At 63.0% G+C, this 56,958-nt stretch carries 51 protein-coding genes, 1 tRNA gene and 1 pseudogene (2 of these 53 only partly in view); 17 read left to right on the top strand and 36 right to left on the bottom strand.

The genetic code is table 11. The annotated features are described in order from the left end of the window. Both NKJ75_RS01430 and NKJ75_RS01435 read left to right on the top strand, forming a co-directional pair. A protein-coding gene (locus NKJ75_RS01430) for an endonuclease/exonuclease/phosphatase family protein (protein WP_023833586.1) crosses the window boundary here: on the top strand, nt 1–873 show its 3' portion. Its footprint begins 36 nt before the window's first position; 873 of the gene's 909 nt are visible here — the last part of the coding sequence; its start codon lies beyond the left edge, outside the window; the stop codon is at nt 871–873. Between the two features lie 7 nt (nt 874–880). Next, nucleotides 881–1,726 (top strand): EamA family transporter, encoded by an 846-nt coding sequence (locus tag NKJ75_RS01435; protein ID WP_023833585.1) that lies wholly within the window; start codon nt 881–883, stop codon nt 1,724–1,726. Between the two features lie 119 nt (nt 1,727–1,845). Here NKJ75_RS01435 and NKJ75_RS01440 read toward each other — a convergent pair. From NKJ75_RS01440 to NKJ75_RS01505, 14 genes and pseudogenes are all read right to left on the bottom strand, one after another. Continuing rightward, nucleotides 1,846–2,109 (bottom strand): annotated as a pseudogene (locus tag NKJ75_RS01440) (MFS transporter); the annotation flags it as partial. A 115-nt stretch (nt 2,110–2,224) separates the two neighbouring features. Then, complete coding sequence (locus NKJ75_RS01445; RefSeq protein WP_023683219.1) at nt 2,225–2,542, bottom strand: Dabb family protein; 318 nt, start codon at nt 2,540–2,542, stop codon at nt 2,225–2,227. 20 nt (nt 2,543–2,562) lie between these two features. Then, a complete protein-coding gene (locus NKJ75_RS01450) occupies nt 2,563–4,191 on the bottom strand; it encodes a GMC family oxidoreductase (RefSeq protein ID WP_023833584.1) in 1,629 nt (542 codons plus the stop codon). A gap of 12 nt (nt 4,192–4,203) precedes the next feature. Beyond that, nucleotides 4,204–4,965: a 3-ketoacyl-ACP reductase gene (locus NKJ75_RS01455; protein ID WP_023825182.1), complete on the bottom strand. Its 762-nt coding sequence runs from the start codon at nt 4,963–4,965 to the stop codon at nt 4,204–4,206. Then, nucleotides 4,962–6,464 (bottom strand): GMC oxidoreductase, encoded by a 1,503-nt coding sequence (locus NKJ75_RS01460; protein WP_023833583.1) that lies wholly within the window; start codon nt 6,462–6,464, stop codon nt 4,962–4,964. Before NKJ75_RS01460 ends, NKJ75_RS01455 begins: the two co-directional genes overlap by 4 nt. 5 nt (nt 6,465–6,469) lie before the next feature. Next, complete coding sequence (locus NKJ75_RS01465; RefSeq protein WP_023671180.1) at nt 6,470–7,585, bottom strand: ABC transporter ATP-binding protein; 1,116 nt, start codon at nt 7,583–7,585, stop codon at nt 6,470–6,472. Between the two features lie 20 nt (nt 7,586–7,605). After that, a complete protein-coding gene (locus NKJ75_RS01470) occupies nt 7,606–8,565 on the bottom strand; it encodes a carbohydrate ABC transporter permease (RefSeq protein ID WP_023671181.1) in 960 nt (319 codons plus the stop codon). Further along, nucleotides 8,562–9,512, bottom strand: coding sequence for a carbohydrate ABC transporter permease (locus NKJ75_RS01475; RefSeq protein ID WP_023671182.1), 951 nt, complete (start codon nt 9,510–9,512; stop codon nt 8,562–8,564). The genes NKJ75_RS01470 and NKJ75_RS01475 overlap by 4 nt, the downstream gene beginning before the upstream one ends. A gap of 253 nt (nt 9,513–9,765) precedes the next feature. Then, the gene (locus NKJ75_RS01480; protein ID WP_032888198.1) at nt 9,766–11,019 is read right to left on the bottom strand and encodes an ABC transporter substrate-binding protein; all 1,254 of its coding nucleotides are present in this window, start codon (nt 11,017–11,019) and stop codon (nt 9,766–9,768) included. 58 nt (nt 11,020–11,077) lie between these two features. Further along, nucleotides 11,078–12,589: an aldehyde dehydrogenase family protein gene (locus tag NKJ75_RS01485; protein WP_023833582.1), complete on the bottom strand. Its 1,512-nt coding sequence runs from the start codon at nt 12,587–12,589 to the stop codon at nt 11,078–11,080. A gap of 10 nt (nt 12,590–12,599) precedes the next feature. Further along, nucleotides 12,600–13,376 carry an enoyl-CoA hydratase/isomerase family protein gene (locus NKJ75_RS01490; RefSeq protein ID WP_023744185.1) on the bottom strand — a complete coding sequence of 259 codons (777 nt, stop codon included), beginning with the start codon at nt 13,374–13,376 and terminating at the stop codon, nt 12,600–12,602. Then, nucleotides 13,369–14,970 (bottom strand): acyl CoA:acetate/3-ketoacid CoA transferase, encoded by a 1,602-nt coding sequence (locus tag NKJ75_RS01495; RefSeq protein ID WP_023833581.1) that lies wholly within the window; start codon nt 14,968–14,970, stop codon nt 13,369–13,371. Before NKJ75_RS01495 ends, NKJ75_RS01490 begins: the two co-directional genes overlap by 8 nt. Continuing rightward, nucleotides 14,967–15,977, bottom strand: coding sequence for a Gfo/Idh/MocA family protein (locus tag NKJ75_RS01500; RefSeq protein ID WP_023833580.1), 1,011 nt, complete (start codon nt 15,975–15,977; stop codon nt 14,967–14,969). Before NKJ75_RS01500 ends, NKJ75_RS01495 begins: the two co-directional genes overlap by 4 nt. Further along, a complete protein-coding gene (locus tag NKJ75_RS01505; protein ID WP_023744188.1) occupies nt 15,974–17,032 on the bottom strand; it encodes a LacI family DNA-binding transcriptional regulator in 1,059 nt (352 codons plus the stop codon). The genes NKJ75_RS01500 and NKJ75_RS01505 overlap by 4 nt, the downstream gene beginning before the upstream one ends. 229 nt (nt 17,033–17,261) lie before the next feature. Here NKJ75_RS01505 and NKJ75_RS01510 point away from each other — a divergent pair, with 229 nt between their 5' ends. From NKJ75_RS01510 to NKJ75_RS01540, 7 genes are all read left to right on the top strand, one after another. Then, entirely contained in the window at nt 17,262–18,416 is a 1,155-nt protein-coding gene (locus NKJ75_RS01510; RefSeq protein WP_023744189.1) for a dihydrodipicolinate synthase family protein, read from the top strand. 104 nt (nt 18,417–18,520) lie between these two features. Further along, the gene (gmd, locus tag NKJ75_RS01515; RefSeq protein ID WP_023686427.1) at nt 18,521–19,591 is read left to right on the top strand and encodes a GDP-mannose 4,6-dehydratase; all 1,071 of its coding nucleotides are present in this window, start codon (nt 18,521–18,523) and stop codon (nt 19,589–19,591) included. A gap of 9 nt (nt 19,592–19,600) precedes the next feature. Next, nucleotides 19,601–20,569 (top strand): GDP-L-fucose synthase, encoded by a 969-nt coding sequence (fcl, locus tag NKJ75_RS01520; RefSeq protein WP_352499065.1) that lies wholly within the window; start codon nt 19,601–19,603, stop codon nt 20,567–20,569. An 81-nt stretch (nt 20,570–20,650) separates the two neighbouring features. Next, on the top strand, nt 20,651–20,857 hold the full coding sequence (locus tag NKJ75_RS01525) for a hypothetical protein (protein WP_081732499.1): 207 nt from the start codon (nt 20,651–20,653) through the stop codon (nt 20,855–20,857). A 406-nt stretch (nt 20,858–21,263) separates the two neighbouring features. Then, entirely contained in the window at nt 21,264–21,728 is a 465-nt protein-coding gene (locus tag NKJ75_RS01530; RefSeq protein WP_023671192.1) for an Hsp20 family protein, read from the top strand. Nucleotides 21,729–21,909: 181 nt separating this feature from the next. After that, nucleotides 21,910–22,215 carry a DUF982 domain-containing protein gene (locus NKJ75_RS01535; protein WP_023701027.1) on the top strand — a complete coding sequence of 102 codons (306 nt, stop codon included), beginning with the start codon at nt 21,910–21,912 and terminating at the stop codon, nt 22,213–22,215. Nucleotides 22,216–22,330: 115 nt separating this feature from the next. Next, complete coding sequence (locus NKJ75_RS01540; protein WP_031197745.1) at nt 22,331–22,618, top strand: DUF982 domain-containing protein; 288 nt, start codon at nt 22,331–22,333, stop codon at nt 22,616–22,618. A 107-nt stretch (nt 22,619–22,725) separates the two neighbouring features. On the opposite strand, the gene NKJ75_RS01545 is transcribed toward NKJ75_RS01540, so the two are convergent. After that, nucleotides 22,726–22,800 (bottom strand) — tRNA-Val (locus NKJ75_RS01545). 115 nt (nt 22,801–22,915) lie between these two features. Further along, nucleotides 22,916–23,278, bottom strand: coding sequence for a cell cycle two-component system response regulator CpdR (gene cpdR / locus NKJ75_RS01550; RefSeq protein WP_023671195.1), 363 nt, complete (start codon nt 23,276–23,278; stop codon nt 22,916–22,918). Nucleotides 23,279–23,442: 164 nt separating this feature from the next. On the opposite strand from cpdR, the gene NKJ75_RS01555 reads away from it, so the two are divergent. Both NKJ75_RS01555 and hisN read left to right on the top strand, forming a co-directional pair. Further along, nucleotides 23,443–24,384 carry an N-formylglutamate amidohydrolase gene (locus NKJ75_RS01555; protein WP_023704024.1) on the top strand — a complete coding sequence of 314 codons (942 nt, stop codon included), beginning with the start codon at nt 23,443–23,445 and terminating at the stop codon, nt 24,382–24,384. A 337-nt stretch (nt 24,385–24,721) separates the two neighbouring features. After that, on the top strand, nt 24,722–25,495 hold the full coding sequence (hisN, locus tag NKJ75_RS01560) for a histidinol-phosphatase (protein WP_023671197.1): 774 nt from the start codon (nt 24,722–24,724) through the stop codon (nt 25,493–25,495). Nucleotides 25,496–25,507: 12 nt separating this feature from the next. Here hisN and NKJ75_RS01565 read toward each other — a convergent pair whose 3' ends face one another. The 4 genes from NKJ75_RS01565 to NKJ75_RS01580 all read right to left on the bottom strand — a co-directional run bounded on the left by NKJ75_RS01565 (nt 25,508) and on the right by NKJ75_RS01580 (nt 27,999). Further along, the gene (locus NKJ75_RS01565) at nt 25,508–26,338 is read right to left on the bottom strand and encodes a helix-turn-helix domain-containing protein (protein ID WP_023755027.1); all 831 of its coding nucleotides are present in this window, start codon (nt 26,336–26,338) and stop codon (nt 25,508–25,510) included. 126 nt (nt 26,339–26,464) lie between these two features. Then, the gene (locus tag NKJ75_RS01570; protein WP_023686421.1) at nt 26,465–26,704 is read right to left on the bottom strand and encodes a DUF1127 domain-containing protein; all 240 of its coding nucleotides are present in this window, start codon (nt 26,702–26,704) and stop codon (nt 26,465–26,467) included. Between the two features lie 3 nt (nt 26,705–26,707). Then, nucleotides 26,708–26,878 (bottom strand): hypothetical protein, encoded by a 171-nt coding sequence (locus NKJ75_RS01575; RefSeq protein WP_023683236.1) that lies wholly within the window; start codon nt 26,876–26,878, stop codon nt 26,708–26,710. Nucleotides 26,879–27,039: 161 nt separating this feature from the next. Continuing rightward, nucleotides 27,040–27,999, bottom strand: a complete 960-nt coding sequence (locus NKJ75_RS01580; protein ID WP_023686420.1) for an alpha/beta fold hydrolase — start codon at nt 27,997–27,999, stop codon at nt 27,040–27,042. Between the two features lie 458 nt (nt 28,000–28,457). Here NKJ75_RS01580 and NKJ75_RS01585 point away from each other — a divergent pair, with 458 nt between their 5' ends. Both NKJ75_RS01585 and NKJ75_RS01590 read left to right on the top strand, forming a co-directional pair. Beyond that, nucleotides 28,458–28,925 carry an Hsp20 family protein gene (locus tag NKJ75_RS01585; protein ID WP_023671202.1) on the top strand — a complete coding sequence of 156 codons (468 nt, stop codon included), beginning with the start codon at nt 28,458–28,460 and terminating at the stop codon, nt 28,923–28,925. A gap of 157 nt (nt 28,926–29,082) precedes the next feature. Beyond that, entirely contained in the window at nt 29,083–29,847 is a 765-nt protein-coding gene (locus NKJ75_RS01590) for a sulfite exporter TauE/SafE family protein (protein WP_352499066.1), read from the top strand. Here NKJ75_RS01590 and NKJ75_RS01595 read toward each other — a convergent pair. Next, nucleotides 29,844–30,740: an MBL fold metallo-hydrolase gene (locus NKJ75_RS01595; protein ID WP_352499067.1), complete on the bottom strand. Its 897-nt coding sequence runs from the start codon at nt 30,738–30,740 to the stop codon at nt 29,844–29,846. The two genes, NKJ75_RS01590 and NKJ75_RS01595, sit on opposite strands and share 4 nt — an antisense overlap. Nucleotides 30,741–30,758: 18 nt before the next feature. Beyond that, nucleotides 30,759–31,808 (bottom strand): threonine aldolase family protein, encoded by a 1,050-nt coding sequence (locus tag NKJ75_RS01600; RefSeq protein ID WP_352499068.1) that lies wholly within the window; start codon nt 31,806–31,808, stop codon nt 30,759–30,761. 509 nt (nt 31,809–32,317) lie between these two features. Between NKJ75_RS01600 and gltB the strand changes: the two genes are divergently transcribed. Both gltB and NKJ75_RS01610 read left to right on the top strand, forming a co-directional pair. Then, complete coding sequence (gene gltB, locus NKJ75_RS01605; protein WP_352499069.1) at nt 32,318–37,069, top strand: glutamate synthase large subunit; 4,752 nt, start codon at nt 32,318–32,320, stop codon at nt 37,067–37,069. A gap of 140 nt (nt 37,070–37,209) precedes the next feature. After that, nucleotides 37,210–38,664, top strand: a complete 1,455-nt coding sequence (locus tag NKJ75_RS01610) for a glutamate synthase subunit beta (protein ID WP_023686414.1) — start codon at nt 37,210–37,212, stop codon at nt 38,662–38,664. On the opposite strand, the gene NKJ75_RS01615 is transcribed toward NKJ75_RS01610, so the two are convergent. Next, nucleotides 38,661–39,866: an SGNH/GDSL hydrolase family protein gene (locus tag NKJ75_RS01615; protein ID WP_023744195.1), complete on the bottom strand. Its 1,206-nt coding sequence runs from the start codon at nt 39,864–39,866 to the stop codon at nt 38,661–38,663. The two genes, NKJ75_RS01610 and NKJ75_RS01615, sit on opposite strands and share 4 nt — an antisense overlap. A 103-nt stretch (nt 39,867–39,969) precedes the next feature. Further along, nucleotides 39,970–41,193, bottom strand: a complete 1,224-nt coding sequence (locus tag NKJ75_RS01620) for a lytic murein transglycosylase (RefSeq protein WP_023744196.1) — start codon at nt 41,191–41,193, stop codon at nt 39,970–39,972. A 206-nt stretch (nt 41,194–41,399) separates the two neighbouring features. Here NKJ75_RS01620 and galU point away from each other — a divergent pair, with 206 nt between their 5' ends. Next, complete coding sequence (gene galU, locus NKJ75_RS01625) at nt 41,400–42,305, top strand: UTP--glucose-1-phosphate uridylyltransferase GalU (protein ID WP_023671956.1); 906 nt, start codon at nt 41,400–41,402, stop codon at nt 42,303–42,305. On the opposite strand, the gene NKJ75_RS01630 is transcribed toward galU, so the two are convergent. Continuing rightward, nucleotides 42,306–44,090: an outer membrane beta-barrel protein gene (locus tag NKJ75_RS01630; RefSeq protein ID WP_352499070.1), complete on the bottom strand. Its 1,785-nt coding sequence runs from the start codon at nt 44,088–44,090 to the stop codon at nt 42,306–42,308. It abuts the gene before it with no gap. Between the two features lie 150 nt (nt 44,091–44,240). On the opposite strand from NKJ75_RS01630, the gene NKJ75_RS01635 reads away from it, so the two are divergent. After that, the gene (locus NKJ75_RS01635) at nt 44,241–45,236 is read left to right on the top strand and encodes a KpsF/GutQ family sugar-phosphate isomerase (protein WP_023671954.1); all 996 of its coding nucleotides are present in this window, start codon (nt 44,241–44,243) and stop codon (nt 45,234–45,236) included. Between the two features lie 87 nt (nt 45,237–45,323). Here the strand turns inward: NKJ75_RS01635 and NKJ75_RS01640 are convergent, their stop codons facing one another. The 11 genes from NKJ75_RS01640 to NKJ75_RS01690 all read right to left on the bottom strand — a co-directional run. Beyond that, the gene (locus NKJ75_RS01640; RefSeq protein ID WP_023701036.1) at nt 45,324–45,788 is read right to left on the bottom strand and encodes an NfeD family protein; all 465 of its coding nucleotides are present in this window, start codon (nt 45,786–45,788) and stop codon (nt 45,324–45,326) included. Between the two features lie 96 nt (nt 45,789–45,884). Then, nucleotides 45,885–46,835 carry an SPFH domain-containing protein gene (locus NKJ75_RS01645; RefSeq protein WP_023701037.1) on the bottom strand — a complete coding sequence of 317 codons (951 nt, stop codon included), beginning with the start codon at nt 46,833–46,835 and terminating at the stop codon, nt 45,885–45,887. A gap of 158 nt (nt 46,836–46,993) precedes the next feature. Continuing rightward, a complete protein-coding gene (gene hemH, locus NKJ75_RS01650) occupies nt 46,994–48,058 on the bottom strand; it encodes a ferrochelatase (RefSeq protein ID WP_023686407.1) in 1,065 nt (354 codons plus the stop codon). Between the two features lie 156 nt (nt 48,059–48,214). Then, nucleotides 48,215–50,242, bottom strand: coding sequence for a bifunctional metallophosphatase/5'-nucleotidase (locus NKJ75_RS01655; RefSeq protein WP_023701038.1), 2,028 nt, complete (start codon nt 50,240–50,242; stop codon nt 48,215–48,217). A gap of 197 nt (nt 50,243–50,439) precedes the next feature. After that, nucleotides 50,440–50,817 carry an Omp10 family outer membrane lipoprotein gene (locus NKJ75_RS01660; RefSeq protein WP_023671949.1) on the bottom strand — a complete coding sequence of 126 codons (378 nt, stop codon included), beginning with the start codon at nt 50,815–50,817 and terminating at the stop codon, nt 50,440–50,442. Nucleotides 50,818–51,003: 186 nt separating this feature from the next. Further along, nucleotides 51,004–52,449, bottom strand: coding sequence for a homospermidine synthase (locus NKJ75_RS01665; protein ID WP_023833567.1), 1,446 nt, complete (start codon nt 52,447–52,449; stop codon nt 51,004–51,006). 126 nt (nt 52,450–52,575) lie between these two features. Continuing rightward, nucleotides 52,576–53,814, bottom strand: a complete 1,239-nt coding sequence (locus tag NKJ75_RS01670; RefSeq protein WP_023833566.1) for a hypothetical protein — start codon at nt 53,812–53,814, stop codon at nt 52,576–52,578. A 2-nt stretch (nt 53,815–53,816) separates the two neighbouring features. Then, entirely contained in the window at nt 53,817–54,740 is a 924-nt protein-coding gene (locus tag NKJ75_RS01675; RefSeq protein WP_023704010.1) for a heme-dependent oxidative N-demethylase family protein, read from the bottom strand. 52 nt (nt 54,741–54,792) lie between these two features. Beyond that, a complete protein-coding gene (locus NKJ75_RS01680; protein ID WP_032888325.1) occupies nt 54,793–55,455 on the bottom strand; it encodes an aminotransferase class IV family protein in 663 nt (220 codons plus the stop codon). Beyond that, nucleotides 55,404–56,549, bottom strand: a complete 1,146-nt coding sequence (locus NKJ75_RS01685; RefSeq protein ID WP_352499071.1) for an aminodeoxychorismate synthase component I — start codon at nt 56,547–56,549, stop codon at nt 55,404–55,406. Before NKJ75_RS01685 ends, NKJ75_RS01680 begins: the two co-directional genes overlap by 52 nt. Before the next feature lie 163 nt (nt 56,550–56,712). After that, nucleotides 56,713–56,958 carry the final stretch of a helix-hairpin-helix domain-containing protein gene (locus NKJ75_RS01690; protein WP_023751323.1) on the bottom strand. It continues 471 nt past the right edge of the window, so only the last 246 of its 717 coding nucleotides appear in the window; its start codon lies off the right edge, out of view; it ends in the stop codon at nt 56,713–56,715.

Raw genomic sequence — 56,958 nt, forward strand, 5'->3', positions numbered from 1 at the left:
GGCGGCGATGGCCGTTACGATCTTTCGCGCGGCACCAAGCTGGTCGACGGCGCCGATATCATCGCGCTGCAGGAGGTCGAGCGGCATTGGCAGCGCACCAATGAGGACGACCAGCCGGAGGTCCTGTCCAAGCTGCTGCCTAGCTATTACTGGGTCTATGGCCCGGCCTTCGACATGGACGCCAGTGAGCAGCGCGACGGCCGGGTCGTCAACCGCCGCCGCCAGTTCGGCACCATGCTGCTGTCGAAGCTGCCGATCGCCTGGTCGCGGCTGCACGCGCTGCCCATGCGCCGCACGCTGCGGCCGCTCAACACGCGCAACGCCGCGCTCGAATGCATGATCCGCACGCCGGCCGGACCGGTAAGGGTCCTGTCGCTGCATCTCGCCCATATCGCGGCGGAGGAGCGTCTGGAGCAGATCGACTATCTCTTGGCCGAGCATCGCCGCGCGCCGTCCGAGGGCGGCCCGTGGAGCGGCGCGGACGATGAGCCTTCGCGCAACTGGACCAGCGGCGAGGCCGAGCCGGAGAACCCGACGGCGGCGATCTGGATGGGCGATTTCAACATGGAGCCTGGCAGCGCCGAATACAGCCGCATCGTCGGCAGCACGCCCTATCATCGCGGGGCGGCCTATCTCGACGGCTTTGTTGATGCCGCTGCCGTCGCTAGCGAGCCGGCTGCCGATTACCACACCCATGTGAAAACGATCGACAGGAAAGTGGCAAAACGCCGGCTCGACCATTGCTTCGTCGGCGGTATGTTCGCCGACCGTGTGCGCTCGGTCAGTGCCGATATAGGCGAGATCGCTTCAGACCATTTTCCGGTCCGGATCGATATCGATCTCGAAACGCCTTTGAGCTCGGGAGATCGGTGAGCCCTCGATGACGCTTTTCGTCTTCTTCGCGGTGCTTGCCGCCGCCGCCATGCACGCGATCTGGAACGCGCTGGTCAAGGTCCATCTCGATCGCTTCCTGTCGATCACGCTGATGACACTGGGCATGGGGTTTGCCGCGCTTTTCGTGCTGCCCTTCGTCGAGTTTCCGAAGGCCGAAGTGTGGCCTTTCATCATCGCCTCGGTGATTTTCCACATGGGCTACCGGACCTTCCTCATCGGCGCCTACAAGGCCGGCGATTTCGCCCAGACCTATCCGCTGGCGCGCGGCACGGCGCCGCTTTTGACCGCCCTCGGCGGCGTTGTCGTGGTGCAGGAGATGCCGGCGCCTTTCGCCATCCTCGGCATCCTGCTGCTGTCGGCCGGCACGTTGGTGATGTCGTTTCGCGGCGGCGCGCATCTGGAGCGGATCAATCTGCGGGCGGTCGGCTTTGCGCTCGGCACTTCGATCTTCATATCCAGCTACACGCTCTCCGACGGCAGCGGCGCGCGGCTGGCCGCAACGGCAACGAGCTATGCCGCATGGCTGTTCATCTGCGATGCCACGTGGGCGCTGGTGCTGTGCCTCATCTTTCGCGGGCCCAAGGCGCTGCCCGTGCTGGCGCGCGACTGGAAGGCAGGCCTGTTCACCGGCGTGCTTAGCGGCGCGGCCTACTGGATCGTCATGTGGGCGATGACCAAGGCGCCGATCGCCTCGGTGGCGTCGTTGCGCGAGACGTCGATCCTGTTTGCCATGATGATCTCGGTTTTCGCGCTCGGCGAGAAGATGACAGGCTGGCGCGGCGCCGCCGCGCTCAGCATCGTCGCCGGTGTCGTGGCCCTCAGACTGGGCTGAGAGCCTGATACTTCAGCAGAGCACCGTCATCACCTGTCCGCGCCGTTCCGGACTGAAGCGGATGACGACGATGATGCAGACGGCGACCACGCCGGCAAACAGCGCCAGCGCGTAGCCACGAGATTGGGCGAGAAGGCAGCCAGCGCGCCGATCACCGAATAGCTGACGATGTTGAGCATCAGAATGGGCTTGCGGCCATATTTGTCGGCCAGCCTGCCGAAGAAGAAGGCGCCGATGAAGCGTGTCGCCAGCGTCAGGAACAACGCTTTGGAGACTGCCGGGACGTCAGTGTTGAATTCGGTTGCGATATCGGTGAGCAGGAACGTCAGAAGGAAGAAATCAAAAGCGTCGAGCGTCCAGCCGAGGAAGGAGGCAAGGACGGTTTCTTCTGCTGCGCGGTGAGAGCCACGACGTTCCTCCTAAACGCCCCCGGGGAACGATATGTTCCTTGGGGCGCAAAAGAGAACAGGCGTCAGCCGGCTTTCGAAAGAAGCGCGGTCACTTTTTCGTAATGTCGAGATCGAACACCATCAGCCCGTCGGTGCCGCCTTCGAGCGCTGCGACCAATCGGGCGCCGGCGCGCTGATGCGCTTCATGCACGAGATAGGCGTCGCGGGCGGCGGCATCGCGGAAGTCGATGGTGAAGGCATGGCTGAAGCCGCGCGCGAACGGCTCCGGGCTGACATTGGTGCTGAAATGGACCGTGTCCATGCCGTCGACGACGGAGCGCAGTGCTTCGAGATCGGCGTGGATTGCCGTGCGCTCGGTGGCGGGCACATCGCTGCGGAAGCGTACGAAGACGCAGTGTCTGATCATTGGTTCGTTCTCCTAAGTGGCTATGCGGCCCGATTGCCGGAGAACACCGCCGGCGGAAGCGGCTCGCGGCCGAGGATGATGTCCGCGCCTTTTTCGCCGACCATGATGGTCGGCGCATTGGTGTTGGAGGAAGGCACGCGCGGCATCACCGAGGCATCGCAGACGCGCAGGCCCTCGATGCCGCGCAGGCGCAGGTCCGGTGTGACCACCGCCATATCGTCATGGCCCATGCGGCAGGTGCCCACGGGGTGATGGTCGGTCTTGGCGGTGCGGCAGGCATAGTCGATCAGCTCGTCATCGCTGGCGAGCGATCGTCCGGGCAGCACCTCGCGCAACACGTAAGGTGCAAGCGCCTTCTGCCGCATGATCTCGCGCGCAAGCCTGAGGCCCTTGATCGACATGGCGCGGTCATAAGGGTCCGACCAATAGTTGGGATCGATCAGCGGGTGGTCGGCCGGGTCGGCGCTGCTCAGCCGCACCGTGCCGCGCGAGCGCGGGCGCAGGAAGGCCGAGTTCAAGGTCACGCCGGGGTTCTTCAACCTCTCGACGCCGGCCTCGATGCCGGAGCCGAGTCCCAGATGGAACTGGATGTCGGGCGAGGCGGCGGTCGGATCGGCGTACCAGAAGCCGCCGGTCTCGAACAGGCTGGAGGCGACCGGCCCTTTCTTCAGCAGCAGATACTGCAAGCCGGCCCACGCGGTGCGGTGCAGCTTGGCGTAGTTGTCATAGGTGTGGTCGCCGGTGCATTCGGCGATGACGAACAAATCGAGATGGTCCTGCATGTTGGAGCCGACACCGGGCAGATCATGCACCGGCGTCACGCCGACCGATTTCAGGTGATCAGCCGGGCCGATGCCCGACTGCATCAACAGCTTCGGCGAACCGATGGCGCCGGACGAGACGATCACTTCGCGCTCGGCGCGCATGATGGTCTTCTCGCCGCCGGGTTTGTCAACGATCTCGACGCCGGTGGCGCGGCCTTTCTCGACGACGATGCGGGTGACCAGCACATCGGTTCGGACCGTCAGGTTCTTGCGGGCGCGGATGGGCTTCAAATAGGCGACCGAAGCGGATGAGCGCCGGGCGTCCTTCTGGGTCAGCTGGTAGTAGCCGACGCCTTCCTGGCTAGCGCCGTTGAAATCCGGGTTGAAGGGGATGCCCATCTCTTGGCCGGCGCGGAAATAGGCCTCGCAAATCGGCAGCGGCGAAATCGGGTTCGACACGCCGAGCGGCCCCTGGTCGCCGTGAAAATCGTTGGCGAAGCGCTGGTTGTTCTCGGCGCGCTTGAAATAGGGCAGCACGTCGCGATAGCCCCAGCCCGCGAGGCCCTCTTCCTTCTCCCATGCGTCGTAGTCGCGAGCGTTGCCGCGCGTGTATATCTGGGCATTGATGGACGAGCCGCCGCCGACCACCTTCGCCTGCGTATACCAGAAGACGCGGTCCTGCATGTGCCTCTGCGGCACAGTCGACCAGCCCCAGGAAGCGATGCCCTTGGTCATCTTGGCAAAGCCCGCCGGCATGTGGATGTAGGGGTGCCAGTCCTTGCCGCCGGCCTCGAGCAGCAGCACGGAATTCGCTGGATCCTCGCTCAGCCGGTTGGCCAGAACGCAGCCGGCCGGGCCGGCACCTACGATGATGTAGTCGGTCATAACTCTATCCACCTACAGTCGAGGCACGGAGAGCGCGCCGTCGACATTGATAATCGAGCCTGTGGAAAAGCCGAGCTTGCCGGCGGCAAGCGTCGCCACCACGGCGCCGATGTCCGATGCTTCGCCCCAGCGTTTTGCCGGCACCAGGCCGCTGTCGATAAGCGCGTCGTATTTGGCTGATACGCTCGCGGTCATGTCGGTGCGAATGATGCCGGGCCGCAGTTCGAACACGCCGATGTTTTCCGGCGCAAGCCGTAGCGCCAGGTTCTTCACCCACATCGAAAGGCCGGCTTTCGAGATGCAGTAGTCGGGGCGTTCCGGCGAGGCCATATCGGCGCTGACCGAGGTGATGGTGATGATCGAGCGCGGATGATTGCTGGGAGCCGCCAGCATCGCCTTGGCGACGGCCTGGCTAAGGAATACGGTGCCGCGCAGATTGATGCCGAGCGCACGGTCGAAGTTTTCGGGCGTCAGTTCCAGCAGGTCGCCGCGCACCACGGCGCCGACGCCGGCATTGTTGACGAGGCAGTCGATGCGGCTGAAGGCACGTATGGCGGCGTCGACGAGGGCCGTGTGATCCTCGAGGTTGGCGATATCACAACGGACATAGGCGAACTCCGCACCCCGTGCGGTGATGTTGGCGGCCAGTTCGTCCGGCGCTTGTTCGGCAAGGTCGGCGATCAAAATGTCGAAGCCGTCCCCGGCCAGCGCCTCGGCGCAGGCGAGCCCAATGCCGCGCGCACCGCCGGTGACGATTGCTGCGGGGCGGGTCATGCCGCGAGGTCCGTTCGGCGAATATGCTCGGCCACGCGCAGCGCCTGTGCCGCAATCGACAGCGCCGGATTCACGGCGGCCGAGTTCGGCAAAAAACTGGCGTCGACAACGAACAGGTTCGGGTGGTCGAAGGCGCGGCAGAAAGGGTCGAGCGGCGACGTCGCCGGATGGTCGCCCATTTTCACCGTGCCGCACTGGTGCGAGGGCGTGCGCTTGTCGAAGGGACGCGACAGCACGATGGGATAACCGCAGGCGCGGAAGTTCTCACGCATCACCCTGGTCAGCCCGTCCAGCGACTGCATGTTGGAGCGCCGCCATTGCATGACGATGTCCTTGCCGTCGACCATGATGCGGCTTTCCGGATCGGGTAGATCCTCGCACATCAGATACCAGTCGACAGCGTGACCGGCCATGTAATCGAGCGCGAATTTCGGCACGTGTTTGACGTTGGCCTTCAACATGTTGCCGTCGATCTTGCCGAGCAGCTGGACGTTGCCGAGCGGCTTGCCGCCTTTGCCGTCGGAGAGATAGTAGTCATTCAGCATCAGCGTCTTCTGGTAGACGCTGTCGTTCCTGCGGCGCGGATCGATCGCCAGCATGGCGCTCGAATTATGGTTCATGAAATTGCGGCCGACCTGGTCGGAGCGGTTGGCGAGGCCTTTGCCATCTGGTGAAGGCGAGCGCAGCAGGATGACGGCGGAATTGACCGCGCCGGCGGACAGGATGACCAGCTTCGGCGCGACTTTCTTCAGCTCGCCATTCTGACGGTAGTGAACGGCAGCGATGCTTTTGCCGTCGGACGACGCTTCGAGATATTCGACATGGCAGCCGGTTTCGAGCCGGATATTGCTGTCCTTGAGTGCAGCCGTCAGCGGTCCGGTCTGCGCATCAACCTTGCCCTGGGCGGTGTTGGGGAATGCGTCCCAGCCGGTCTTGCCCTCTTTCAGCCAGGTGTCGATGTCGACGCCGAGCGGCAGCGAGGCGGGGTGCAGGCCCAGTCCCTTCAGCTCGGCGCGGGCGCGCGCAATCGGCGCTTCGTCGGGCACCGGCTTGAAAGCATAGGGGATCGAGTGGAACGGTTCGGTCGGGTCCTCGCCGAGCGAGCCGCGGACGCGAAACAGCTGCTCGGCTTTCGAATACCAAGGCTCGAATTCATCGTAGGAAAACGGCCATGCCGGCGAGACGCCACCGAAGTGCTCCATGGCGGCGAAATCCTCTTTGCGGTAGCGGATCAGCACCGCGCCGTAGAATTTCGAATTGCCGCCGACATAGTAGTAATTGCCGGGGTTGAAGGCGCCGCCGCCGGGCTCGCGCCACATCTCCTTCGGACGGTAGTGGCCATCGACGAAGATCGAGCGCGTGTCGCGGGCATGCGGCGTTGCCGGCAAGGGCTCGCCGCGCTCCAGCATCAGGACCGAGGCGCCGCTGCCGGCCAGGCCGGAAGCGATCGTAGCGCCGCCGATGCCGGAGCCGATGATGACGATATCGGGGCTGACCATCTCGATCAGCGGATGCGGTGTTCGGTCGCCGGATCGAAGAACACGGCCTTGGTCAGGTTGAAGGCGAGCGGCGTGCTGGTGCCCGGCTGGATGTTGGCGTCGGCCCGCAACCGCGCCACCACGCCCTTGCCGCCGAGATTGGTCACCGCGAACGTGTCGGACCCTGCCGGCTCGACCACTTCGATGTGCAGGTCGGCAGTGGCAATGTTGGAGGCGTTGCGTTCCGCACCTTCCGGATCGGTCAGCGCTTCCGGGCGCACGCCGAAGATGATCGGCTTGCCCTGGAATGCCGAAAGACCCGCCGGCGCGTTGGCCATCGGCAGCGTGATCGGCTCGCGCGCCTCGCGCTCCAACACGACGGACAGCGCATTGCCCGACGTGGCAATGGTCGCCGGGATCAGGTTCATCGCTGGCGAACCCATGAAGTCGGCGACGAACAAATTGGTCGGGTTGTTGTAGATCTCGGCCGGGGTGCCGAACTGCTGCACCTCGCCGTCGCGCATGACGGCGATCTTGGTAGCCAGCGTCATCGCCTCGATCTGGTCGTGGGTGACGTAGACGATGGTTGTGCCGGTGGTGGCATGCAGGCGCTTGATCTCGATGCGCATGTCAACGCGCAATTTGGCGTCGAGGTTGGACAAAGGCTCGTCGAACAGGAACAGCTTGGGGTCGCGCACCAGCGCCCGGCCCATGGCGACGCGCTGGCGCTGGCCGCCGGAAAGCTGGCTCGGCTTGCGCTGCAGGAGGTGGCCGATCTGCAGGACCTTGGCCACCTTGTCGATCGCCTTTTGGCGTTCGTCGGCCGGCACGCCGCGCATCTCCATGCCGAAGGAGATGTTTCCGGCCACCGTCATGTTCGGATAGAGCGCATAGCTCTGGAACACCATGGCGATGTCGCGCTTGGATGGGTGCAGATCGTTGATGGCGCGGCCGTCGACGCGGATTTCGCCCTCGGTGATCTGCTCCAGGCCGGCAATCGTGTTGAGCAAGGTGGACTTGCCGCAGCCGGACGGGCCGACCAGCACCAGGAAGCCGCCCTTTTCGAGCTCGACATCGATGCCCTTCAGGATCTCGACATTCCCGAAGCGCTTCTTCAGCCCATCAATTTCCAGAAAAGCCATGGTCGTTCCTTCCGAATTGATCAGCCCTTGACCGCGCCAGCCATCAGCCCGCGCACGAAATAGCGGCCGGCGACGACATAGACGATCAGGGTGGGCAGAGCCGCGATCATCGCGGCCGCCATGTTGACGTTGTATTCGACGACGCCGGTCGAGGTGTTGACGACGTTGTTGAGCGCCACCGTCATCGGCATGGAGTCGCCTGTGCCGGCGTAAGCCGAAGCGAACAGGAAGTCGTTCCAGATGTTGGTGAACTGGTAGATGACGGTGACGACGAAGATCGGCATCGAGTTCGGCAGCATGATGCGGCGGAAGATCTGGAAGAAGGAGGCGCCGTCGACCTGTGCGGCCTTGATCAGCTCGTTCGGGAATGCCTCGTAATAGTTGCGGAAAAACAGTGTAGTGAAGCCGATGCCGTAGACGACATGGACGAAGACCAGGTTGACCGTCGGATTGCCGAGACCGAAACTCGTACCCGTCGCATTCTGCAGCTTCACGCCGAAACGTCCCAGGCTGCCGAGGATGGTCGCCATCGGCAGCAGCACCGACTGGAACGGAATGAAGCAGGCAAACAGCATCAGCCCGAACACCAGCGTGGCGCCGCGAAAACGCCATTTGGTCAAGACGTAGCCGTTGAGCGCGCCGAGCATGGTCGAGATCAGTACGGCTGGAACCACCATCTTGATCGAGTTCCAGAAATAGCCCTTGATGCCGGCGCAGGTGAGGCCGACGCAGGTCTCGCCCCAGGCCTTCAGCCACGGGTCGAAGGTCGGCGCCGTGGGCAACGCCAGCATGTTGCCGTTCTGGATCTCGTCCATGGTCTTGAACGAGGTCACCAGCATGACGAACAGCGGCATCAGATAAAACAGCGCAAACAGCGCCAGAAGCCCGTAGATGACGATGCGGTTGAGGGTCTTGGTGCTCATGCCGCCGGAGGCCTTTTGGGAAGCAGCGGGGCGGGCAGGGGTGGCGACAGCGCTCATCGCGGCTTCTCCCGCAGTTCGGAATAGAGATAGGGCACGATGATGGCGACGATGGTCATCAGCATGATCACGGCACTGGCCGAGCCGACGGCCATTTCGTTGCGCTTGAAGGTGTACTCATACATGAAGTTGGACGGCAGCCAGGCCGAGCCACCGGGGCCGCCGCTGGTCAGCGCCACCACGAGATCGTAGGACTTGATGGCAAGGTGCGCGAGCACGATGAAGGCCGACAGGAAGATTGGCCGCAGCAGCGGAATGACGATGCGGCGGTAGAGCTGAAAGGTGGTGGCACCGTCGATCTGCGCCGCCTTCATGATCTCGCCGTCAATGCCACGCAGGCCGGCCAGGAACATCGCCATGATGAAGCCGGAGGCCTGCCAGACGCCGGCAATGACCACCGTGTAGATGACGAAATCCTTGTTCTTGATCCAGTCGAAATGGAAGCTCGTCCAGCCCCACTGATGCAAGGTCTGCTCAAGACCGAGGCCGGGGTCGAGGAACCATTTCCAGGCGACGCCGGTGACGATGAAGGACAGCGCCATCGGGTAGAGATAGATCGGCCGCAACACGCCTTCGCCGCGAATCTTCTGGTCGAGCAGGATGGCCAGGAACAGGCCGAGCGCCAGGCAGATGGCGATGTAGAGAAAGCCAAAAATGCCCATATTGACGATCGACGTGTACCAGCTCGATGGCGGGTCGGAGTCGAACGTCCAGCCCCACAGCCGTAGATACGCGCGTGGTCCGGTAATGACATAGGACGGGAAGGTCTTGGAATTGGTGAAGGACAGATAGACAGTCCACAGGATAAAGCCATAGACGAAGACGATGGTGATGGCGAAGCTCGGCGCCAGCACGATCTTCGGCAGCGCGTCCTGCAATCGCGCGCGCACGGAGGGGCGAGACCGCTCGGGTGTCAGCTTGATCTGGGTCGTCGCTACACTGCTCATGAGGCTCCTCCCGTTAGGGTCGTCCGTGCTCTGCCGTCAGGAGGCAAGGCGGCCCCGTGCATACGGGTCTCTGGTCGGCATGGTGTTCAAGAGGGTTTCACCGTTTCACGGAAACGGCGAACCTCTCTAACTCTTTCTTTTACGCAATTCCGGCCGGAAAACCGCTCACACTTTTCCTGGAATTGCGCCAGCCGGCCAATCCTGAGGCGACCCTTCCCCGCCGAAGCGGGAAAGGTGTCTTGCTGGCCAGGGCTTACTTGGCGTCGTCGATTGCCTTGACCAGTTCGGTCACGGCTTCGTCCGAGGTCTTGATCTGACCGTGGACGAACTTCGAAACGACGTCCTTGTAGGCATTGGCGACCGCCGGAGGCGCGCCATAGCCCTGGGCAAGCGAGCCGAACAGTGTGCCGCCTTCGTTGGCAGCCTTCAGGTCGGCGATGCCCTTCTTGCCGCACGCGTCGAAGTCGGTGTCCGGAACGTCGGTACGGGCGGGAACCGAACCCTTGACGACGTTGAAGGCCGACTGGAAGCTCTTCGACAGGGTGGCGGTGGCCAACGCGACCTGGGCGGCCTTGCGGTCGTCCGGAACGTTGAACATGCCGAACATGTCGGAGTTGTAGACCACCGAGCCTTCCGTGCCCGGGAAGCGATAGCACAGGAAGTCGGTGCCCGGCGTTTTCTTGGCGGCGTTGAACTCGCCCTTGGCCCAGTCACCCATCACCTGCACCAGGGCATCGCCCTTGATGACCATGGCGGTGGCAAGGTTCCAGTCGCGGCCCGAGAAGTTCGGGTCGACATAGGTGACGAGCTTGGCGAGGTTGTCGAACGACTTCTTCATCGTGTCCGACTTGAGGGACTCGTCGTCGAGGTCGTTGAAGGCCTTCTTGTAGAACTCAGGTCCGCCGGTCGACAGCACAACCGAGTCGAACATGGTGGCTTCCTGCCAGTTCTGGCCGCCAAGGGCGAGCGGAATAACGCCAGCCGCCTTGGCTTTGTCGAGCAGGGCGACGAAGTCGTCGAAGGTCTTTGGCTCGGTGCCGCCGATCTTGTCCATCACCGCCTTGTTGATCCACAGCCAGTTGACGGAGTGGACGTTGACTGGAGCAGCGACCCACTTGCCGTCATAGACGGAGAACTTCTGCAGGGCTGCCGGAACCGACTTGTCCCAGCCTTCCTTCTTCGCCGTCTCGGTCAGGTCGCCCATGACGCCGGCCGCCGCATAGTCGAGCACGGTGTAGCCGAGCATCTGCGACGCGGTCGGGTAATTGCCGGCCGCGACCATCGCCTTCAGCGCAGTCATGGCGGCGTCGCCGCCACCACCGGCCACCGGCACGTCCTTCCAGGCATAGCCTTCCTTGGCAAGGTCGCCCTTGAGGACGTTGAGAGCAGCCGCTTCGCCGCCCGACGTCCACCAATGCAGCATCTGCACTTCCTTGACGTCCTCGGCATGGGCCGAGAAAGCAAAGGCCGTCGCCAGAGCCGTTCCGATAAGCATTTTGCGCAACATGTTCTACCTCCCTTGTTGCATTACACGACCGGTGGAAGCCCACCGGGTTCTTCCAAACTCAGCCGACCCACCAACCGGTGCGCTGGCCGCGATGAAACTGGATTGTCTTTTCCTCGGTATAATCCTCGACAGCGCGTTTGCCGAGTTCGCGTCCGATGCCGGACTGCTTGTAGCCCCCGAATGGCAGCTCGGGAAAGCCTTCCATGAATGTGTTCACCCAAACGGTCCCCGAACGCACACCACGCGCCACCGACATACAAGTGTCGATGCTGGCGCTCCACACCCCTGCCGACAGACCATAGGGCGTGTTGTTGGCGATGTGCAACGCCTTTTCAATCGATCCAAAAGTCAGCACGGAGAGCACCGGGCCAAACACTTCCTCGCGCGCAATAGCCATGTCTTCGGTAACGCCGCGAATGATGGTCGGATCGAGGTACTGGCCGGCATTGGACGCCAATTGGCCGCCACCGCTATAGACATTGCTGCCGTCTTTTGCTGCTGCCGCAACGTAATCTGCGACCTTGGTCAGATGGTCGGCGGAAATCATCGCGCCAACCTTGGTTCGGTCGTCGAGTGGGTCGCCGACCGTTACCTTGGCGGTCAGGGCCTTGACAGTGGCGAGGAAATCGTCGGCGATGGCTTCATGCACGATCAGCCGACTGCCGGCATTGCAGCATTCGCCGGCGTTGAAGAAGCCGCCGAACACTGCTGCGTCAGCGGCCGCCTCGAGATCGGCATCGGGGAAGACGATCTGGCCGTTCTTGCCGCCGAGCTCCATCGAGACTTTCTTCAGCGACTGCGCGGCGGAAGCCATGGTCATCTTGCCGACGCGGGTAGAGCCGGTGAACGACACCATCTCGACCAGCGGATGGCTGACCATCGGCCCCCCGACATCGGCGCCGAGGCCGGCCAGGATGTTGACGACGCCCGCGGGCAGGCCGGCCTGCATCAGGATGTCGCCGAGCACGAAGGTCGAGGCCGAGGTCATTTCGCTCGGCTTGACCACCGCGGTGCAGCCGGCGGCGAGCGCGAAGGGCAGTTTCTGGCTGACGATCAGGAACGGGAAATTCCACGGGGTGATGATCGAGACGACGCCGATCGGCTCGCGCAGGACCACGCCCAGCATGGCGTCGCCGAGATTGGCGTAGCTTTCGCCGTGCAGCGTGCGGGCGAGCGAGGCGGCATAGCGCCAGATGTCGATGGCGCCGCCGATCTCGCCGCGCGCCTGGGCGATCGGCTTGCCGGATTCCAGCGCATCGAGTCGGGCGATGTCTTCGAGCTGGGCCTCGATCAGGTCGGCCGTCTTGAGCAGGATGGCTGCGCGCTCGGCCGCCTTCGTGCGCGGCCACGGGCCGGTCTCGAATGCCTTGTGCGCGGCCTGCATGGCCGCCTCCACCTCGGCCTCGCCGGCCTGCGCATAGCGCGAAACGGTGAAGCCATGGCCGGGGCTGTTGCGCGCAATCGTGCGGCCGTCACGGGCATCGACATGCTTGCCGTCGATCAGGAGCTTGTAAACCTTCGGCGCCTTGGACGCCTCGGCCGGCATGGAAATGTTGAGCGGTGCGTTCATCATGCTTTCTCTAAGATCTGGAAAAGGCCGGCCTCTGCTTGGCCTTGAAGGCGCTCACGCCGGCTTTGAGGTCGCCGGTCAGCGCAACGAAGCCGCTGGCGAGCGCCTCGGTGGCGGCCGCACTTTCCTCGCCTTCGGCGACTGCGATCATCAGCTTGGCGGCTTCGGTTGCGAGCGGCCCGCGCCCGGCGATTTTTTCGGCCCAAGTCCTGGCCTCTGCCAGCGCCTGGCCGGTCTCGACCACACGATCGACAATGCCGAGGGCGAGCGCGTCGGGGGCGGCAAAGACCTCGCCGCCGAGCGCCATGCGGCGCACGATCTGCGCCCCGAAGCGGCGCACGGCGCGCTGCGTGCCGGACCAGCCGGGGACGACGCCGATCGATGTCTCGGGAAAGCCGAGCTTCACCTGCGTTTCGGCGACACGGAAGTCGCAGGCGACTGCCAGCTCCAGCCCGCCACCCAACGCATGGCCGGAAAGCACCGCGATGGTCGGTTGCCGCAGCCGCGCCAGTCGGTCGAAGACGCGGTGGCCGTAGCGCACCCATTGCACCTGAAAGTCGGCAGCGCTCATCTCGCCCCAGGCCTCGACATCGCCGCCGGCGCAAAAGCCCTTGCCTTCGCCGCGGATCAGCGCGACGCGCACGCCTTCAGCCATTTCGGCTTCGTCGAGCGCTGTCTCGAGCGCGCGCAGCATTGGAATGTCCAGCGCGTTGAACTTCTCCGGCCGGCGCAGCGTGACGATACCGATGGCGCCGTCCTGCTCGAAGGTGACGAGGCGCTCAGCCATGCGCGCCTCCGAGAGAAGCGCCGCCATTCAGCGACAGGCCGATCGGCCGATCCTGGTACAGCGCCGCCGGTGTCACCTTGAGGTCGTTGGCGACGCCGAGCGGTGTTTCGGACTGCGCCAGCACATCGCGTTCGAGGTCGATGCCAGGCGCCAGTTCCGTCACCATCAGACCGTCCGGCGTCAGCTTCATCACGCAGCGCTCGGTGACGTAGGTGATGTCCTGCCCTTGTGCGACGGCGCGCTTGCCGGAGAAGGAGATGTGCTCGACCTCGTTGACCACCTTCTTCACCTTGCCTTCTGCATCGATGCGAATGCCGCCATCGGCGAGCGACAGTTTTGCGCCGGCATTGAAGAAGCCGGAGAAGACGATCTTTTTCGCCCGTGCCGTGATGTCGACAAAGCCGCCGGCCCCGGCGGTGACATGTGGCCGGGCCGAGAGTTTCGACACGTTGACGGAGCCATGGCGGTCGATCTGCAAGAAGGAGAGCAGCGAGGCATCGAAGCCGCCGGCCTGGAAATAGATGAACTGGTGCGGCGAGGGCATGATCGCCTCGGCATTGGAAGCGCAGCCGAACTTGAAGTCGAGCAGCGGCACGCCGCCGACGGCGCCCTGCTCGATCACCCAGGTGACTTTGCCGTGCTGGTCTTCCTCGAGAAGGATACGCGGCACGTTTGCCGAGATGCCGAAGCCGATATTGACCGCCATGCCGTCGCGCAATTCCATGGCGACGCGGCGCGCGATTACTTTCTGGACGTTCATCTCAGCGTTGCGGAAGCTGGACAACGGCCGGAAGATCTCGCCCGAAATCGCCGGGTCGTAAGGCGTCAACGTCGTCTGCAACTGGTTCGGCGCCACCACGATGTGGTCTACCAGCACGCCGGGCACGCGCACGTCATGCGGCTTCAGCGTGCCGTTCTCGACGACGCGCTTGACCTGCGCAATGACGATGCCGCCATTGTTGCGCGCGGCGAGCGCCTGTTCGAGGCCGCCCAAATAGGCGCCTTCATGCTCGTAAGTGAGGTTGCCGCGCTCGTCGGCGGTGGTGGCGCGGATGATCGAAACGTTGGGCACGATCGAGCGGAAATAGAGCCATTCCTCGCCGTCGAACTGCTGCACCGAGACGATCGGCTCGCTTGCAGCCTCATTCATGGCGCAGCCCTGGTGGCGCGGGTCGGCAAAAGTGTCGAGGCCGACCTTGGTCAGCACGCCCGGCCGCTTGGCGGCGGCCTCGCGGTGCATGTCGAAAAGGATGCCGGAGGGCACGTTGTAGGCGGCGACCGAATTGTCGCCGATCATCTTCCATATCTGCGGCGGCTCGGACGAGGAGGGGCCTGAGGGATAGGAGCCGCAGAGCGTGCGCTTCAACAAGCCGGGCTTGGCCAGATGGTCGATGCCCTTGATGCCATACATGTCGCCGGCGGCGATCGGATGCAGCGTGGTGATGTCTTTCGGATGGCCTTCGGCGTCGAAGCGCTCGCCGATGGCAGCCAGGACGGCGTCAGGGCAGCCAAGGCCGCTCGACGACGAGACGGAGACGGTCATGCCGTCCTTGATGAGGCTTGCTGCTTCAGCGGCGGAGACGAGCTTGCTCACACGACACCTTTCGGATCGATAGTGACGGCCTTGCCGGACTTTGCCGACTGCAACGCTGCTTCGGCTGAGGCCAGCGACCAGACGCCGTCCTCGCCGGTGGCGGAGGGCTGGCCTTCTCCACGCATGGCGGCATGGAACTGGCGCAGCGACCTGGCGTAGAGGTCTTCTCGGTCGAAGCTCAGTTCTTCCTCGCCTTTGGCGGTGCGTAGCAGCACCGAGCCGACTGGCTTCTGCGTCATCACATTTTTTGCGACCAGCGAACCTTCGGAACCATGCACCTCAAAGCCGGTATCGGCGAACTTGGTTGTGAAGCCTTCATGCGACTGGGCGATGATGCCCGACCCGAAGCGCCAGATGCACATGGCGCCGTCTTCCAGCCCGCTGCTGGCCATGCCGGCCAACTGGGTGAAGGCCGAAATCTCGACCGGGTCGTCGCCGAGCACGAAGCGCAGCGTGTCGGCATCATGCACGGTGATGTCGAGCACCACGCCGCCGCCGGACTCAGGCTTGGTAATGCGCCAGCCCTGCAGGTTTTCCGGCAAATAGACGGAATGGAAGACGCGCGCGGCAATCGGCTTGCCGATATGGCCGGCTGATATGGCGTCGCGCATGGCGCGGTGGGCGCCGGCATTGCGCAGATGATGATTGGTGCCAAGCACGACACCGGCTTCCTTGGCGGCGGCGACCATTGTGCGCGCGTCGGCGCTGTTCAGCGCCAGCGGCTTTTCGCACAGAACATGCTTTCCCGCCTTGATCGCAGCCAATGCCTGTTCGAGATGCAGTTCATTGGTGGTCGAGATGTAGACGGCGTCGATTTCGGCGCCGAGCAGGTCGTCCAGCCTCGAGACGGCAAGCGGAATATTCTGTTCCGCGGCATAAGTCTTGGCGCGCTGCGGACTGGAGCTCATCACCGCCGCGATCTCGCCACCCTCTTGCGCGCGGATGGCGTTGATCATGAACTGTTTGGCGATCGTGCTGGCGCCGATCAGTCCCCATTTGACGCTCATGCCGCGTCTCCCATTCCTGCTGATGTGTCCTGGGCGCCGCGATCGGGACCGCAGCTGTCCCTGACGACTAGATTGACGGCGCCGATATGGTCCTCGGCATGCGTGATGCGCGACTGGATCATCTTCAGCATGACGTGGGCGGCGCGTTCGCCGAGGCCGGGTGTGTCCACCGAGACGCTGGTCAGCGCCGGCATATAATGCTCGGCCTCGACCACGTCGTCGAAGCCGACGACGGCGAAATCCGCGCCGGGCTCCAGCCAGCGCTTGCGCAGCGCCAGCATGACGCCGAAGGCGACGGCGTCGTTGAAGCACAGCGCCGCCGTCGGCGGCTCGGCCATGGCAAGGGCGGTTTCCAGGCAGGCGATCCCGCCCCTGCGGCTGGTCTCGCCTTCGACGACAAGCACGTCGCGTCTGGCCATGCCCAATGTCTCGCAAGCTTCACGAAAACCGCCCAGGCGCTCCTGATAGACGACCAGGTCGGAGGTGCCGCCGAAGAAGGCCAGCCGGCGATGGCCCTTGCCGATCAGATGGGCGGCGGCGAGATACGCGCCGCGATGGTTGTCAGGAGCGATCACCGGGATGCGGCTGTCCGGCAGGCGGCGCATGGCGAAGACGACCGGCACGCCCGCCATCTCGAGGCGACGGAAGGCGCCCGGCGTGGTGCCGCGTGCCGGTGACACGATCAGGCCTGCGACGCCCTGTTCCATCAGCGACTTCAGCACTTCTTCCTGGCGCACCGGGTTCTCCGCCGTGTTGGCGATGAAGGGCACGATGCCGGCTGACTGGAAGACGCGCTCCATGCCGACCGCCAGTTCGGCGAAAAAGGGGTTGGTGAGATCGTTGATGACCATGCCGATGACGTTGGAATGGGCTTTGCGCAGATTGGCGGCGCCGCGGTTGTAGACATAGCCGACATCCTCGATCGCCTTGCGAACCTTGACCGCGGTTTCAGGCCGGATCAGCCCTGAGCCTTGCAGCACAAGCGACACCGTCGATTTGGACACACCAGCCTCGCGGGCGATGTCCAGGATCGTTGCCTTGGCCCGGCTGGCCATGTCGGTGGTTTCCTCCGCTTAAATGGGCAAATCTATTGGAACGTTCTAATCACTCTGCCAACCGAGAGTCAATCGGGATTCTTGCGGAGATCGATAAGGTGATGAATGTGGTTCCTAGCAAGGACTCTTAGCCTTCTTCGGCATTTGGACCGGTTCAATCGCCGCAATCATAAAGGTTCTTGATTTATTGGAACGTTCCATTTATAGGATGCCGAAAACGGAGGTTGCCATGGATATCACCCTGCCTACGCAGAATGGCGGCCGCGTCAGCTACAAGCTGGCGGGCAGTCCGGTCGAGCCCGTAATCGGTGCGGTTTTCCCGCGCATCGCCTATGCCGCGGCCCATGTCGTCGCCGATCCTTTCGCGATGACCGACCCCTGGTCGAAGCCTGCGGTCGATTGGGACAAGACGATGGCGTTTCGGCATCATTTGTGGCGGCTTGGCTTCCGCATCGCCGAGGCGATGGACACCTCCCAGCGCGGCATGGGTTTCGACTGGGCGAATGCGCAGGAATTGATCCGCCGCTCGATCGCCGAGGCGCGCAGCGTCGAAGGCGCAGACCTCGCCTCGGGCGCCGGCACCGATCATCTGGCGCCGGGAGCTGCCAAAACCCTCGACGAGGTGACCGCCGCCTATGAGCAGCAGTTCGCTTTCATAGAAGGGCAGGGCGGCAAGGCGATCATGATGGCAAGCCGGGCGCTGGCAGCCGTGGCCAAGAGCTCAGATGACTATGTGCACGTCTACGATCGCATCCTCAGCCAGGCATCCGGCAAGGTCATCCTGCATTGGCTGGGCGACATGTTCGATCCGGCACTGAAAGGTTATTGGGGCAGCGGCAATTTCGAGGCCGCGCTCGACACCGTCGTCGCCATCATCGAGCGCCATGCTAATAAGGTCGAGGGGATAAAGATATCGCTGCTCGATGCCGGCAAGGAAGTTGCCTTGCGCAACCGGCTGCCGGAAGGCGTCGTCATGTTCACTGGCGACGATTTCAACTATCCCGTACTGATTGCCGGCGACGGGAAGCGGCACTCGCACGCCTTGCTCGGCATCTTCGACGCCATCGCGCCGGTCGCCAGTGCGGCGCTGGCGAAACTGGCTGAGGGCGACCGCGCCGGCTATGACGCGCTGATGGCGCCGACAGTGCCGTTGTCGCGCAAGATCTTCGAGGCGCCGACGGAGTATTACAAGGCCGGCATCGTCTTCATGGCCTGGCTCAACGGCCATCAGGACCATTTCGCCATGGTCGGCGGCATGCAGTCGGCGCGCGGCATCCTGCACTATGCCGACATCTTCCGCCTTGCCGACCAGGCAGGGTTGCTCGCCGATCCCGAGCTTGCGCTGGCCAGGATGAAGCATTTCTGCGCGGTTGCAGGTGCCTGAGAACGACACAATCGCTGGCTGAAACCTATCCCACGTATGGAGGATTTGCGTTCTCGCGCCAAATCTGTATTCGGTTGCCGGGATTGGATGCGGACGGAGCGGCAATGACGGAAAAAGTGGCGCTCATCACCGGTGTAACCGGGCAGGACGGGGCCTATCTCGCAGAATTGCTTCTGCAGAAGGGCTATATTGTCCATGGCGTCAAACGCCGCTCGTCCTCGTTCAACACCGAGCGCGTTGACGACATCTATGTCGATCCGCACGAGCGCGGTGCGCGTTTCTTCCTGCATTATGGCGACCTGACCGACGCGACCAACCTTATTCGCCTGGTGCAGGAGACACAGCCCGGCGAGATCTACAATCTCGGCGCCCAGAGTCATGTCCAGGTGAGTTTCGAGACGCCGGAATACACCGGCAATGCCGATGCGCTGGGAACACTCAGGCTGCTCGAGGCGATCCGCATCCTGCGCCTGGAGAAGTCGGTGCGCTTCTATCAGGCATCGACGTCGGAGCTTTACGGCAAGGCGCGCGAGGTCCCGCAAAGCGAGGCGACGCCCTTCCATCCGCGCTCGCCCTATGCCGCCGCCAAGCTTTACGCCTACTGGATCACGGTCAACTACCGCGAGGCTTACGGCATGTTCGCCGCCAACGGAATCCTGTTCAACCACGAAAGCCCGACACGCGGCGAAACCTTCGTCACCCGCAAGATCACGCGGGCCGTCGCCTCGATCCATCACGGCCTTCAGGCCACGCTCTATCTCGGCAATCTCGACGCCAAGCGTGACTGGGGCCATGCGCGCGACTATGTGGAGGGCATGTGGCGCATTCTGCAGCACAGTGAAGCCGACGATTTCGTGCTGGCGACCGGTGAGGCGCATTCGGTGCGCGAATTCGTCGAACTGGCTTTTGCCGAGACCGGACGCACCATCCGCTGGCAAGGCGAGGGTGTCGATGAAGTTGGTGTCGATGCCGGTTCGGGCACTGTCCTGGTGCGCATCGATCCGCGCTATTTCCGGCCGACCGAGGTCGACCTGCTGCTCGGCGACCCCGCCAAGGCCAAAGCCAGGCTGGGGTGGTCGCACACGACCGGCTTCAGGGATCTGGTGGCGGAAATGGTGCAGGCCGATCTGGCGCGCACCGCCGGCGGCACGCGGCAGAACAGCCGTTCTGCGTGAGGCAGGTTCATGGACGCGACATTTGATCTGAAAGGCAAGCGTGTCTTCGTCGCCGGGCATCGCGGCATGGTCGGTTCGGCCGTCGTGCGCCGGCTGGCGAGCGAGGACTGCGAGATACTCACCGTATCGCGCGACAGGCTCGACCTGCTCGACCAGGCAGGGGTGCGGCGCTGGATGGCCGAGCACAGGCCGGATGCGGTGGTGATGGCGGCCGCCAAAGTCGGCGGTATCCTGGCCAATGACCGGTTCCCTGTCGATTTCCTGCAGCAAAACCTGGTTATGCAGGGCAATGTCATTGACGGCGCCTTTCGCAGCGAGGTCGGCAAGCTTTTGTTTCTCGGCTCGTCCTGCATCTATCCAAAGCTCGCGCCGCAGCCGATCAGGGAAGACGCGCTGCTGACCGGTCCGCTCGAACCCACCAATGAATGGTATGCGATCGCCAAGATCGCCGGGCTCAAACTGTGCCAGGCCTATCGGCGCCAGCATGGCGTCGACTACATCTCGGCGATGCCGTCCAACCTTTACGGTCCTGGCGACAATTTCGATCTCCAGTCCAGCCATGTCGTGCCGGCCCTGATGCGAAAGGCGCATGCACTGGCGCTGAGCGGCGGCAACAGCCTCGAGGTCTGGGGCTCGGGCACGCCACGGCGTGAATTCCTGCATGTCGACGACGCCGCCGATGCCTTGGTCTGGCTGTTGAAGAATTATGCCGGCGACAGCCACGTCAATGTCGGTTCGGGCGAGGATGTCACCATTGCCGAGCTTGCCCAGACCGTCGCATCGGTCGCCGGCGTCGAGGCTGATATCGCCTTCGATACGACCAAGCCAGATGGCACGCCGCGCAAGTTGATGGATGTTTCGCGGCTGTTTGCAACGGGATGGCGCCCGCGCTACGCGCTTCGCGGTGGATTGGAACAGACGTATGCGTGGTTTCTCAACCATGTTGAGAAGGGTGATGTCCGCCTCGGCGCGGCCTGATTCCAATTTTCCTTGAACCATTTCGCTGCCGCCCGCGACCAAGCGGTGTGTAGCAAACACGGTCCATCAAGGAGAACGTCAATGTTTATCACTTCAAGAAACGCATTTCTCGCCGCCATCGCGGTTTCGGTGCTGGCAGGGTGTCAGACGGCACCGCCGAGGGAATGCGAGAAGACCAAGCCCGGTGTCACCTACAACGGCAAATGCTGCGGCATCGGCACCCCGTGCCGTGAAGGCAGCAACGCCCCTCATGACAAGCCCGACAGGCCCGATCCGCGGCCGCAATGATCCGCGAGCCTGAAACGTCCCGGCACGTGCCGGGACGTTTCGCCCTCCGACAGGGTGGATTTACGGATCGGAAGGCCGCTACCCGGTTCCTTGCTGGCCGGCATTTGAGTACGAAACGGGACGGCGGGGCAGTAGACGATGCGGTCGCGCAGATCGCGCGAAAACTTCCCGCCGGATCTGTACTTCAAGGGGCTGTTCGACTGTTCGAAGGGAAGGTCCTGGAGAAACTCAGATTTCGCTTTCCGTCGATGGGAGGATGCTACTAAAAAAAATTCGAGATGCTCTTGAACTCATTTGGGGCGCCTCCTAATTCGATTTCCGCTAAGGCCATAAGGCTCGGCAAAAAATGGCGGCGCCGCACGGGGCGGCGTCCTTGTACCCATGTTGCTTCAAGGAGGATGTGGCTATGAGAACCTTTGATACCCTCTATCGGACCACCGTCGGTTTCGACCGGCTTTTCGACATGCTCGACAGCGGCACGCGTCCAGACTGGCCGCCCTATAACATCGAGAAGGTCGACGAGAACGATTACCGTATCTCGATGGCCATCGCAGGCTTCAGCCAGGATGAGGTTGAGCTGACCCAGCATGGACCCGAACTGGTCGTGGTAGGCCAGAAGGCTGATGATCAGAGCGGACGCCAGCTGCTGCACCAGGGCATCGCCTATCGCAGTTTCAGGCAGACGTTCAAGCTTGCCGACCACATGAAGATCAAGGCAGCCAAACTGGAGAATGGCCTCCTCTCGATCGACATCGTCCGTGAGATTCCCGAAGAGCTGAAGCCGCGCCGCATTAGCATCGGCGTGGGCGACACGCCGACGGCCGCCACTCAGATCACGCAAGACACGGACCGCGCGCGTAAAGCCGCGTAATCCTGTCGATCTGTCACTTTGAACTGCGGGTCCGCCTCCCGGTTTCGGCCGGGAGGCTGTGATTGCGGAGAAACGAAGATGATCACTGCAGGACGTACTGGCGCGCATCTGTCGCGCGCCCGCAGTTGGCCTGGACCGCGCAAACCATGAACTCAATGGTTCGTTCGATTTGGAGGATCATATGAACGATCGGATGTTTGACAGCGCCGTTTTCGTGAAAAGCGGCGACAACCTTGTTCAGGAAATCACGTGTCTCGAGGACGCTCTGGAGTTCCTCTATGAATGGCCGAAGGACAGGCGCGGCCCCATTCACCAAACCGCATTGCGGGCCTGCCAGCGAGCTTTCGATAGCGATTATCCGCTTTCCGCAGCCAGAGACGCGTTCAGCGGTTTTGCGAAAGCAGCCAGAATCCTTGAGGAAGAAGTATCCACGACAATGCCGTGGATGATGGGCAGAGGTGGCGAAGGCGGAGGAGTGACTGCCTAAAGCGCGTCGCGCTGAAACCGATTCATGCGACACGCTTTAAGTCTTTGCTTTGATGCATGTCGTTGTCCCAGACCCGCGGCACACTTCTGCGTGACATGCATTAGGAAAGGAGGTCATGATGCTATCGAAACCTTTTGAAAAGCCAGTCCGGGTGTGGGTGGGCTTGGGCTTTCCCCGCCAACTCAACACGGTCGCAGATGCCTATCAATTCGCATCCGAATGGTGTGGCAACAGCCCGGAGCAGAGAGCTGCTATTCGCGCTTGCAAAGCCGCTCTGATTGGTGATGTGGAACCCGAGACAGCACGAGGCGTCTTCGTCGCGTTCGCTCGCAAGAAGGATATTCTTATGGAGGACGGCATCGAGCCTGCGCCTTCAAGGACGCTAAGCCCGCACCACGTCTAAAGCGCGTCGCGTTTGAACGAGGCGGCTGCCACAAGCGGTGGCCGCCTTACCGGCTAAGTTGTCGAAGGGGTGCGCCAAAAACGGGCTTGGCCAAGTGATCGAAAGGATGGTGGGCGTGACAGGGATTGAACCTGTGACCCCTGCAATGTCAATGCAGTGCTCTCCCGCTGAGCTACACGCCCATCCGAAGCCGCGCATACACCATTTTTGGTCCAGCGCGTCAATAGCCGGAAAAGGGAAAGAAAGGCTCGTTTTGTCGCGCCGCCGACGAAGCGGCGAGATCACACTGTGCGCGCTTCAGGCGGCCTGCAGCATTTTTTCGACCTCGTTGACGAGATCGCGCAGGTGGAAGGGCTTGGACAGCACCTTGGCGTCTTTCGGCGCCTTGGAATCGGGGTTGAGCGCGACGGCCGCGAAACCGGTGATGAACATCACCTTGAGGTCGGGATCGATCTCGGTGGCGCGGCGGGCGAGTTCGATGCCGTCCATCTCCGGCATGACGATATCGGTCAGCAGCAGGGAGAAAGGTTCTTCGCGCAGCCGCTCGTAGGCGCTGGCGCCATTGTCGAAATCGCTGACGTGGTAGCCGGCCCGCTCCAGTGCCTTGACCAGGAACCGGCGCATGTCGTCGTCGTCTTCCGCCAGCAGAATGCGTGCCATCTTGTCCCGTCCGAATCACCCCAGCCAAGCCTGCCGTCCGGCAAGCCCGTTAACCATCCTGTATATGAGGAGCTGACGGTAAACATCAAGTGAACGTTGGCGGCATTAATCCTGATTTGACGCGGTTCCTGACATGCCGAAATGCTGGACATGCGGCCGATGAGGTGGCAGTTTCCCATCATGATGCATTGCTGTTTCCGGGTTCGTTCAAATTGACGACGGCAGCCGAAGATTTTTCGGTCGTTCCACCCTTCGAAATCCGATCGGGCGCCGAGCAGCGCGTTCCCTTCGTCTTCAACTCACCGCATAGCGGCCGCTATTATCCAGACCGCTTCCTGGCCATGGCGCGGCTCGACCGGAACGCCATCCGCCGCTCCGAGGATTGCTATGTCGACGAGCTGTTCGGCAGCGCGGTGGTGCTGGGCGCGCCGATGCTGGCGGCGAATTTTCCGCGCGCTTACCTCGACGTCAACCGCGAACCCTGGGAACTCGACCCGCGCATGTTCGCCGAGCCGGTGCCGTCCTTCTGCAACATCCGCTCGGCGCGTGTCGCCGGCGGGCTCGGCACCGTGCCCAAGCTGGTGGGCGAGGGGCTCGACATCTATTCCGGCCGTCTGCCGCTGGCGGAGGCCGTCCAGCGCATAGAGGCGGTCTACAAACCCTATCACGAGACGCTGAAGCGGCTATTGACCAGAACCCATGCCAGGTTCGGCTATGCCGTGCTGATCGACTGCCATTCGATGCCGGCGAGCATCAGGGTGGGCGACAGCGGCCTGCGGCCGGATTTCATCGTCGGCGACCGTTTCGGCATCTCGGCCACGGCGGCCCTGACCGAGACGGCGATCGGCCTGCTCATCGGCATGGGCTACACCGTCGCCCACAACAAACCCTATGCAGGCGGTTTCATCACCGAGCATTACGGCCGGCCGGCGCGCCACCTGCATGCGCTGCAGATCGAGGTCAATCGCGGCCTCTACATGAATGAGCGGACGTTCCAGAAATCGGCCGGCTTCGATGCGCTGGCCGACGATATGGCGCGCTTTTCGGCCGACCTGATGGCGATGCCCGACCACCACTTCATCGACCTGCCGCTGGCCGCCGAATGACGCCGGAGCGGCGGCTGTTCATGCAATCCCGCGCTGGCCATCCCGCAGCGTAAAAAAAGACCGCATCGTTTGCACGACACGGTCGAAGTCTAGGGAGGAAACGCCCAAGGAGGGCATGGACAGGAAAACCTGTCCGAGAACAAATTTATTGTGCGATGCACAAATGTCAATCGATCCCACGCTTTTTTAATTCACTCTGATGTGGAAATGCGTTTCGATGGTCCCGATGTGTGACATTTCGGCAACGCTGATGTCTCTGATAAATCGATAAACCGGCTTGTTTTGGCGGGAAAGTGCCGGCAGACCGGGTTGGCACTCTGTAATGCGGGAGAATCACGTGGACATCAGCATCGATTTCATGCGCCGGATCGCGCAAGCGGCGGCGGCTGAAACCTTGCCGCGTTTCCGCGCACAGGGCGCGGTGGCCAACAAGGAAAAAGGCAGTTTCGACCCGGTCACCGAGGCCGACCGCGAGGCCGAGCGCGCCATTCGGGCGCTGATCTCGGCTGAGTATCCCGATCACGGTATCCTTGGCGAAGAACATGGCAGCGAAAACATCTCCTCAAGGCATGTCTGGGTGATCGATCCGATCGATGGTACCCGCGCCTTCATCTCAGGCTTGCCGGTGTGGGGAACGCTGGTCGGATTGACGGTCGACGGTGACGCCGTCGCCGGCATGATGGCGCAGCCGTTCACCGGCGAGCTGTTCTACGCCAACGCTTCCGGCTCCCACTACGAAGGCCCCGGTGGGCCGCGGAAGCTGTCGACCCGCAAGAGGACGAAGCTTGACGAGGCGACCTTGTTCACCACCACGCCGGCGCTTTTCAAGGGCGAGGCGCGCACCCGCTACGACGCGTTCGAGAAACAGATCCAGCTCGCCCGCTACGGAGCCGATTGCTACGCCTTTGCCATGATCGCGTCCGGCAGCGTCGACATCGTCGCCGATCCCGGATTGAAACCCTACGACATCGTGGCGCTGATCCCGATCATCGAAAAGGCCGGCGGCGTGGTCACCACATTCGAGGGCGGTCCGGCGGAAAAGGGCGGCGACATCCTGGCCGCCGCAACGCCGGAGCTTCATGCGGCTGCAATGGCAGCCCTGCGGGGCTGATAGTCGACCCGATCAGCGCGGCTTGATCGAGCGCTGGAATTCCGCCGGCGTTCGCCCGTAGACCTGCCTGAACGCTGAGCTGAAATGGCTGTGGCTGGAGAAGCCGAGGTCCAGGCCGAGCGTGGTCAGATTGTCGTAGCGGCCAAGCAGGTCGAGCGCGCGCGCCAGCCGCAGGCGCAGATGGTAGCGATAGAGCGGCATCGCCTCGACCTGCTGGAAAACCTGCGTGAGATAAACCGGTGATACCCCGACTTCAGCGGCGATCTCGGCCAGCGTCCAGCGCCGCGAAAGATCCGAGGACAGGACGAGCTTGGCGCGATCGACCAGCTTCTGCCGGCCAGCGCTGGCGCCAGCGGCATGCGAGGTGCGCTCGCCGAGGGAGCGCCGCACCAGCGTCAGCGCCAGGGTTTCGGCCTCCAGCGTTTCGGCAATGTTGCGGCTCAGGCTGTGGCGCAGCACCGCCACCAGCGCCTGAGCCCGCGGGTCGATGCGGCGGCGCTGACGACGAAACGCCACGGCGCTGCCCGAGCGCAACTGCTCCTTCGGCGTCAACTCCTGCAGTTGCGCCTCCTCGATAACGAGATCGAGGCAGGAATCGCCACCCTCGACGGGATGGCTGATCCGGTAGCCTTCGGCGTTGTTGAAGAACAACAACTGGTTGGCTTCGGCGACCGCATCGTTGCGGCCGACATGGCGCACGAAGACGCCGCGATAGGGAAACACAAGATGCGTGGCAGCGGTGCACTCTTTTTCGCTCTTGTGCCGGCATTCGCCGCTGCAGAGGACATCCCTCACCCTGACGGTGCCGGTGTCCAGAAGCGTCTGTACCGTGAACTGCGACATGGTGAGCTGAGACATGGCCGTTGCATTCTACCCTTGCGCCGAAAGCTGCTCCGGCACATTAGGCGATTGGCTTGTCCAAACCTGTCAGGAGACTTCACCTGTCGGGCCCTTCGTAACGGCCATGGCTCAGTCCCACAAACGGCGCATGTATTCGCAGTGAGCGTCGCTGCGCGACAGGCCGATGTCCTTGAGCTGTTCGTCGGTCATTTCGAGCAAGGCAAGGCGGCTTCGGCGCCTTTCCAGTTGACGGCCGATCCAGTTGGCCGCCGCGATGCCTTGTGTCCGCAAGGACCGCCGGAACGTCGCGGTTTGAGTTGTCGGCTGATGTGCGAGGCATTGCGCCGCCGCTGCATGATCGGGGCGCATCGCTCAGGCTTCCCCGTTGCCGGCCACTGATGCGCCGGCCACTGAGGCGCCGGCTTCGTTCAGCGCAATCGCGCATTCCTCGCAGCAGACCTCGACGGTCTTGCCGCCGACCTTGACGCGGATCGGGTTGGCGTCCAGCTGGCAATCGCAGGCAGCGCAGGTTTTCTCGGTCATGACGTCATCCCCTTGGCGTTCAGTATGCGGAGAGATGAGCATTCCGGGGCGGCACCGGCTGTCAGAATCTTTAGCTCTTTGGGTGCTGCCGGCGCTGCTCCTGACAGAAGGCTGTCAGCAGGCGCAAGCTCAAGGCGCCGCAACATGCAGCGCCGGCGGCATCAGGCTGTTGGGTCGTCGTTGCCGGGTATGAAGGCGTCGAAGGCGGCGAGCAACTGCTCGCGATAGACATCGGCCTCCTGCAGGATCTCGTGTTTCGAGCCATCGATCATCAGCAGCGAGCCGAGGCGCAGACGCCTGGCATAGGCTTCCACGGCCTTGGTCGAGACGACCTGATCGGCGCCGGCGGCGATCATCAGCAGCGGCACCTGGATCCTGGCCATGAAGTCGGGCTCACTGATGGCTTCGCCTGCCTTGATTGCCGCCTGCAGCCAGCGGATCGTCGGCCCGCCGAGCGCCAGTTGCGGATAGTGCTCGTAGATTTTCGTGTTGCGCTGATAGCGCCCGGGGTCCGATGTCACCTTGTTGAGGGCGAAGGGCAGGGTTTCCCTGGGACGCGGACCCCAGGCGGCGTAGAGCCGGCCGAGGCCGAGAAAGCACAATATCGAGCAGACGCGGCGCGCGGTTTTTGCCGACACGGGCGAGTCGGGCACCGTCAGGAAAGGCGCAATCAGCACCATGCGACGCACCCGGTTGACCATCGACGGCGCCGCGAGCAGCGCGATCACGGCGCCCATCGAATGGGCGAGGATGTAATACGGGCCGCGGCAGTCGGGCAGCACGATGTCCTCGAAGAACTGTTCGAGGTCGCCGGTGTAATCGTAGAAAGAGCGGACATAGCCGCGTTGCGGATCGGCGATCAGCCGGTCGGAATCGCCCTGGCCGCGCCAGTCGAGCGTGGCGACGCCGAGGCCGCGGTCGGTCAGGTTGCGGATGGTTTCGAAATACTTCTCGATGCACTCGTTGCGGCCGGGCAGCAGCACGACGGTGCCTTTCAGCGGCCGGGTGATCGCGGCAAACAGGCCGTAGCGGATCTTCTTGCCGTCGCGCGTGGTGAAAAAGCCGCCGGCGACATTTTGCGGCGGCGGATTGCCTGGCGTGGGATGGAAGAGATCCGTCATTAGGCGCTTGCGTCTTCGTGGTGTCTCACCCGGCAGGGCGTCGGCATGGTGATAGACGCCAATGGATGAAAAGCAAAGGGAGGACGCCAAGGGGGCGGACGAACGACAAGCAAGGCCGGAAGCAGCCTGCGGCGGCGTGCTTCCGGCCTCTGTCGATCCGGGAGGAAGGGACGTTACACCCGGTCGGCCTCGTCGCGGCGCTTTCATCCGGCGCCGCCTGGTTCTTTATCCTGGGGGCACTCTAGCGCCGGCCGGCTGAACGGGCGCCGAAGCAGCGGTTCATCTGCCGTTCATCGACGCCTCGATTGGCGCTCTTCAAAAATCCTTGAAATGCGCTTTTGCGCTCCCCAAATGTCGGATGCAGCCGCCGATGTCGGGGCTGCTGGTCCACCCGAAACGCCTTTCCAGGGTTTCGCACCGGCCACACGCAAACATGTTGCTCAACAGGAGAACACCTCATGCGTCACGTTGATTTTTCCCCGCTCTATCGCTCGACCGTCGGCTTCGACCGCCTGTTCACCATGCTCGACTCGCTGGCCCAGCCCGATGGCGCGCAGACCTATCCGCCCTACAACATCGAGCGCACCGGCGAGGACGCCTATCGCATCTCGATGGCGGTTGCCGGCTTCTCGGACGAAGAGATTTCGATCGAAGCCCACCGCAACGTGCTGACCGTCAAGGGTGAGCGCAAGGAAGAGGGCAATGGCGAAGGCTCCGAGCTGCTCTACCGCGGCATTGCCTCGCGTTCGTTCGAGCGCCGCTTCCAGCTTGCCGACCATGTCGAGGTCGTCGGCGCCACCCTGAAGAACGGCCTGCTTTTCGTCGACCTTAAGCGCAACATCCCCGAGGAGCTGAAGCCGCGCAAGATCGCGATTACCGCCTCTTCGGCCAACGCCAAGCAGATCGAGGCCAAGAACGCCGCGTGATCAAGACGGCGGCGTCACAACGCCCAAGGTTGAAAGCGTCTCCTCCCGAGACGAAAGCGGCGCCGCGAGGCGCCGCTTTTTTTCGCCGCAGCCTCTGTCACCCCAACCGAAGAGTTCTGGCTCTTTTGCGGCGGGCGCCGTCTTCCCATGAAGGGCGATGTCTGATCTTTCGGCTGATTTTTCCCTGGCCCTAACGGCAACCATTGCGGTGACCTTCCTGCTGGCCGGCATCGTCAAGGGCGTTACCGGTATGGGACTGCCGACGTTGGCGATGGGGCTGCTGGGCACAATCATGCCGCCGGTCGCCGCGGCTTCGCTGCTGATCGTGCCGTCCTTCGTCACCAATATCTGGCAGCTGTTTGCCGGCCCGAGCTTCGGATGGATCCTCAGGCGGCTGTGGCTGATGATGGTCGGCATCGTCGCCGGCACGCTGGCCGGCTCATGGCTGCTGGCCAGCGACAATGTCAAATGGACGACGGCCGGCCTCGGGGCGGCGCTGATCGTCTATGCCGTCTATACGCTGCTGGAGCGGCAGTTGACGGTTCCCGCGTCAGCCGAGCGCTGGTCGTCGCCCATCGTCGGTTTCCTTACCGGCATCGTCACCGGCGGCACCGGCGTGTTCGTCGTGCCCGCTGTACCTTACATTCAGGCGCTGGGCTTGAGCCGTGACGATCTGATCCAGGCGCTCGGCCTGTCCTTCACCGTGTCGACGATCGCGCTCGCTGCCGGCCTTGCCTCGCACGGCGCGTTCCAGGTCGGGCATGTCGCCATGTCGTCGCTGGCGGTTGCGCCGGCCTTGCTCGGCATGTGGCTCGGACAGTTGCTCCGGCAGCGGATCAGCCCGGCGACCTTCCGGCGCTGGTTTCTTGTTTTCCTGATCTTGCTTGGCCTCGAGCTTTTGGCGCGGCCTTTCCTTGCTTAGCCACCGGTGCCGGTTGCGAGAACGGCCTCGATGTTTTGCCGGTGGACGGGCTCGTACAGCGCGAAGTACTCGACCGCGCCCGTGGCGAATATGTCGGCGCCGAAGGTTTTCAGATCCTGCTTCGCAAGATCAGGCTCACGCCGGCAGCGAAGCAGTTTTTGAACGTAGGCTTGCGTGGCGGCGATGAGGCCTTTGTCGTAGCCGCCTCGCTCAATCGCTTCGACCGAGCCGTGATTGGGCAAGATGCGGTCTATCGGCCACCCGCTCATGCGTTCGAGATCGACCAGATGTTGCGCCAGCCGATCCGCCTCGCTGACATAGGTGATCGGATCCTCGAGCGTGTCGCCCGCCAGGAGCAGGCCGGTTTCGGGCATGAACAGCACCGTGCCGTCATGGCTGTGGATTTCGACCTGACGCAGTTCGACGGCGATCGATCCAACGGCGAGGTCAAGACTGCCTGCGAAGGTCCTGTTCGGCAGCACGAGAGGCTTGATCGGTGGAACACCGCTTTCGATCTCAGCCCGGTTGTTCGCGAGCGCCGAGGCGGTGAGCGTGTTGGCGATAATCTCGCAATCCTGAAACACCTCATTGCCGGCAATATGATCGTCATGCCAGTGGCTGAGCACGACCCGGATCGATGTTGCGCCCATGTCTTCGAGCGTCTGCCTGATGAAGCGCGCGTGAGGCAGCGAAATATGCGTGTCGTAGACAAGTGCCTGCGAACCATCGACGATCGCATAGGTGCAGATGCCGAGGGCATAGGCGCCGTCGTCCAGCCAGTTCGGCTCGTCCGACCAGGCGCGAACGCCGTCAACGCGGCCATCGTAGAAGCCGAGCACGTTTGGCGCCGGGCGAACCAGCCGCATGGTTGAGCCGAGAGGTGGCTTTGTCATTGGCGCGGTCTCGCGGGTTCAGGCGATCATCTGGCCGAAGCGATCGACCTCATCTGAAGTCGTGGCAAAGCTGGTGACGAAGCGATAGAGCAAGTCGTCCTCGCCGACATGGCCGTCGAAGCCGTGCGGCCTGTGCCAGTCGTAAAAGGCTGCGCCGACGGATTGCAGCCTTTCGGCTTCCGCCTTTTTCATCACCGCGAACACCTCGTTGGCCTGCGGCAACCAGGCGAGCTTCGCCGTTGCCGAATCCTCGATCGCAGCCGCCAGGCGCGCGGCCATGGCATTGGCATGACGGGCCGTGTCCAGCCACAGGCCGTCCGTGAAGTAGGCGTCGAACTGCGCTGCGATGAAGCGCGACTTGGAGAACAGCTGTGCGGCGCGCTTGCGCAGGAAGGACAACTCCTTGGCGCGGTCTAGATCGAACAGCACCACCGCTTCGGCGCACCAGCAGCCGTTCTTGGTGCCGCCGAACGAGACGATGTCGACGCCGCGCTTCCAGGTCATTTCGGCCGGCGTCGTCTCAAGCGCGACCAATGCGTTGGCAAAACGGGCGCCGTCCATATGCAGCGGCAGGGAAAAGCGTTTGGCGATCTCCGAAATGGTGGAAATGTCGTCGAGCCCGTACACTGTGCCGACTTCGGTCGATTGGGTGATCGAGACGGCCGTCGGGCGTCCCCAATGGACGATTTCGGGTGCGAAACGGGCGACGGCGCGTTCAAGATTGTGCGGATCGATCTTGCCCAGGGCGCCGTCGACAGCATGGAGACGCGAGCCGCCGCTGAAATATTCCGGCGCGCCGCATTCGTCCTCGATGATGTGCGATTCGCGGTGCGCAAAGGAAATGCCGCCGGGCTTGTTGTAAGCGGCCAGGGACAGCGAGTTGGCCGCCGTGCCGGTAGCGACGAAGAACACCGCGACCTCGCGTTCGAAGATCTCGCTGAAACGCTGGTAGACGGCCCGGTCGAGATCGCCATCGCCATAGGCGGTCGAAAAGCCGCCAGCATTGGCTGACAGCCCGGCGGCAATGTTGGAATGGACGCCCGCCCAGTTGTCGGATGCAAAGAACATCAGGAAAGTCCCTGCCTGGTTGAGAAAGTCTGGTTGCGACAAGAGCGCGACCATGGCCGTTTCGGGGTTTGACGCGCAAGGGCCAAGGGCTGAAAAAGCGGTAAAGCCAAAGGCGATCACGAAGGAGTGCCGGGACCGAAATTTCGTTTCAACAGCGCCCGACGTAATTTTCTGTCGCCAAACGTCCAAGAATTTGGTGAATCGGTCTTGTGTGCGCCCAGGATTTCTGCCATAAAAATTTAGGACAGTAGTGCTGTCTTATTTTGTCGCACAAGTCAGGCTGGATTGGCGTATCATTTGGGCCACTCCGGCCGTTGCCGCGAGCGACGGGTAGACGGCTCGGCTGTGGCCTGTACGATACCGGATACGAACCGGCGGTGCACCGCACGGTCCGCCAAGGATTTCGAAAAGACGTGCCGCAAGAATGAGAGCGGAAGCCAGTCGCTTCCCAAGGTAGACCAGCGCCCCAAATGCTAGACGTGCAAGGGGCCGGATCGGAGGACAGGACGATGACGGAACTGACGCCATCTGCGATTATCGGCCAGGCCGCGCAGACGAAAGCGGCAGCCGTTAAAAATACCGTTCTGACCAAAGAAGGCCGAACCACCAACGGCCTGACCGGCAACGGTATGGCCGCGCAGGGTCTCTACGATCCGCGCAACGAGCATGACGCGTGCGGCGTCGGCTTCATCGTCAACATGAAGAACGTGAAGTCGCACCAGATCGTCAAGGACGGGCTCTTCGTGCTCGAAAACCTGACGCATCGCGGCGCTGTCGGCGCCGATCCGCTGATGGGCGACGGCGCCGGCGTGCTGGTGCAGGTTCCCGATCATTTCTTCCGCGAAGAGATGGCGGCCCAGGGCGTCGAACTGCCGGCGGCAGGCCAATACGGCGTCGGCCACTGGTTCATGCCGCAGGATGCGGCACTGCGCGCCCATATCGAAGAGATCATCGCCGAATCGGCGCTGTCAGAAGGGCTGCCGCTTTTAGGCTTTCGCGACGTGCCAGTCGACAATTCATCGCTGTCGAAGGTGCCCGATATTGCGGCCTCCGAACCGTTCCATCGCCAGGTCTTCATCGGCCGCACATCGGACATTCCAGATGACGAGGAATACGAGGCCAGGCTGTACCTGCTGCGCAAGGTGATTTCCGGCCGTATCTACGCCGAGAACAACAACAAGGATATCGGCGCCTACTGTGTGTCGCTATCGGCGCGTACCATTGTCTACAAGGGCATGTTCCTGGCCTACCAGGTCGGCGCCTATTACAAGGATTTGTCGGATCCGCGTTTCGAGACCGCGCTGATCCTCGTCCACCAGCGCTTCTCGACCAACACCTTCCCGTCCTGGAAGCTGGCGCACCCCTACCGCATGGTCGCGCATAATGGCGAGATCAACACGGTGCGCGGCAACAACAACTGGATGGCGGCGCGCCAGGCCTCGGTCGATTCCGAACTGTTCGGCAACAACATCTCGAAGCTGTGGCCGATCTCCTATGACGGCCAGTCCGACACGGCGTGCTTCGACAATGCGCTCGAGTTCCTGTTCCAGGGCGGCTACAGCCTCAGCCATGCCATGATGATGCTGATCCCCGAAGCCTGGGCCGGCAACAAGCTGATGGATGCCGACCGCAAGGCTTTCTACGAATACCATGCAGCCCTGATGGAGCCGTGGGACGGGCCGGCCGCGGTCGCCTTCACCGACGGCCGCCAGATCGGCGCCACGCTCGACCGCAACGGGCTGCGGCCGGCGCGCTACATCGTCACCGACGACGACCGCGTCATCATGGCGTCAGAGGCCGGCGTGCTGCCGGTGCCGGAGGAGAGGATCGTCAAGAAGTGGCGGCTGCAGCCCGGCCGCATGCTTCTGATCGACCTCGCCAAGGGCCGCATCATTTCCGACGAGGAGATCAAGTCGGAGATCGCCACCAGGCATCCCTACAAGACTTGGCTTAACAACACGCAGCTGATCCTCGAGGATCTGAAGCCGGTCGAGCCGCGCGCGCTGCGCAAGGATGTCAGCCTGCTCGATCGCCAGCAGGCTTTCGGCTACACGCAGGAAGACACCAAGCTGTTGATGTCGCCGATGGCGACCACCGGCCAGGAAGCCGTGGGTTCGATGGGCACCGACACGCCGATCTCGGCGATGTCGGACAAGTCGAAGCTGCTCTACACCTATTTCAAACAGAATTTCGCCCAGGTCACCAACCCGCCGATCGACCCGATCCGCGAGGAGCTGGTGATGAGCCTGGTGTCGTTCATCGGGCCGCGGCCGAACATCTTCGACCTGGTCGGCAATTCGCGCCGCAAGCGGCTCGAAGTGCGCCAGCCGATCCTGACCAATGGCGATCTGGAAAAGATCCGCTCGATCGGCCACACAGAGGACCGTTTCGACACCAAGACCATCGACATCACCTACGGGTCGAGCGAGGGCGCGGCCGGCATGCAGGGCGCCGTCGAGCGTCTGTGCGAGCGCGCCGAGGCGGCCGTTGCCGGCGGCTACAACATCATCATCCTGTCCGACCGCCAGGTCGGTCCCGACCGTATCGCCATTCCGGCACTGCTGGCGACGGCTGCGGTGCACCACCACCTGATCCGCAAGGGTCTGCGCACCGCGGTCGGCCTGGTCGTCGAATCCGGCGAGCCGCGCGAAGTGCATCATTTCTGCTGTCTCGCCGGCTACGGCGCCGAGGCGATCAACCCCTACCTTGCCTTCGACACGCTGCTCGACATGCACAAGCGTGGCGAACTGCCGGCGGAGGTCGACGCCTACGAGGTGGTCTCGCGCTACATCAAGTCGATCGGCAAGGGCATCCTCAAGGTGATGTCGAAGATGGGCATCTCCACCTACCAGTCCTATTGCGGCGCGCAGATATTCGACGCCATCGGGCTGAAGTCGGATTTCGTCGACAAGTACTTCACCGGCACAGCGACGCTGATCGAAGGTGTCGGCCTGGACGAGGTCGCGGCTGAGACGCTCAGCCGCCACACCGACGGTTTCGGCAACGATCCGGTGCTGCGCAACAGCCTCGAGGTCGGCGGCGAGTACATGTACCGCATGCGCGGCGAAGCCCATATGTGGTCGCCCGACGCCGTCGCCACCTTGCAGCACGCCGTGCGCCAGGGCTCGTGGGAGACGTTCAAGGAGTATTCCGCGCAGATCGACAGCGAGACGGCCCGTGCCCAGACCATACGCGGCCTGTTCAGGATCAAGCTTGCGGAAGAGACCGGCCGCAAGAAGGTGGCGATAGAGGACGTGATGTCGGCGGCCGATATCGTCAAGCGCTTCTCGACAGGGGCGATGTCGTTCGGCTCGATCTCGCGCGAGGCACACACGACGCTGGCGCGCGCCATGAACCAGATCGGCGGCAAGTCGAACACCGGCGAGGGCGGCGAAGAGGCCGACCGCTATCTGCCGCTGCCCGGCGGCGGCAAGAACCCCGAACGTTCGGCGATCAAGCAGGTCGCCTCGGGGCGGTTTGGCGTCACCGCCGAGTATCTCGTCAATTCCGATGTCATGCAGATCAAGGTCGCGCAGGGCGCCAAGCCCGGTGAGGGCGGCCAGCTGCCCGGCCACAAGGTCGACGCGACCATTGCGAAGGTCCGGCACTCGACGCCCGGCGTCGGCCTGATCTCGCCGCCGCCGCATCACGACATCTATTCGATCGAGGATCTGGCGCAGCTGATTTACGATCTGAAGAACGTCAACCCGGCGGCCGACGTCTCGGTAAAGCTGGTGTCGGAAGTCGGTGTCGGTACGGTTGCGGCGGGCGTCGCCAAGGCGCGCGCCGACCACATCACCATCTCCGGCTATGATGGCGGCACCGGCGCGTCGCCGCTGACCTCGCTCAAGCATGCCGGCAGTCCATGGGAAATGGGCCTTGCCGAGACGCACCAGACGCTGGTGCTGAACGGGCTGCGCTCGCGCGTTGCACTGCAGGTCGATGGTGGCTTGCGCACGGGGCGCGACGTCATCATCGGTGCGCTGCTCGGTGCCGACGAGTTCGGCTTCTCGACCGCGCCGCTGATCGCGGCCGGCTGCATCATGATGCGCAAGTGCCACTTGAACACCTGCCCGGTCGGCGTCGCGACGCAGGATCCGGTTCTGCGCAAGCGTTTCAAGGGCACGCCCGAGCATGTCATCAACTTCTTCTTCTATGTTGCGGAAGAGGTGAGGGGGCTGCTGGCCGAGATGGGCTACACCCATATCGACCAGATCATCGGCGACAGCGACCTGCTGGAAAAGCGCGAGATGATCCAGCATTGGAAGGCGCGTGGGCTCGATTTCGGCAAGATGTTCTTCAAGCCGGACGCGCCGCATGAGGCGGTGCACTGGACCGAACGGCAGAAACACCCGATCGACGATGTACTCGATCGCAAGCTGATCGAACTGGCGAAGCCCGCGCTCGAAAGCAAGCAGCCGGTCAAGATCGAGGTCGACATCCGCAATGTCGATCGCTCCACGGGCGCCATGCTGTCGGGCGAAGTCGCCAAGCGCTTCAGGCACAAGGGCCTGCGCGAGGACACGATCCAGGTGAAGCTGACCGGCACCGCCGGCCAGTCGTTCGGCGCCTTCCTGGCGCGCGGCATCTCGTTCGATCTCGTCGGTGCGGCCAACGACTATGTCGGCAAGGGCCTGTCGGGCGGACGCATCGTCATCCGGCCGCCGGAGGAGTCCAGGATCGTCGCGGCGGAATCGATCATCGTCGGCAACACCGTCCTCTATGGCGCGACCGAGGGCGAGGCCTATTTCGCAGGTGTCGCCGGCGAGCGCTTCGCGGTGCGCAATTCGGGCGTCGCCGCCGTCGTTGAAGGCGTCGGCGATCATGGCTGCGAATACATGACCGGCGGCATCGTCGTCGTCATCGGCCAGACCGGTCGCAACTTCGCTGCCGGCATGTCGGGCGGCGTGGCCTATGTTCTGGATGAGGCCGGCGATTTCGCCGCGCGCTGCAACATGGCGATGGTCGAGCTGGAGCCGGTTCCGGAAGAAGACGATCTGATGGAAAGGCTGCTGCATCATGGCGGTGACCTCGACCACAAGGGTCGCGTCGACGTCTCGGGCGACATGACCACCCATGACGAGGAACGGCTTTACCAGCTTATCTCGAACCACGTCCATTTCACCGGTTCGGTACGCGGCCGCGAGATACTCGACGACTGGACGACCTTCCGGCCGAAATTCCGCAAGATCATGCCGGTCGAATACCGCCGCGCGCTGATCGAGATGGAACGCATGCGCATGGGCGTGGCGGCGGAATAGGTTTTTCGACTTGCCGGGAGGCGCAGGCTTCCCGGCGGAACTTTCAGCGACAGTTTGACCTCGGATGCAAGGTTGCCACGGCTGCCTCAAGGGGTTAACGGGTGCGAAAACCGCACCATCTGGACAGCAGGAACTGGACTATGGGCAAGGTAACAGGCTTTCTCGAAATCGACCGGCAGGTGCACAAGTACCAGCCGGCCTCCGACCGCATCCGGCATTTTCGTGAATTCACGCTGCCGATGTCGGACAAGGAGGTCGAGAAACAGGCGGCGCGCTGCATGGATTGCGGCATCCCGTTCTGCCACGGGCCGACCGGTTGCCCGATCCACAACCAGATCCCGGACTGGAACGACCTCGTCTACAATGGCGACTGGGACAATGCGATCCGCAACCTGCATTCGACCAACAATTTCCCCGAGTTCACCGGCCGCATCTGCCCCGCGCCCTGCGAGGAAGCCTGCACGCTGAACCTCGAGGACATTCCGGTTGCCATCAAGACTGTCGAACAGGCAATCGCCGACAAGGCTTATGAAACCGGCCATATCCGGCCTTATCCGCCAGAGAAGAAGACGGGCAAGCGGGTCGCTGTCATCGGCTCCGGCCCGGCAGGGATGGCGGCGGCGCAGCAGCTTGGCCGCGCCGGCCACGAGGTCAGCGTTTATGAGCGTGAGAGCCGTCCCGGCGGGCTGATGCGCTACGGCATTCCCGACTTCAAGATCGAGAAGCACTATATCGACCGCCGCATCGAGCAGATGCAGGGCGAGGGCGTGACCTTCCATTGCGGCGTCAATGTCGGCGTCGACAAGCCGGTGGCAGAGTTGCTCGCCGGATACGATGCGGTGCTCTATTGCGGCGGTTCGGAATCGCCGCGTCCGGCCAATATTCCGGGCGACGATCTCGGCGGCGTCTATGACGCCATGCCCTATCTGGTGCAGCAGAACCGCCGCGTCGGCGGCGAGCCGATCCAGTCGGTGGCCTGGCCGTCGCATCCGATCATCGCCGGCGGCCAGCATGTCGTCGTCGTCGGCGGCGGCGATACCGCGTCCGACTGCGTCGGCACCGCCTTCCGCCAGGGCGCGGTGCGTGTCACCCAGCTCGACATCCGCCCGCAGCCGCCGGAGAAGGAAGACAAGCTTTCGGTCTGGCCTTACTGGGCGACCAAGATGCGCACCTCGTCCTCACAGGCCGAAGGTGCGGAGCGCGAATTCCAGGTGGCGACGCTCGAATTCATCGGCGAGGACGGCCAGCTGACCGGCGTCAAATGCTGCGAAGTCGACGAGAAGCGCAAGCCTATCCCCGGCACCGAATTCGTCATCCGTGCAGACCTCGCCTTCATCGCCATCGGCTTTGCCGGACCGGCTGCCGCCGGCGTCGCGAAAGAGCTGGACGGTGAGATGAAAATCACCACCGACAGCCGCCGTTCCCGCAATGTCGAAGCCAACGATCGCGACTACAAGACCAGCGTCGACAAGCTCTACGCCGCAGGTGATGTGCGCCGCGGCCAGTCGCTGGTTGTGTGGGCGATCCGCGAAGGCCGCCAGGCCGCGCGCTCGATCGATGAAGCGCTGATGGGGTCGACGGTACTCCCCCGTTAACGGTTGATCGCCGTCGTCGTATCCGTCGCGGCAGCGGCCTTGGGCGGCCACGAGAAGTCGTCGGCGCGGCCGGGCGAGGCCTCGGGCGCCTTGCCTTCGAGGATTAGTTTTTCGCCGGGCAGATCCGGATTGGCTTTCGGCGCCGCCGCCGCACCGAGAAGTTCGGTACCGCCGTCGAGCGCCGGATCGTTGAGCAGCATCGGAACGGTGCGGTCGACCACGATCGGGGCGGCGGGCAGCGACGGCGCCTCGACCGGGGCGCCGGCCGGTGCGGCAGCCGTCACCACGCTTCCCGGCGCTGCCAGGCCGAGGATCTTGGCCAGCGGCTTTTCGGTGTAGAAGGCGAGCTTTCGCTTGCCGGCTTTCGAGACGTTGATGCCGTCGTCGGAGCGCAGCCGCACGGCCTGGCCGTTAATGTCGGGGCCGGTCGAGACAAAGGCGCCGTTCTCGTCGACGAACCCATCCCAGACATCGACGAATTCGCCGCCGTTCTTCTCGGCAGCCGAGTGGTAGATGTCGTTGAATGCCAGCATGTCGGAGGTCATCTTCGGCGTCTTGAAGGCTGGCATGCCGACCCACAGATAAGGCACCTTGGTCGCCGCCAGTGCCTTTCCCAAGGCTTCGGTCCGGCGTTCGTATTCCTTGGTCCAGTTCTCGGAGCGCGGCTGCTCGCGCACTTCGTTGACGCGCATCTGCTGGCGGTCGTTGGAGCCGAGCATGACGACGACCACGGAGGGTTTTTCGGTCTCGACCAGCGATTTGACCTGTTCGGGCCAATTGTAGACATCATCGCGCACGAAACCCGAAGAACCGTTGGCGCGCTCGACGATCCTGACGTTGGCATTGTCGGCAAAGGCTGTTTCGAGGCCTTCGGCCAGGCCGTAGGCCATGAAATCGCCGATCACCAGAACGACGCGGGCATCCGGTGTCTTCTCGACAATCGGAGCGGAAGGTTCAACGGGTGCACGGGGCTTCTTCTTGACCTTCGGCTTTGCCTTGCGGACGTCGAGCGGCGGCTCGATGCGTTCGCTGCGGCGCGGGAACAGAAGGTCGCGCAGCGACCAGCCGCGGTTCTGCGGTTGTTCCTGCGCCAAAGCCGGTGTGTCGAAACTGCCGGCGACCCCCGTCGCCAGGACAACGATGGCCAGAACGAGGATCGGCAAGCGGAAAACGATCACACGGATACGCGCTGCCGAAACCAAGCACCCTCTCCATCCCTTGGTGCATGGCCCTCGCAGCGGATCATGCACACATCAATGCTACGGCATCCCTTGTGCGCCGCAATGCGCGGCGCTGCCGATGGCTCTATTTCTTTCTGAGCCATTTGAGCACTTCCATGCTCGGATACCCGTCCTGGGTCAAGCCGACCGTTGCCTGATAGGTCATGATGGCGGTTTTCGTGCCGTCACCGATCTTGCCGTCGAACTTGCCGTCGTAAAGTCCGTGCTGCGAAAGCCGCTTCTGCAACTCCTGCCTTTCCTCGAAGGACAGTTTGGTGAAAGGCCGCTTCCAGTCCTGCACCAGACCATTAGAACCGGCGATTTCGTCGGCAAGAAGGCCGACGGCCAGGGCATATTTGTCCGCGTTGTTGTAGGCCTTGATGACGGAGAAGTTCTTGATCATCAGGAAGGCCGGTCCGCCGCGGCCGTCCGGCACTTTCAGGGTCGCCTTGTCGGTTGCGTTCTTGAACGGCTTGCCATTGGCCCTGGCGACGCCGAGCGCCTGCCACTGCGCCAATGTCTTCGAGCCGGCCGGCAGTTTGCCCGCCGGAATGGTGACCTCGTAGCCCCAGGTCTTGCCGCCCTGCCAGCCATTCTTCTTCAGCAGATTGGCTGATGTCGCCAACGCATCGGGGATCGAATTCCAGATGTCGCGCTTGCCGTTGCCGTCCATGTCGACGGCATAATGCTGGTAGCTGGTCGGGATGAACTGGGTCTGGCCCATGGCGCCGGCCCAGGAGCCCATCAGGTGGCTTTCGTCGATGTCGCCGGTCTGCAGGATTTTCAGCGCGGCGACCAATTGGGTGCGGGCGAATTTCGAACGCTTGGCGTCGCCATAGGCGAGGGTTGCCAGCGAGCGGATGACATTGCGCATGATGTCGTCGCGCTTGAGGATCTCGCCATAATTCGATTCCATCGACCAGATGGCGAGCAGGATGTAGCGGTCGACGCCGAACCTGGCTTCGATCCGGTCCAGCCACGGCTTCCATTTCCTGGCCATCTGCTGGCCGACGGCAACGGACTGGTCGTGGACGCGGTTGTCGAAATAGTCCCAGGCGGGCGCGGTGAACTCGGGCTGGGTGCGTGCCTTTTCCAGCACCACCGGGTCGGGTTCATTGATGCCCCGGAACGCTCGGTCGTAGACCGCGCCGGAAACGCCGCCCGCCACGGCCGTGGCGCGGAAGCCGGCGACCCATTGCCGAAACCCGGCATCGGCGAAGGCCGGTCCGGCCGGCATCAGCAAGGCGAGCGAGAGGCTGGCCGCCGTCAGCACGCTGGTAAAGAGTTTTGCGGCACTGCGAACGGACATATTTTCCCCTTTCTCTATCTCAGGAAAGACCATTCATCGCCGAACCGGGTTAGCAATTGGTTTACCATAGGCGGCGCCTGGAACGAAAAGACACCTGGATGCTTTACCGGTTGATGTTCCCTCAATGGCCCGATAATCCACAATTCCGGCGCGAAAATGTCGCGAGGCGGGATTGCCGGGCACGCCCTCAAACGGATAATTGACGCATGAAGCGAGTTCGCAAGGCAGTTTTCCCGGTCGCCGGTCTCGGCACACGGTTTCTCCCGGCCACCAAGGCCATTCCCAAGGAGATGCTGACCGTCGTCGACCGGCCGGTCATCCAGTATGTCGTCGATGAGGCGCGCGAGGCCGGCATCGAACATTTCATCTTCGTCACCGGCCGCAACAAGGCGGTCATAGAAGACCATTTCGATATCCAGTTCGAGCTCTATGATACGCTGGCACAGCGCGGCAAGGACGATCAGCTGGCCCGCTTGCAGCGGCTGCAGCCGGCGCCGGGGCAGACCTCGTTCACCCGCCAGCAGGTGCCGATGGGGCTCGGCCACGCCGTCTGGTGCGCCCGCGAACTGGTCGGCGACGAACCCTTCGCGCTGTTGCTGCCCGACATGATCATGCAGTCGGAGAAGAGCTGCACGAAGGCCATGGTCGAGCTCTACGAGGAGACGGGCAACAACATCATCGCCGTGCAGGAATGCGATCCGGCCGAGACCCACAAATATGGCATTGTCGGCCGCGGCGAGGACACGCATCACGGCTTCCGCATCACCGAGATGGTCGAAAAGCCGAAGACCGGCACCGCACCGTCCAATCTCTACATCAACGGCCGCTACATCCTGCAGCCCGAGATTTTCAAGATCCTCGAAAGCCAGGAAAAGGGCGCCGGCAACGAGATCCAGCTCACCGACGCGATGCTGAAGCTGGAAAAGCAGCAGCCCTTCTTTGGCTACCACTTTCAGGGCCGCACCTTCGATTGCGGCTCGCCGGAAGGCTTCGTCGAGGCCAATGTCGCCTTCGCGCTGTGGCGCAGCGACATGAACGAGAACATGGCCGGCGTCATCCGCACGCTGCTCGATGAGATGAAGCCGTCCGAGCGTCGCGGCGCTGCTTTTTAGCTACCGCTGCAGCTTCAGCCCCAAATAGATGCTGTTGGCGGTGTAGTTGCGCCCGGGCAGATTGCTGGTCAGCTTTTCGGTGCGGGCGCGGCTGGTGAGGCCGACATAGCGGTTCAGCCACCAGGTCAGCCCGGCCTCTGCACTCAGCGTCATGTCATGGCCGTCGGAGCCGGTGTAATTGCGCCAGTCGAGCCCAAGGGCTGCGTTGCCGGTCAGGTCGGCGCGGATCTGCCGCTCGCCGGTGAGGCGGCCGGAATAGAGGATGTCGCCGCTCTCACCGGCATTCGTTGTGCCTTCGACCGTGGTTCGCCCGGTGAGGCCGATGATGGTACCGCGCTCGGGCGACCATTTGAGGTCGGCATTGATGGTGGCTCCCGAAATCGCCTCCAGGTTCTTGTCGTCGATCGCCTCCCTCAGCCAGCCGGCCGAGAACTCACCCTTGAGCTTCTCGCCCATGTCGACTTCGATACCGGCGCGTGCGCCAAGCCGGGTCGAGGAGCGCTCGAAGCCCTTGTTGTCGACCCGTTGGTCATATACCCGGCGGCCGAGCTCAATCTCAGCAAAGGGCGTCAGAGCCGGGGAAATTTCATAGCCAGTCCGCAACGTTGCGGTGTAGAGCGTGTTGTCCTGGTCCTTCTGCGACAGCGAGGTGCCATCGGTAAGTTCGGCATCGCCATAGATGTCGTGGGAGACGGCGCCGGTCAGCGCAAAGCGCAGCTTGCCGACATCCTTCTCGACGGCGAGGCTGCCGTCGACAGTCTGGCGGATCGGCTGCGATTTGACGCCGGCAATGGCGTCGGGCGCGGAGGCCGATTCCGGTGCAATCTCGTAGCCGAGCTTGGCGATGGCGCGCAGTTCATTGTCGAGGTCGACATTGTACGTGCCTTGGATACGGCCGCGTGCCTCATTGATCTTCTGGCCCGAAATGGTGTTGCGGAAATTGCCGTAGCCGTCGATGACCGCCGAATTCTCGCCCCAATCGGAGGCGGCGGAGAAACGCAGCGCCGTTTCGGACAGCACCGCCGACTTGCCGCCAGCGCTGGAATCGGCGTTCGACGTGACGGCAACGCCCTGCTCGAGCGTCGGCCGCAGCAGGAACGAGCCGACCTTGATGCCGGTTGCCGCGTACGGGTCGTCCTCGAGCTTCTTCTTCAGGCCCTCGATGGCGTCGGTGCGCTCGGCGCCGGGGTCGAGCTTTCGTCGGTCGACGCCGTCGACGGTGAGGACACGGCGGTTGGCTATGTCCTGATCGGCGTCGCCTGCCGCAGTGCCGTCCGGAGTCGTTCCGGTGGTGGTCTGGTCCGTGGCTTTGCCAGGCTTCTTCTTGTCGGCAGCCTTGGTTTTGTCCTTGGCCTTGTCTGCATCCGCGTCGGCGCGTTGCTTTGCCGTCGACGGGCGGCGTGGCAGGACGGTTGGCGGCTTGTCGGCGAACGAATCGTCGATGGTCGCCGGCGGGTCGAAAATGCTGTTTGCGCGGGCCTGTGACGGGTCGGTGTCATCAGGCAAGGCGCCATCGCTGGCCGGCACATAAGCGGTTGGCGTGTTTCCCGTGGGGGCGGTGTCGGCAGGGGCGGGCTTGACCTGCGTGTTGGCCTTGCTCAATTGCCTGGCCCGGCGCTGCTGGTCGGACAGGATCGCCGATTCCGAAACTTCGCCGCGCAGCTCGGTCTCCTGGGCATGAAGCGCAGTTGGCCGCAGCAAAGCGAGCACGCTCGTCGCCAGAAGCAGAGCGCAAAACGCTCTGCCCGTTCGACCTTTTTTCTCTTGAGGTTGGGCCCGCGACATCGTCACCACTGCTTGCGCGGCGCAAGCGCGCCATACTTACCGAACCGTAAACGGGGATGGTTAACGGAGGGTTGAAGGGGTGCCTGTCGGACATGGCTGGACGGCAATTCTGTTGGACAGGCGAACGGCAAAGCGCTAATCGCATCAGCCATGCATGCGGGATCCCAAGAAAAGAAGCCTTTGGAGGCTTCGATCGCCTCGGCGCTGAGAACGGTAGCCACGGAACAGGCCGGCGTGGCGGCATTGGCCGCCGCGCTGGAGAACGAACTGGCCGAACCTTTCGCCCGCGCCGTCGACATGGTGTCGCGCATCAATGGCCGCGTCATAGTCACCGGCGTCGGCAAAAGCGGCCATATCGGCACTAAGATCGCGGCCAGTCTGGCTTCGACCGGCACGCCTGCCTTCTTCGTCCATCCGGCGGAGGCCAATCATGGCGACCTTGGCATGATCGCCAGAGACGATGCCATCATCGCCATGTCATGGTCCGGCGAGAGCAGAGAATTGATGGGCATCGTCGCCTATTCCAGGCGCTTCTCGATCCCGCTGATTGCGATTACCGCGGGCGCGGCCTCGGCGCTGGCGCGCGCGGCCGACGTGGTGCTGCTCCTGCCGTCCGTGCCGGAAGCCTGCCCGCACGGCCTGGCGCCGACGACATCGACCCTGCTGCAACTGGTGGTCGGCGATGCGCTGGCTATAGCGCTGCTCGAAGCGCGCGGCTTCACGCCCGACCATTTCCGCACATTCCACCCCGGCGGCCAGCTCGGCGCCAATCTCACGCAGATCCACGAGATCATGCATGTCGGCGAAAGGCTGCCGCTGGTGGCTTCCGGCACGGGCATGCGCGAGGCGATCCTCGAATTGTCGAACAAGGGCTTCGGCTGCGTGGCGATCGCGACGGCGGATGGCGCGTTGGTGGGCATCATCACCGATGGCGACATCAGGCGTCACATCGGCAGCAATCTCATGGAAATGAGCGTCGATCAGGTGATGACGAAAAAGCCGAAGACGGCCACACCGGACACGCTGGTGGCGACGGCGCTGCAGATTATCAACAATTCGGCCATTACGAGCCTGATGGTGGTCGAAGGCAGGCGGCTCGTGGGACTGGTTCATCTGCACGACCTGCTGCGCATCGGCGCCGCCTGAAAAAATCAAAGGACGCGTCGCGTTCGGGAAGCCCTACGCGACGCGCCCTGATTTTCCGGATCGAAAGCGCCATGCGCTTTCGAAATGTCAAACAGCCTCGACGGTCAGTTCCAGATCGGTGTCGGCCGAACTGACGACGCGCACCTGCGTGCCGGCCGGCAGGTCGGGACCGGAGACGCGCCACAGCGTGTCGCCGAGCTTGATGCGGCCGCGACCGTCCTTGATCGGCTCGGCCAGCGTTGCCATCCTGCCGACCAACTGCGCGCCGCGCCGGTTGAGCAGCGGCTGATCACTCGGGACATTACGCCCGCCGACTAGTTTCTTGCCGACGAAGGCCGAGACCAGCGACAGCGCCAAGAAGGCGAGGACCTGGACTTCCCAGGCCCAGAAGCTTGCGTCCCAGATGAGCAGGGAAATCACACCGATTACCAATGCGGCGATGCCGATCCACAGCATGAATATTCCTGGCGCGATGACCTCCATCACCAGGAGGACGAAGCCCAGAACCATCCAGTTCCACGGACCAAGTTCGGAAATGATGCGGTCAAACATGGGCGTGCGCTCCTACTTCCTGTGGAGCATGATCTTTTCCGAAAACCGGTTCCCACTTTTCGGGATCATGCTCGCGACCTCAGTTCTCGTCAGGTCTCAGTTCTCATTCGGGCGAACCACCGGAGGGCGGCCTGCCTGCCTGGCGGCGCCGGCGGTGCCTTCGCTGCGGAACACCTCCCTGGCGATCTCGCTTATGCCGCCGAGCGTGCCGATCAGCGCCGAGGCTTCCATCGGCATCAGCACGACCTTGCTGTTGTTGGCGGTACCGATCTTGCCCATCGCTTCGGTGTATTTGAGCGCCACGAAGTAGTTGAGTGCCTGCACGTCGCCCTTGGAGATGGCTTCCGATACAACCTGGGTGGCTCGCGCTTCGGCCTCGGCCGAGCGTTCGCGTGCCTCGGCGTCGCGGAAGGCGGCTTCCTTGCGGCCTTCGGCCTCGAGGATCTGCGACTGCTTGAGGCCTTCGGCGGCGAGGATCTGCGCACGCTTGTTACGTTCGGCCGTCATCTGACGACCCATCGATTCGATGAGGTTGGCCGGCGGATTGATATCCTTGATCTCGACGCGGGTGATCTTGATGCCCCACGGATGCGCCGCTTCGTCGACGACGCGCAGCAGGCGCTCGTTGATGGCGTCGCGGTTCGACAGCAATTCGTCGAGGTCCATCGAGCCCATGACGGTACGGATGTTGGTCATCGTCAAATTGAGAATGGCGTTCTCCAGGCCGGCGACCTGGTAGGCGGCCTGCGCCGCATTGAGGATCTGGTAGAAGGCGATGCCGTCGACGCCGACAATGGCGTTGTCGCGCGTGATGATTTCCTGGCTCGGAACGTCGAGCACCTGCTCCATCATGTTCATCTTGGCGCCGATGCGGTCGACGAACGGCACGATGAGGTTGAGGCCGGGGCTTAGTGTTTTGGTGTAACGGCCAAAGCGCTCCACCGTATAATTATAGCCTTGCGGGATTGTCCGGATGCCTTTGATAAGAAGCACCAATACCAGAAAGGCAAGCGCACCAATCGCAATACCGAAACCACTGAAGTCCATTTGAATCTCCCTCAGATGCCGGCCATGGCGTTGATTCCATGCAACCGACTTCACCAAACACTTAGGTGTGTTTCAATAATGTTACAATCAGGTGATCGTTGATTATTGGTGCATGGAATAGCGCAACTGCGGCGATCGATCGCCGCAACGTGGCGGCCTCAGACCCAGCCCGACAGCTCGCGCCGCACCATCGCCTCGATCACCGCCATGCCTTCTGCACTGTCGTTGAGGCACGGGATGTGGGCGAATTTCTCGCCGCCGGCGTGATGGAAGGTCTCGGCCGCCTCGCGGCCGATTTCGTCCAGCGTCTCGATGCAGTCGACGGAAAAGCCTGGGTTGACGATGGCGATCGATTTCACGCCGTCCTTCGCCAGTTTCTCGACCGTCTTGTCGGTGTAGGGCTGCAGCCATTCCTGGGCGCCGAAGCGCGACTGGAAGGTGATGATCAGCTTCTTTTCATCCCACCCCAGTCGTTCACGCAACAGCCGTGTCGTCTTCTGGCAGTGGCAGTGATAGGGATCGCCCTTCTCGAAATAGGGCTTCGGGATGCCGTGATAGGAGGTGATGACCACCTCGGGCTCGAAGTCTAGCGTTGCCAGATGCCGTTCGATCGAATGGGCGAGCGCCTCGATGTAGACCGGCTCGTCATAGTAGGGCGGAACACTGCGCACGGCAGGCGCGCGGCGCATCTTCATCAAGGCGCGAAACAGCTGGTCGTTGGCGGTCGCGGTGGTGGTCGCGGAGTATTGCGGGTAGAGTGGGAACGACAGGATGCGGTCGCAGCCTTGCTCGACCAGCCTTTGAGCGACGCTCGCGGTCGAGGGGTTGCCGTAGCGCATCGCCCAGTCGACCACGACATCGGGTAGGTCGATGAGCGCTGCGGCCAGCTTTTCGCCCTGCGCGCGGGTGTAGGTGCGCAGCGGCGACTCGTTCCTCTCGCGGTTCCATATCCTGGCGTAATTGGCGCCGGACTTCTTCGGTCTGGTGGTCAGTACCAAGCCGTAGAGGATCGGATACCAGATCGCCTTGTTGAGTTCGATGACGCGCGGATCGGACAGGAATTCGCGGAGATAGCGCCACATCGGCTTGAAATCGGTACCGTCGGGCGTGCCGAGATTGACCAGCATGACGCCGATCTTGCCTGCCTTTACCGGCGGATGTCCGGCCGGTAGCGGGTCGAGCGCTTTCGCGGCTTTGGGGTCGACAGGCGTGGAAAGCGTCATGAAGGTCTCCCGACACCGCGAAAACCGACGATGTCGGGCGAAACTAGCGATGCGGCGCGAGTTTTCAATGCTGCGTCTGGCCGCACCTTACCTTGAAAGCCAAAAACCCCGCCGGTTACCCGGACGGGTTTTGCTGGTCGCAAGTGCGAAGCGAGGTTACTTCGCCGGAATGGTCAAGGTCGCGCCGACAGGAAGCCGGCGTGGTTCGTAGCCTTTGTTGGCCTCGGAGATCACCTTCCACTTGGCGCCGTCGCCGTAGGCCTTCTTGGCGAGATCCCAATAGGTATCGCCGGCGACGATGACATGGCTGGCTTCGGCCGGGGCGGCGTCAGCCGGCTTTGCCGGAGCAGGTGCGGCTTCGGCCGGTTTTGCCGGTTCGGCCGGAGCCGGCGTTGCCGGGGCGGTTTCCGCCGGGACAGTCGGCGGCGTGGTGGTGATGTCGCCGGAGCCTGCCGGCAATGCGGGCATCGCCGGCTCCGCCGGTGCAGCCTCGGCCGGTTTTGCCGGTTCCGCTGGAGCAGGTGCCGGTTCGGCTGGTTTTGCCGGCTCGGCGGCCGGGGCAGCCGCTACGGTTGCGGTAACCTCGGTGATGCGGCCGTCGAGCTTGGGCGTATAGGGCCGGTGCGCGGCGAGATAGTCGGCGACCACCTGTTCGAGGCCCGGGCCGTAATCATAGGCGTTCTTGGCCTTCTCGGCGAAGACCTTGTAGCCGTCGCCGCCCTGGCGGACGTAATTGTTGGTGGCGACCAGATAGTCCTTGTCCGGATTGATCGGCGCCCAGGCACCGTTCTGCATCACCTCGACCGACTTGACTCGGCCGGCATTGGGCGCGACCGACTTGTCGAAGGAGTATTTGAGACCTGCCACCTGCGGGAAGCGGCCGCCGCCGTCCTCGACCTGGCTGACGCCGTTTTCCAGCCCGGCAACCAGATCCTTTCCGGAAATCTGGAAGGTCGCCAGCGTGTTCTGGAACGGCAGCACGGTCAGCACCTCGCCCATGGTGACGGTGCCCTTGTCGATCGAAGCACGCAGGCCGCCGCCATTCGAGACGACGATCTCGACGCCCTGTCCCTTGACGCGGTCGAGGATGGCGTCGGAGACGAGGTTGCCCATCGCGCATTCCTTGGTGCGGCAGCTTTCGCGGCTGCCGTCGATGGCCTCGGTGGTCTCGGCCACTTCCTTGTTCTTCAGCGCCTCGATCGGCGCGCCAAGCTCCTTGATGCGGGCAAGAACGGCCGGATCGGGAGTGATCGACTTGTCGAGGAAGATCGGGTCGCCGCTGGCTTCCTTGACGTTGCCATTGTCGTCGAACACGACCTTGAATTCGCCGAGATATTTCGAATAGGACGCGGCCTGCACCACAGGCACCTTGGAGCCGTCGGGGTTGTCGACCATCGTCGGGTAGGGGCCTTCAGCCTTCGGGTCGGTGTTGGACAGAAGCGAATGGCTGTGGCCGCCGACCACCACATCGATGCCCGGGATCTTGGCGATGACATCGCGCTCGCGCCTGTAGCCGATATGGGTGACGGCAATGATCTTGTTGACGCCTTGCGCCTTCAGCTTCTCGACCTCGGCGGTGATCGACTTGACGTCGTCGGCGATGGTGATGTTGGGGCCGGGAGAGGCGAGTTCCGGCGTGTCGTTGGTCACGGCGCCGACAATGCCGATCTTCTGGCCGCCGACCTCAAGCACAATCGACGGCTTGATCTTGCCTGCGGCGCCGGACTTGTCGTTGGGCACGACATTGGCGCTGACGATCGGGAACTTCGCCTTGTCGAGATAAGGCACCAGCGCGCTCTCGCCATCGTCGAATTCGTGGTTGCCGAGCGTCACCGCGTCGGGCTTGATCTGATTGAGGAATTCCTCCTCCGCCGTGCCCTTGTAGGTGATGTAGAACAGCGATCCCTGAAAGCTGTCGCCGGCATTGAGCAGCAGCACGTTCTGGCCTTCGAGCTTCTTGCGCTCCTGTGCGATCGCGGTGACCAGCCGGCCGGCGCCGCCGATGCACTCACCCTTGGTCTCTTCCTCGGCCGAGCAGGTCGACTCGTATTTGTTGTTGCCTTCGATGCGGCTGTGCCAATCGTTGAAATGCAGGATGTTCAACGTGTAGTCGGCAAAGGATGGTGCGGCCGACAGGCCGAGTGTCGAGGCAGAGAGGGCGGCAATGGCGGCGAGCTTCTTCATCTTCGTCTCCCGGATATGATCAAAGGCGTTTAACGCTCTTGCCCGACTGCAGGATAACAGCCAGCATTTCGGGTATGTTCACATCGCGGTTGTGGCGATGCAAGAAGAATCAGGGCGGATAACCGGCATCGGTTTGCCGGCATAAAAAAGGCGGCGGCATCGCGCCGCCGCCATCCGCAAAGCCGCATGGGAAAGGTTCAGCCGCGCCTGGTCAGCACGAAGTTCTGCCCGGCGGAGCTGGTGCAATTCAGCTGGTTTATGGACACCAGCAGGCAGTTGAAAGCGATTGGCTGCTGCCGGATCAGCGAGGTTCCGTTGATCTCGACCGAGGTGGCGCCGGTCTTGGTGTAGCTGCCGTCAGCGAATTTCTCACCGGTCTCCGCCGAAACGGTGGTGAAGACGCCGCCGTTCAATGTCGAGACCGCCTTGCCCTCGGCGTTCAGCCAGGAGCCTTCGACGCCTCGCGCCTGCGATGAGATCGGTGGCCCGTCGGAACCGCCGGTGGTGCAGGCGGCAAGCATCGTCGCAAGAACGCCCGCCGCGCCCGCAGAAAGAATTTTGCGCGCAATCGTCATATCAAATCCTCTCCTGGCGCATCGGCCCAATCGCCAAACGACGTTTGGGGAACCGATGTGCGTGGCCTCAAGTTTCCAGAGCCGTCCCTCGTGCGTCCAAACGGATGCACACTGCTCTCGTCCGCATCCCTTCAATCGCCCGATTTCCGGGCGATTGCAAGGCAGTGGGGCAGGGGTATGGAACCGCTATCGAACGAGGATGTTGCGGAATTGCCACGGGTCGCTTTTGTCGAGGTCCTCGGGAAACAGGCCCGGACGGTTATCGAGCGGCGTCCAGTCGGTGTAGTAGCCCTTGACCGGTCCGAGATACTGGGACTGAACTTCCAGGCAGCGCTTGTAGTCCATCTCGTCGGCCTCGACGATGCCGGCTTCCGGGTTTTCCAGCGCCCAGACCATGCCGGCGAGCACGGCCGAGGTGACCTGCATGCCGGTAGCGTTCTGGTAGGGCGCCAGCTTGCGGGCTTCGGCCAGCGACAGCTGCGAACCGTACCAGTAGGCGTTCTTGGCATGGCCGTAGAGCAGCACGCCAAGCTCGTCGACGCCGTCGACCAGCTCGTTTTCGTCCAGCACATGGTGCACGGGTTGCGCCTTGCCGGCGGCGCCGAACATTTCGTGCAGCGACAGCACGGCGTCGTTGCAGGGGTGATAGGCATAATGGCAGGTCGGGCGGTATTGGACCTTGCCCTTCTTACCGCGCACGGTGAAGAAGTCGGCGATCGAGATCGCCTCATTGTGCGTCACCAGGAAACCGTATTGCGCGCCCGGCGTCGGGCACCAGGAGCGCACGCGGGTGTTGGCGCCGGGCTGTTCGAGATAGATCGCAGCCTTGGAGCCATGCTTGTGCTCCTTGCCGTTCTTCGGCATCCATCTCTCATGCGTGCCCCAGCCGAGCTCGGCCGGCTGCAGCCCTTCCGAGATGAAACCCTCGACCGACCAGGTGTTCCAGAACACGTTCATCGGCTTCGGCTTCTTGGTGCGCTGGGTGTCGCGCTCGGCGATGTGGATGCCCTTGACGCCGGCCTTCTTCATCAGCTTCGCCCAGCCGTCACGGTCGTCCTGCGCCGGTTCGGAAAACTCGAGGCCGAGGTCGCCGGCAAGGTTCAGCAGCGCCTGCTTGACGAACCACGAGACCATGCCCGGATTGGCGCCACAGGTCGAAACCGCGGTAGCGCCGCCGGGCTTGTCGTGCTTCTCCTTGATCAAGGCTTCGCGCAGCGCGTAGTTGGTGCGGCTGGCATTGTCGGCCTTGGCGTCGAAATAGAAGCCGCGCCACGGCTCGACGACGGTGTCGATGTAGAGCACGCCGAGCTTGCGGCAGAGCCGCATCAGGTCGACCGAGCCGGTATCGACCGACAGATTGATGCAAAAGCCCTGGCCGCCGCCATTGGTCAAAAGCGGCGTCAACAGTTTCTTGTAGTTTTTCTCGGTCACGTGCTCCTGGACGAAGGCGATGCCGCGCTCGTCGAGCAGCTTGCGGTCGGTGTCGAGCGGGTCGATGACCGTCATGCGCGACTTGTCGAATTTGAAATGGCGCTCGATCAGAGGCAGCGTTCCCCGTCCGATCGAACCAAAGCCGATCATCACGACAGGGCCGGTGATTTCACCGTAAACGGGCCAGTTTTCATTCGCCATTTTATCGAGCACTCCTTCAAGCAACGCGCCAAACGGCCGTTCGACCGCCGCGCGACAAACCATAGATCATTGTCACAATAAAGCGAAAAGCAGGGATAAGGTTAGTTCCCGGCCGTGCAGATACGCCTACGGTTCGAGCAGTTTCGCGAATTCCGGTGTGAACAGCGCTTGTGCTTCGGAGACCGGCATTTCAACGAGATCGCCGCCGCAAGCCTGGATGACGTTGGGCAAACCTTGCAGGCCGAAGACCAGAACCTGCCTGTCGCCATCGCGCTTCAGGCTGGCGCCGAGATAGTCGCCGATCAAATCGTCGATGCCGCATTCGGCCTCGTAATCCACCTCGGTCTGGTCGCTGGGCTTCTTGCGCTTCTCTTTGACGAAGGTGGCCAGCGAGGGGCCTGGCTTGCCGTCGACCGTATCGGAAAACATGTCCTGAAGGGTAAGCAAGGCGCCACGGCGCACGTCCATGACATAGGCGTCGGAATAGTTGTTCGGATGCGCACCGCCGCAATAGAGGCTGCCGGATTCGGACCAACTCATCAGCTTCGGCGTCAATGACGTAACTTTGAACGTCGAGTCTTCATAGCCGCCAAGCGAATCGTCATCCATGCCCTCCATCGGTGGTCCATCGTGGAAGCCGGCGTATTGCAGCGCCGCGCACGTCAAGGCGCTGAGGCTGTCATGCCAATGGCGGTTCTGCAGCAAGGCATTGGCGGCTTCGATCGGCGCGCCGCCGGCGAGATCGACGATGCGCGGCCTGGCGAATTTGGTGCGCGGATCGGTGACATAGCTGTAGGCTGCATCCGGCCAACCTTCCTTGGCGTCTGCCTCGGGCGCGAAATCCAGCTTGAGATAGTCGTAGGGCGATGCCGCCATGGTGATCGGCGCATCGTCGCCCGAGAATGTCATGTCGGTGAAATCATAGAGATCGCGTGGCGTCGTCGCCGGCGTCTCCGTCTGGGCACGGCTGGCGATCCTTGTCAGCTTCAGCGGCAGGGTCTTTTTGGCCGTCCAGGTGCCTTCCAGCGTCTTGCCCTTGTCGGCGGAACTCAACCGCCAGACGGCGCCGATGGGTGGAGCCTGGCCGTCGCCGCACTTCTTGGCATCGCAGGCTTCTTCCTCGGCCAATTGAAAGGTGGCGCCCTTGCTCGACTTCGCCTGCAGAGGAATATCGACGCCCTTGGAGCGGTAGAAATAGCGCGCCGCCAGTGCCTCTCCAGCCGTCGCCGGATCACCGGTAAACTCGACGACGATGTCGATGTTGCCGAGCTTCCCCGCATAGGTCACCGGTTCCGCATGCGCTGTTGCCGGCAACGCCAGGAATGCACCGAGCAGGACGGCTAGCTTCAGAACATGTCGGATCATCGTCACTCCTTAGCCATGGTTTGCAGGCGTTGCACCAGCCGGTCACGGTCTGATGTCATCCCCTTGTAGTCGAGTTGAGCCTCATCCAGCGCCTGCAATTGCGCCGCGAAAGAGGCGGCAAGCGTTGCCCGGTCGGGATGCCGCGCCAGCACTTTCAGCGGGTCGAGATGGATGCGGATGGTGAACAGGATGTCGCGCGACAGAGGCAGTTTGCGCAGCGTCTGGCGCTCCACGCGGATGAAGGCATGGGTGTTGACGTCGCCGTCGGGAAATCGCGAGGGGCGCCTGGTGGCGCGGTCGATGCGCTCGACATTGGAGAGCGGATGATAGAGCGCGTCGCCGGCCTGGATCGACCAGTTGAAGCGTTCGACAGCCTGACCCTGCAGGCCGTCGAACATGCGGTTGATGAGCTCGGCCGGCCTGGTGCCCGGACCGAAGCCGGGCACCGGTGCGTGGATCTGCTGCAGCGGCCGGCCGAATTTCTCGACCAGCGACCAGGATGACGGGAAGCACAGCGAGCCGGCGGCGAGTCGCCAGCCCGTGTCGTCACGGCGCATCAGGATCAGGTCTTCCTGGACGAGCAGCGACGCTGCGACCAGCGGGGCATCGGGGAAGGTGGCGTCAGAGTCGGCTTTGGCGCCAATGACCTCAACCCCGGCATTGGTGCGCCGGTACATCCCGGGAAATGTCGACAGCAGATGTGCTTCGATGAGGCCGCGCACTTCGCGCTGGGCGTCGCGCGTGCCGTCTTCCTCGACAAACACCTTGTCGGGGATTTCGGCATACAGCCGGCGCTTTTCGGCGAGATGGTCGAAGAGATACCGGTCGACCTCGATCCACTTGTCGAGTTCGAGCGGCTTCAGCCCGATGGTGAAGAGCTTTGAGGAGCCATCATAGGGCGTGTGCGTGGGCTGACGAGAATTCATGCTTCGCTAGAAAGTGTCCAATGCCGGCGGTTATTCTCGCAGCCGCTTCGTATCAGGCCAATGTTGCCGGGATCAAGCCGCGCAGAGAATTGCCGACGAACAGTGTTTTGGCGGATTTCAACTCGTCATAGCTGTAGATCGCCTCCTGGGCGCGGCCTTCGTCCAGCAGCTCGGCGCGCAATACGCCAGGCAGCAGGCCGCAGTCGAGCCTGGGTGTCATCAGCATGCCATCACCGAAATCGGCGAAGACGTTGGTGATGGTGCCTTCGCAGATTTCGCTGCGCTCATTTGCGAGCAACACTTCGTCGGCCTGGGTGATCAGATATTCGGAGCGGGCGTGGGTGTAGATCTGTCGCCGGCTGGTCTTGTGGCGCAGCAGCGCGTCCGAGGAAGAGAGCCGGACCCGCGCCAGTCGCAGCCGCCAGACCTTGTCGGCGGCGAACGGCTCATAGGGCTGGACCGAGGCGGTCACTTCGCCATTGCGCTGCAGGGCGAGCCGGGTGCGCAGCGCCGTCTGCTGCGCCCCGATAGTATTCGCCAGCACCTCGCCGATTAGCTGCGGATCGCAGGCAAAGCCGAGTTCTTCCGCCGAGCCGTAAAGGCGCGCGAGATGGCGTTCGAAGCGCAGAAAGCCCTGGCCGGGCTCCCAGCGCATGGTCTCGATCAGCTCGAAATCGGCGGTGTCCCCGTCGCGAAGCGCGCCTTCAGCAGACACTCCTGATACTCCTCTTGCGCCGTCGAATCGAAGACGACGCCGCCGCCGACATTGTAAACGGCCTCGCCACTGGAAAAGAGCGATATGGTGCGGATCGCCACCGAAAAGCGCATCATGCCGCCAGGCGCGATCCAGCCGATGGCGCCGCAATAGACGTCGCGCGGTGTCTCTTCCAGCTCGTGCAGGATTTCCATGGCGCGGATTTTCGGTGCGCCGGTAATCGAGCCACAGGGAAACAGCGCGCCAAAGATTTGGCGGATGCCGAGATCAGGCAGAAGCTTCGCCCGCACACGGCTCACCATCTGATGGACGGTCGGGTAGCTCTCGATGCGGAACAGTTCCGGCACTTCGAGCGTGCCGATCTCGCTGATCAGGGAGATGTCGTTGCGCAGGAGATCGACGATCATCCGGTTCTCGGCCTGGTTCTTTTCGTCGCTGCGCAAGAAGGACTTCAACCGCGCGTCCTCGGCCTTGGTCGCGCCGCGCGGTGCGGTACCCTTCATCGGATGGGTTTCGATCATGCCTTCGGCATTGATCTCGAAGAACAGCTCGGGCGAACGCGACAAGACGATGGGATCGCCGAGCGAAATCAGTGCGCCATACTTGACCGGCTGGCGTCCTGTCAGTGCGTCGAAGGCAGCAACCGGATCGCCCGACCATTGGGCACGGACCGGAAAGGTCAGGTTGCCTTGGTAGCAGTCGCCCTTGCGGACGTGGTCGTGAAGGCGCGCGAAGCGTTTGGCGTAGTCCTGAGCGGACCAACTGGCCCTGGCGTCGAAGATGGGGCCATTGGTGGCCGGCGCATCGTTGCGCGGCACGGCCTCTTCGGCCGGAGCATCGAAGACACCCAGACAAACCAATGGCGCGCGCCGGCCTTCAGGCAGCAGCGGCACGAGTTTCGGTTCGAGCAGATAGCCCGCTTCGTAGGAGAAATAGCCGGCCAGCCATTTGCCGGCATCGCTCGCCGCCTGCGCAGCCGCCAGCGCCGGCAGAAAATCCTTGGCATCATAGGCAATGATGATGTCGGCCGGGTGGTCGAAGACCAACTGACGGCCGCTTTCATCGTTGCGGAAAATGGCAGAGGGCAGGGGCATGGGGCTCGGGTACTGCGGTCGATGACGCCAGAACCGCTCTATATGGGGGCCGGGCGGCGTGCAATCGAGGGAGCGGCGTCGCAGGGCGCAAAGACAGTGGCGAATGCAAAAACAAAGACGGCGCCCGAGAGCGCCGCCTTCTGGTTATGTTGCCGATGACGGATCAGCTGTTGTTGGCGGTCCCGGCGCTCGGGAATTGGCGTGCGAACTCCTTTTCGTCGCCGGCGGCAAGCAGCTTGGCCTGCTCGACCCACTTTTCGCGAGCGATGCGGCCGTCGAAATTCAGCGTGTCCTCGATGCGCTTGACGTCGGCCGCGGTCCAGCCGGCGATCTGCGCGTAGGTCGTGACGCCAAGGCCCTTGAGCAGTTTGTCGTTGACCGGGCCGATACCGATCAGGCGGCGCAGATT

This window comes from Mesorhizobium sp. M0058 (genome assembly GCF_040323095.1).
Taxonomy (GTDB): domain Bacteria; phylum Pseudomonadota; class Alphaproteobacteria; order Rhizobiales; family Rhizobiaceae; genus Mesorhizobium.

Excerpts from the sequence above, each read along its gene's own strand:
- NKJ75_RS01435 (WP_023833585.1), top strand. The coding sequence starts at position 881 with ATGACGCTTTTCGTCTTCTTCGCGGTGCTTGCCGCCGCCGCCATGCAC.
- NKJ75_RS01445 (WP_023683219.1), bottom strand. The coding sequence starts at position 2,542 with ATGATCAGACACTGCGTCTTCGTACGCTTCCGCAGCGATGTGCCCGCC.
- NKJ75_RS01450 (WP_023833584.1), bottom strand. The coding sequence starts at position 4,191 with ATGACCGACTACATCATCGTAGGTGCCGGCCCGGCCGGCTGCGTTCTG.
- NKJ75_RS01455 (WP_023825182.1), bottom strand. The coding sequence starts at position 4,965 with ATGACCCGCCCCGCAGCAATCGTCACCGGCGGTGCGCGCGGCATTGGG.
- NKJ75_RS01460 (WP_023833583.1), bottom strand. The coding sequence starts at position 6,464 with ATGGTCAGCCCCGATATCGTCATCATCGGCTCCGGCATCGGCGGCGCT.
- NKJ75_RS01465 (WP_023671180.1), bottom strand. The coding sequence starts at position 7,585 with ATGGCTTTTCTGGAAATTGATGGGCTGAAGAAGCGCTTCGGGAATGTC.
- NKJ75_RS01470 (WP_023671181.1), bottom strand. The coding sequence starts at position 8,565 with ATGAGCGCTGTCGCCACCCCTGCCCGCCCCGCTGCTTCCCAAAAGGCC.
- NKJ75_RS01475 (WP_023671182.1), bottom strand. The coding sequence starts at position 9,512 with ATGAGCAGTGTAGCGACGACCCAGATCAAGCTGACACCCGAGCGGTCT.
- NKJ75_RS01480 (WP_032888198.1), bottom strand. The coding sequence starts at position 11,019 with ATGTTGCGCAAAATGCTTATCGGAACGGCTCTGGCGACGGCCTTTGCT.
- NKJ75_RS01485 (WP_023833582.1), bottom strand. The coding sequence starts at position 12,589 with ATGAACGCACCGCTCAACATTTCCATGCCGGCCGAGGCGTCCAAGGCG.
- NKJ75_RS01490 (WP_023744185.1), bottom strand. The coding sequence starts at position 13,376 with ATGGCTGAGCGCCTCGTCACCTTCGAGCAGGACGGCGCCATCGGTATC.
- NKJ75_RS01500 (WP_023833580.1), bottom strand. The coding sequence starts at position 15,977 with ATGAGCGTCAAATGGGGACTGATCGGCGCCAGCACGATCGCCAAACAG.
- NKJ75_RS01505 (WP_023744188.1), bottom strand. The coding sequence starts at position 17,032 with ATGGCCAGCCGGGCCAAGGCAACGATCCTGGACATCGCCCGCGAGGCT.
- NKJ75_RS01510 (WP_023744189.1), top strand. The coding sequence starts at position 17,262 with ATGGATATCACCCTGCCTACGCAGAATGGCGGCCGCGTCAGCTACAAG.
- gmd (WP_023686427.1), top strand. The coding sequence starts at position 18,521 with ATGACGGAAAAAGTGGCGCTCATCACCGGTGTAACCGGGCAGGACGGG.
- fcl (WP_352499065.1), top strand. The coding sequence starts at position 19,601 with ATGGACGCGACATTTGATCTGAAAGGCAAGCGTGTCTTCGTCGCCGGG.
- NKJ75_RS01525 (WP_081732499.1), top strand. The coding sequence starts at position 20,651 with ATGTTTATCACTTCAAGAAACGCATTTCTCGCCGCCATCGCGGTTTCG.
- NKJ75_RS01530 (WP_023671192.1), top strand. The coding sequence starts at position 21,264 with ATGAGAACCTTTGATACCCTCTATCGGACCACCGTCGGTTTCGACCGG.
- NKJ75_RS01535 (WP_023701027.1), top strand. The coding sequence starts at position 21,910 with ATGAACGATCGGATGTTTGACAGCGCCGTTTTCGTGAAAAGCGGCGAC.
- NKJ75_RS01540 (WP_031197745.1), top strand. The coding sequence starts at position 22,331 with ATGATGCTATCGAAACCTTTTGAAAAGCCAGTCCGGGTGTGGGTGGGC.
- cpdR (WP_023671195.1), bottom strand. The coding sequence starts at position 23,278 with ATGGCACGCATTCTGCTGGCGGAAGACGACGACGACATGCGCCGGTTC.
- NKJ75_RS01565 (WP_023755027.1), bottom strand. The coding sequence starts at position 26,338 with ATGTCGCAGTTCACGGTACAGACGCTTCTGGACACCGGCACCGTCAGG.
- NKJ75_RS01570 (WP_023686421.1), bottom strand. The coding sequence starts at position 26,704 with ATGCGCCCCGATCATGCAGCGGCGGCGCAATGCCTCGCACATCAGCCG.
- NKJ75_RS01575 (WP_023683236.1), bottom strand. The coding sequence starts at position 26,878 with ATGACCGAGAAAACCTGCGCTGCCTGCGATTGCCAGCTGGACGCCAAC.
- NKJ75_RS01580 (WP_023686420.1), bottom strand. The coding sequence starts at position 27,999 with ATGACGGATCTCTTCCATCCCACGCCAGGCAATCCGCCGCCGCAAAAT.
- NKJ75_RS01585 (WP_023671202.1), top strand. The coding sequence starts at position 28,458 with ATGCGTCACGTTGATTTTTCCCCGCTCTATCGCTCGACCGTCGGCTTC.
- NKJ75_RS01590 (WP_352499066.1), top strand. The coding sequence starts at position 29,083 with ATGTCTGATCTTTCGGCTGATTTTTCCCTGGCCCTAACGGCAACCATT.
- NKJ75_RS01595 (WP_352499067.1), bottom strand. The coding sequence starts at position 30,740 with ATGACAAAGCCACCTCTCGGCTCAACCATGCGGCTGGTTCGCCCGGCG.
- NKJ75_RS01600 (WP_352499068.1), bottom strand. The coding sequence starts at position 31,808 with ATGTTCTTTGCATCCGACAACTGGGCGGGCGTCCATTCCAACATTGCC.
- gltB (WP_352499069.1), top strand. The coding sequence starts at position 32,318 with ATGACGGAACTGACGCCATCTGCGATTATCGGCCAGGCCGCGCAGACG.
- NKJ75_RS01610 (WP_023686414.1), top strand. The coding sequence starts at position 37,210 with ATGGGCAAGGTAACAGGCTTTCTCGAAATCGACCGGCAGGTGCACAAG.
- NKJ75_RS01620 (WP_023744196.1), bottom strand. The coding sequence starts at position 41,193 with ATGTCCGTTCGCAGTGCCGCAAAACTCTTTACCAGCGTGCTGACGGCG.
- galU (WP_023671956.1), top strand. The coding sequence starts at position 41,400 with ATGAAGCGAGTTCGCAAGGCAGTTTTCCCGGTCGCCGGTCTCGGCACA.
- NKJ75_RS01630 (WP_352499070.1), bottom strand. The coding sequence starts at position 44,090 with ATGTCGCGGGCCCAACCTCAAGAGAAAAAAGGTCGAACGGGCAGAGCG.
- NKJ75_RS01635 (WP_023671954.1), top strand. The coding sequence starts at position 44,241 with ATGCATGCGGGATCCCAAGAAAAGAAGCCTTTGGAGGCTTCGATCGCC.
- NKJ75_RS01640 (WP_023701036.1), bottom strand. The coding sequence starts at position 45,788 with ATGTTTGACCGCATCATTTCCGAACTTGGTCCGTGGAACTGGATGGTT.
- NKJ75_RS01645 (WP_023701037.1), bottom strand. The coding sequence starts at position 46,835 with ATGGACTTCAGTGGTTTCGGTATTGCGATTGGTGCGCTTGCCTTTCTG.
- hemH (WP_023686407.1), bottom strand. The coding sequence starts at position 48,058 with ATGACGCTTTCCACGCCTGTCGACCCCAAAGCCGCGAAAGCGCTCGAC.
- NKJ75_RS01655 (WP_023701038.1), bottom strand. The coding sequence starts at position 50,242 with ATGAAGAAGCTCGCCGCCATTGCCGCCCTCTCTGCCTCGACACTCGGC.
- NKJ75_RS01660 (WP_023671949.1), bottom strand. The coding sequence starts at position 50,817 with ATGACGATTGCGCGCAAAATTCTTTCTGCGGGCGCGGCGGGCGTTCTT.
- NKJ75_RS01665 (WP_023833567.1), bottom strand. The coding sequence starts at position 52,449 with ATGGCGAATGAAAACTGGCCCGTTTACGGTGAAATCACCGGCCCTGTC.
- NKJ75_RS01670 (WP_023833566.1), bottom strand. The coding sequence starts at position 53,814 with ATGATCCGACATGTTCTGAAGCTAGCCGTCCTGCTCGGTGCATTCCTG.
- NKJ75_RS01675 (WP_023704010.1), bottom strand. The coding sequence starts at position 54,740 with ATGAATTCTCGTCAGCCCACGCACACGCCCTATGATGGCTCCTCAAAG.
- NKJ75_RS01685 (WP_352499071.1), bottom strand. The coding sequence starts at position 56,549 with ATGCCCCTGCCCTCTGCCATTTTCCGCAACGATGAAAGCGGCCGTCAG.